The sequence below is a fragment of the Croceicoccus sp. BE223 genome (assembly GCF_031457155.1).
Taxonomy (GTDB): Bacteria; Pseudomonadota; Alphaproteobacteria; order Sphingomonadales; family Sphingomonadaceae; genus Croceicoccus.
On record NZ_JAVDWB010000009.1, the window covers coordinates 1 to 56,208 of the forward strand.

Here is a 56,208-nt window from a genome sequence, read left to right on the forward strand (position 1 = left end):
CTGGTGGTGTTCCGAGACCCGCTGTCTAACCAGCTCGCACGTGCCTGGGTCTATGCGACGGCGGTGACACGGCTCGTGCCGCCACTTTCGGATGAAGGTCGGTAGGGCGGCGCCGAAGCGCCGCCCGCGCCTGTCAGAAGAAGTCGATCTTGTCGGCGATGATCTCGCAGCCGTAGCGCGTGACGCCGTCCCGATCCTCCCAGCTCGAGTAATGGAGTCGGCCGGTGATGGCGACGACATTGCCCTTCTCGCGGGTAGCGGCCGCCTTGCCGAGACCGTTGAAGCAGGTGACCTTGTGGAACTCGGTCTCCTTGGCGGTGTAGCCCGTGGCTTCGTCGACGAAGGTTTTGCCATCGCGGAGCTTCACGCGGTCGGTCGCGACGATGATCGTGGTGACGGCACCGCGCGTATCGGGATCCTTGACCACCCGGCCGGTGATGTTGACGTTGTTCATGGAACCTGTCCTCCTTGGGTCCAGCGGCCTTCCCGCCAGTGACACCGAAGAGCGGCGTGCGGGTGCGCCCCACACCGGCGCGCGAAGCGCGCAAGGGGAACCCTGGAGCGAGCTGGCGCGGGCAGCCGCGAAGCGGCAACACGGGCGAGCGGAACGGGTTGTGGGGGGCGGCCGTCTCGTCGCAGGTGTCGGGAACAGGCGAAGGAAGGTCGTGGACACTGAGGAGGCGTGGGTCCTCCAGGCAACGATCAGCCGGACTGGGCGGGCGAGCTCAGGACGTGCGGTCGATCTGCCCTACGCGCCGTGAGTCGAACGCAGCCAGCCACTTTGTGCGGACGACGTCGTAGAGGCCGGTGGGCAGCAGGCCATAGGCGACGTTGCGATCGGGGTTGCCAGGCACCGGGCGAAGGTCGGGCCCGGGCCACTCGAAGCGATTGGCTTCGTCGAGGACGATCCACGAACGGACATCGTCGAGGCCGAGGCGGGCCTTGGTCTTGGCCGGGATCTCGACGGCGAGACGCTCGTCGGAGGGCGGGGTGTGCGTCACCGGCAGGACCGTGACCATCTGCCGGCCGTCCTTGGTGGTCGTCGCCAGCAGGACCGCGCAGGGCCTGTCCTTGCTGCCTTCCTCGGCGCCGGTCCTGGCTTCATGGCTCCAAAGGAACGAGTAGCGGATGACGAGGCCTGGAACCGGAACGGGTGCCGGCATCAGTGATCCCGGAGCTCATCGTCGAACGCCGCGGCCTCGGCCGGCGCACGTGCTGCGGCAACCGCGGCGCGGTCCTCGTCGGTGAAGTCGCCGAGCCCCAGCACCTCGCGATCGCGGCTCTTGAGCCGCCGGTATTCAGCATGCGACAGAAGGACGAGGCTGTCGTGGCCGTGATGGGTGATGGTGATCGGCGCCTCGAGCGCCTGGCGGCTGATGCGGCCGAACGACTTGGACGCCTCGACGGAACTGACGGACTGGGGCATGACGATCCTCCTATCCGGAAAGTACGGAGTTTCCGGAGAAAGTTCAAGAGCGGCGCGCCGGTAAGCAGGAACAGGGCCCGCTTCGCCAAAAGCGAAGCGAACCCTGTTCAAACCCGCACCCTGGCGCGGGGAGGTAGCAGGCCTGTCTCAGTCGACCGTCTCAGGCTGGCGGCGACGACGACCGCCGGCCGCAGGCTCGCCACCGAACCCGCCTTCGGCGGAGGATTCGCCCAGGCCGTCCGCGCCGGCAGGCGCGGCAGGCTCTTCGGCACCCGGCAGCGGCGGCAGGCCGTCATCGGTAGTGACGGTGTCCGTCGGCGCATCGCGGCGGCGCGTCGGACGCGACCAGACGATGTTGTACGAGCCGTCCTCCTGGCGGAACGCCGAGATGTAGAGCGGCTTGTCGAGGCTGGGGTCCTCGATCTTGCCGTTGAGGAAGGTCTCGCCGGTCGAATTGGACGAAAGCTCGAAGAGCGCGCCGACCTGGACCCACTGGCGCGCGGCCGAGAGGGCAAGAATCTCGAACTTGGGCGCGCGCGGGTTGGCGGACTGGACGGTGCGCAGCGCGATGACGATCGCGACGGTCAGCGTCGAGATCTTGCCGGTGTAGGTGCCGCTGGCGTTCTGGGTGATGGTGCCGATGTTCATGGGTCGTCTCCTTCGAGAAAGTTCGCTCGAACCCCTTGTCCGAACACCTTCTCTGACCCCCTCAGCTCCTCGGCCATTCGGCCGAGTAAGGCGCGCCAGCGCCGCTCCGACGAGCGCCTCTTCGGCGCCGTCGGGTCGTTCTTCATCGTTCATTGGGTGCGTGAGCGGATCAGCTTTCGATGTTCTGCGCCTCGGCAGGCTGTGCCTTGCGGCGTCCGGTCTGCTTGGGCCCAGCAGGCGCGGCGTCCGCGCTTGCCTTGCGGCCGCGGCGCGGCTTTGCCGGCTCGGCAGCCGGTGCCTCCGCTTGCGCCCCGGCCGCGTCGGTCGGTGTCGCAGTCGCCTTCGGCTTGCGGCCGAGACCCAGCCGCTGCGCGACTTCGCGGCGCTGCGCGGAATAGCCCGGGGCAACCATCGGATAATCAGGCTTGAGCCCGTAGCGCGCGCGATAGTCGGCCGGAGTGAGACCGTGACGGCCAAGATGGCGCTTCAGCGACTTGTACGGCTTGCCGTCGATCATCGACAGGATGTGATCGGGCGACGCCAGACTCTTGCGCGCGGTGACGGCCGGCGTGAACGCGGGCTGTTCGGGAGCGGGCTCCTCAGCTGGCGCTTCGGGCGACTTCGCGATGCCGCTGATGGCGGCGTGCGTCTTAGCGATGAAGTCGGGCACATCTTCGGGTCGAAGATTGTTGTGCGCGACATAGCTCGCGACGACCTCGATCGTCATCGCCACAAGATCGTTCTCTTCCGCCATCCTGAACCTTTCCTCGAGAGGAAGTGCCGCGGCGCTCGCCGGCCTCCACTATCCCCGAGTGTATCGCCGCGTCGACGGAGCACAACGGCGTATCTGCGATCAGAACCTGAGCGGCGCCGGCATTGCCAGCCATTCGGGCTGATCGGCAGCGATCGGCATGTCGAACTTGGCGGCCTCGGCCTCACTGAACACCGTGGCGTTCATGAGACGGCCGAAGCCGTGGTCCTTGTTCCAGAAGCCGAGGCCATGCTCGGGGTCACGGGCCGCCAGTATGAACCCGTCGGCACCTTCGTCGAGTGCACGGGCGACGGCGCGATCGAGCAGCAACGTGGTGTGGCCGTATTCGATGGCCGTTGCGGTGATCGCGACATAGCCGCCACCGAGCTCACCGGCCCGGAGCTTGTCAGCATCGCAAGCGAACTCGAACCCGAAGGGCAGGACCGACTGCGCACAGCGCTGGATCAGACTGGCTGCGACCTCGACGCCGAACTGCTCGCCCGAGAAGAAGACGACGACTTGGCCGGCCTCGTCCGGCGCTCCGATATCGACGTCGAAATCGAGGACCGGATAGTGCCCGTCCGGGAAGAGGTCGAGCAGGCCGTCGAACGGGCTGAGCTCGGTGCGGGGGAAGAGCGCGGCGAAGTCGTCGCCCATTCCGAGATAATGCGCCTCGAGCGCGTCGAGGCCGACGCTTGCGTCGCCGATCAGCTCGATCGCGCCGATCACGCGCTGGAGAAGGTCAGCCTCGGCCAATGTTACGGCAATGCCGAAGGCGGCCTTGGTGTAGCTATTCGACATGGGCGCCCTCCAATGGTGCGAGTTCGCCAAGGGCGGTTGAGGCACCGCACACCACCAGTGGGGGCACGCTGAAGTCGGCTGCTGCGAGATGCGCCAGTACAGCCTCTAGCGAGCCGAGCGCCTCGATGTTCGCGCGTCCGATCACGACCTCGTCATCCTCGGTGACGAGGTAGGAGATCGCGGAGCCGTCGCCGACCGCGACCACGCGCTCGGGGCCCCATTGTCCGGAATAGCCGCCGCACCAGCGCACGAAGGGCAGCTGTTGCGCGAGGCACCAAGCCTCGAGATCGTCGAAGCTGCCGCCGGCGACCTCGTGCGCAAAGAGCTTGAGCGGCTCACCGGCGACGTGATGGTGCGGCTCGAAGGGTTCGCCGTCCCATTCGATGGCAAGACCTTCGCTCGCGATAATCTCGGCAAGGTCGTCGAAACCGGCAGCGTCGAGCGTGCCGCCGATTGTGATGGACGCGGAAACGCGATCGGCCATGGGGACCTCCTGTGGTTGAACGGTGTAGGGGCGCACGCAGCCGGTCGCCCGCGTGACGTCACGCGGGCGCCGATCTCTGGACTGCATGGATGCGCTAGTGGATGGAGCCGAACAGGTTCCGTTTGGCGGCCGCCTGATGCCGGCCATCCTTGATGCCGATCGTCGCACGCATCTCGGCGGTTAGTTTGTCGGCAAGATCGGCCGGGACGATGGCGTGTGGCGCAACGACCGCAATCGCGGCCTCGGCGGTCAGCAACTCGCCGGGCTCGGTGCCGATCCAGATGAGCGCCTCGCCCTCCTCAGGCTCTTCGTCAGTCGCGAAGAAAACCTGCGCGAAGAAGGTCTGGAGGGGGCGGTCCCAGCCGATCGTGACGCGCACCACGCCGGCGCCGTCGGGTCTGGGCTGGAGATCGTGGCGGCTCATCGCGTCGTCCTCCGGATTCGATGCTGGACGTGGCGCGCAGCCCCCTCTGCGCTGCTGATCGCCTTACCCGCAGCGGACGCGGCTTGGCGCGCGCCGGCCTGTCGCAACAGCGTACGAGCTTCTCGGAGCCGCTCAACTGCAATCGCTATGGCCTGACCATGTTCGGGCGTGGCCGGGGTGATCCGACGCATGATCGTCCTCCGATGATGAGAATGGGAGAGGATCAGTCGTCCTCGGGCAGCAGGATCGTCATGACGCGCGTTGTGACATCGGGATCGGCCGGGTCCTCCGATCCCCATTCGAGCGAGCGGTCGTAGTAATCGATGACGAAGCGGATGATGCGGCCCCGGACGAGGACCTCTCCGCGGCGACGGTCCGCTCCATCCTCGAGCGTGAAGCGATGGAGCCGGACGGCAGCGAGAAGTTCGACCTGGGCGCGAAGCTCGTCGTCGAGCCCGCCCGCGCCGGCGAGCGCAGCAAGGCAGGAAGCAGTGACGACTATTCGGGCCTCGGAATCGAGGCCTTGCCGGCACAGGTCGTTGAGCGCGGCTATGCGAGATGATCGGTCGGTCAAGGTCGGGATGTCCGCCATGGCGTGACTCCTGCTCGGATTAGAAGATTGGCAGCATGGGATGCTGGACGGGAAGCGCCTTGGGGTAGGGCAGTCGCGGAAGCGCGCGACCACGGCGCCGCGCCTCGCGGGTAAGCTCGAAACAATAGGCGAAGAGCCCAGCTTGGCGGTGCGCGACAAGGTGGCGCTCGCGCTGCAGGCGCCATAGCCAGCAGCGCGGGTCCTCGGCGATGCCAGGCCTCGGCAACCCGAGCGCGACCAGTTGCTCGACTGCGCCGGCCTGCCCCTGTTCGCCGAGGCGGATCTTGGAGAGCGTGCGCCCAGATAGCGTGACGTTGCCTGCGCGGAGCACTGTTCTCGGCCTCGTGACTGCTCGGTGAGCGGCAGACAGCGCACAATAGATGCGCCCGATATGACCCGCGCCAGGATCGCTGTACGAGACGACGGCATCAATCCCCGGTCGCTCGCGCCGCAGGTGACGGAAAGCGCGGGCGACGAAAAAACTCTCGCCGTTTTGCGGAACGGCATCGGTCAGGATCAGGCGCGCGAGGACGCAGCCGCGAGCCGGATCGTCGAAGCCGGTGTGCCGCGTTATCACCGCGCCCGTCGTTGGGACCGCGAAGACGGCGACGCTCTCGAGGCGCGCCACGCCACCGAAAAGGCCGACCGCGACCTGCGCGGCCGGGTAGGTCGGCAGGTAGTGGTGCTTTGCGATGAAGGCGCGTGCGAGCGCATGGTCGATAACATCGACGCTATAGGCCTTGGGATCGATCAGGGTGAGATCGCGCGCCCACAAGGCGCGCCGCTCCCGCCATCGCTGGCTGCGGTCGGTGTGCATGGAAGGGGCCGGTAGGTCAGGCGAACAGCCGCTCGGGGGTGTGGACCGCTGGCGAGAGACGAAGATCGCGGCGGAGCTGCTCGGCAAAGCGGTCGGGCGCGAGCAGCGCCGTGACCGAGGCAAAGCGGTTGCGCTCGCCACAATAGTCCTTGCGGCCGCTCACTCGGCGGTAGAGCACCTCGCGATCGTGGCCGAGCCCTCCCAGCGAGAGCTGCACATAGACCTCGTCGCCATGGAGCGTGACCTCGCCCGAGACGGCGGGGCCGCCCTTGTTGGAGCGGACCTCAAATGTGTCGGCGTCAAGCCCGAGCGCATCGGCTAACTGCCGCAGGGCGGTGCGGCCTTCCTGGTGAAAGGTGCGCTTCGCGGCCTCGTCATAGGCAACGCCGCGAATGGCGAGGGTCCGCAGCACCGGGTGGCGGCGGATCTCGGCGATCTGGTCTATGCAGGTGCGGCGCAGCTTCAAACTGTCGGGACAGCTCGCGCAGACCGCGCCGAGATGCCGGACCAGAAGAATGACGGCGGGATCGGCCTCGGCATCCTTACCGGCATTGCGGCAATCGGTGATCGCGGCACCTATCGCGTGGAGCGTTGTGGCAATGGTGGTCAGCGCGCTGGGATCGAGCGCCTGCTGGTGGCGCATCGCGACGTCGTAATTCATGGGGAAGCCTCCGGTCTCAAGCGCTCATCCGCTCGACCCGCCCCTCCCCCTCCTCTCTGTCCGCGGTCAGCGACCGCGGGACCGCGGCCCCGGGCCGATGACGGGCAAAAACGCTGCCGACTGCTACTATGGGTGCTTCATCAGCCTGACCGGCTGGTCGTGCCTACGTGACACAGAGTTCCAACAAATAGACCGGTGGCATCGGTATGTGGCTGGTGACCCTGCCCCGCTCGGAAGGAAGGTCAGATCCTGGGACTTACCGGTCGTTCCAAATGGCCTTCGCGAACGGCGGCCTTCGTCAAGATCGGACGTTCGCGCGTGATCGCCCCGGCGGCGAATTACCAGCACATAGCCGCTTCCAGACAGGCAGCTCTTGGACGAGATATTCGCGAAGCAGACATTCGAGGTAGGGCTTTCCGCTTAGGCCGGGAGGATCTGGCGTGGGCCTTTTACGGTCAGCGTTTGTCCGGTGACCTAACGCGAGTGCCGACATCGTTTAGCAAGAGCTAATGGCCTGCTCACAATAGACCGTATCGGCATCACCGAAGTCGAAATTTCAAAACGCTGGACTTCCCGCGCCACGCGTTCGACGCCTAGTATGCTGCGATGAGGTTTATCGCCGACGGTCCGGAACTACCCGACGAACTGCTGACCGCGCGTGACGCTGGACAGGTCCTGTTCTTCTGCGGAGCGGGCGTCTCACAAGCTGAGGCACACCTGCCGAATTTTCCCAGCCTCGCTGGCCGGGTGCTCTCCTCTCTGGGTTCCGCCCTCGACAGCCCGGCCAGACGACTGTTCTCGGCGAGCCAGGACTTCGAGAAGGCGACCGGCCTGACCGGCGTCGTCGCCACCGACCGGATCTTCGGTCTGCTAGAGCAGGAGTTCTACCCCGAAGAGGTGCGCCAGGCTGTGGCCAAGGCGCTGGTCCCTCCTCAGGGGTATGGGCTCGGCGCACATCGTACCCTGCTCGACCTGTCACGCGATCCGGCGGGCGTAGTCAGGCTGATCACCACCAACTTCGACCGGCTGTTCGAGGATTGCGACTCCGGGATCGGCTCGTTCAATCCGCCGCATCTGCCCGATCCTCGGCGCCCGACGGACTTCAGGGGCGTCATCCACATCCATGGCCGCGTAGATGCAGAGTATAGCCGCGCCTGCGACGACGAGTTCGTTCTTTCGAGCGCCGACTTCGGCCGGGCGTACCTCGCGGATGGCTGGGCAACCCGTTACATCCAGACGCTGCTGCAGCGCTTCAAGATCGTGTTTGTCGGGTATTCGGCGGACGATCCGCCGGTCCAGTATCTTCTCGAGGCGCTCAGCCGGGAGGAGGACAGGCCCAACGACCTCTACGCCTTCCAGTCAGGCAGCGTCGACCAGGCCGCCGCGCAATGGAAGCACAAGGGCGTGCAACCCATCCCATACGACAGCGCCAACGGCCACTTCGCGCTCTGGGAGACCTTGCGGGCATGGGCGGACCGAGCGCGCAACGTGGACGCCTGGCACGAGAGCGTCATCGCTATGGCGGCCGCCGGCCCGGCCGCCCTCCAGCCCCACGAGCGGGGGATCGTCGCCCACCTCGCGGCGACGCGTGACGGCGCCCGGCGGCTGGCGGACAAGGGAACGCCTCTTCCGGCGGAATGGCTCTGCGTCTTCGATCCGAAGAGGCGCTACGCGCCTCCCGGCCCGCGCGACCCTCACGTTGAGGGAAGCGAGCGCGTCGATCCTTTCGACTCACTAGGTCTCGACTCGGATCGACCACCACCGCCGACCGATCCCGACGACAGGTTCTCCAGCCGCGAGGCTCCGGCGGACGCTTGGGATCTGCTTGCCGCTACCGAAGCCGATCGCGAGCGGCTGGCACCGGACGCGACGGGTCGGCTGCGGGGCCCGGATGCCGGCCGGCCATCGAAGCTGCCGACCCGCCTGTGGCATCTGGGAGCGTATCTGGTCCGCGTCGCCCACGAGCCGGCTGCAGTCTGGTGGGCAACGCACCAGCACGGTCTGCATCCGGACGTCGTGTCGCATCTCGAATGGTCGCTGCGCCAGCAGCAGGATCGCTTTCCGGCGAGCATCCGCGAGGCATGGCGCCTGCTCATCGCCGCGTGGCGCACCGACCCGCTAGACCCCAACCGCCAGCGCTACGCCATCGAGGCGGTGGTCGCCCAGTCGGGCTGGTCGACGGCGACGGTCAGGTCGACGATCGACATGTATCGTCCGCTGCTGACCGTCGAGCCGCCGATCCTCGCCCGACTGCCTCCGGGCAAAGAGGAACGGACGATCAAGAACGTCCTTCGACCGGACGTGAAGTATCCGCGACCGCACGAGCCGCTCGTCATTCCGCCGGAGCATCTCGGCTATGCGCTCCAGCTCCTTCGAGCCCAGATCGAGCACGCTATCGTCCTCGAAAGAGAGATCGGCGGACATGATCGGATATACTTCGACACCACGCGGGCGGACGATGGAGAGCGGCCTGACGAGGACGGTTTCCAACTGACCGGCCTCCTCGCGACATTCGTAAACATGATGGTCCGCCTGGCAGAGGCCGACCGCGCGGCGGCGAGGGAGGAGTTCGGCCGCTGGCCGGCCGGTTCGAATCCGGTCTTCGAACGCCTCCGGATCTGGGCGGCTGGCGAGCCCGCGATCCTCGATGCGGATGAGGCCGCCGAGGTTTTTCTGTCTCTGGACGACGAGTCGTTCTGGACCAATCAGCAGGAACGGGACCTGCTGTATGCATTGCGCGACAGATGGGCGGAATTGGATGCGAATAGTCGACAGGATCTAGAGCGCCGCCTGCTAACAGGCTCGTTTCCCTGGCCGGAGTCCCGCGACGATCTCGCCAGGATCGCAGCCCACTACCGTCTTAACCGCCTTCAGTGGCTGAGCGGTCAAGGCGTAAAATTCGGCTTCGACCTGGAAGCCAAGATGACTAAACTGCGCAAGGACGATCCCGATTGGGAGACCAGGTTCGCGGATCGCACGGCGCAGCCGAACGTAGGCAAAGTCCGCCGCATTCCGACCGACACCGACCACACTCCGCTGGAGGGGCTCCCGGTCGGAGAGGTGCTGGCCGCAGTGCGCGAAGCCTCAGGCCGCGACTTCGAGACCTTCATCGACCACCGGCCCTTCTCCGGGCTGGCCGAAAGGCGTCCCGTATTCGCGCTGGCGGTACTGACCGACGCCGCACGCAAAGGTGAGTTTCCGGCGCGGGAATGGGCCGCTCTCCTTCATGAAACCGCCAAGTGCGAACCCAACCAACGCCTACTGACCGCCATCGCGGTGCGGCTCGCCAAGCTCGGGACCGAGAAGGTCGCGGAGCTGCGGCATCCCATCAGCGAGTGGATCCGCGACCGCGCCACCTGGCTGCTGACCAACCTTCCCGACGTGTTCCAGGCAGTGTGGGACTTGCTCGTAGCCGCGTTGGCGGCCCACCCGCCGAAGGACCGGTTCAGACGGGCGGACGCCGGATGGGTCGATGACGGTCTCAACCAGCCAGCCGGCCGCATGGTCGACGCCCTCTTCAAGGATGCGTCGAAGGTAGACTTCAATTCAGACAAGGGGCTGCCCACCGAGTGGAAGGCCCGGCTCGATCAGCTCCTTGCGCTCCCCGGCGACGCGCGTCGGCACGCGATCGCCATGACGGCGCCGCACTCGAACTGGCTTTACTTCATCGACCCGGACTGGACCGAAAGCCGATTGCTGGCGGTCGCTGACAGAGACGATGCCGACGCCCAAGCCTTCTGGGGAGGGTATTTCTGGGCGGCCCGGACGCCGCAGCTCCCGCTCTACACTCGCCTCAAGCCTGCCTTCATCGCGCTGGCGAGATCGGGTTCGAAGCGCCGGGACCACGCCAACAAGCTCGCCGGAATGCTGCTCGCAGGCTGGGCCGGCAGCGACGACCCCGCCGAAGAGGACGCGCTCATCCCTGATGTGGAACTGCGCGAGGTGCTGATTCACGGCGACGACGAACTGCGGACCCAGATGCTGTGGTATCTTCAGCGGTGGTCGAACGAGCCCGACTCGAGATGGGGCGACCGGATCCTTCCCTTCCTCGAACGCGTGTGGCCACGGCAGAGGTCGGTCCGGACGCCGCAGACTTCCGGCCGGCTGGTCGACATGGCATTGGCCATCCCGGATAAGTTCGTCGAGATCGTCAATGTGATCCTCCCACTCCTTGATGCGGTTGCGGGATCGTCTGTGCGGATGGGCCACTTTATCGACCTGGAAGAAGGGATCGCCTCCCAGCATCCGCGCGAGCTGCTCGACCTCTTGTGGAAGGTCCTTCCCGAAGATGCATGGCTCTGGCCATACGAGACACGTCGAACGCTCGACGCGCTCAAGGCGCAAGAAGTCGTCCGAGATGATACGAGGCTGGCCGAGCTCTCCCGGCGCGAGCAGAACAGGTAGCTATCCCAGCGCCACGAGAGACGCCCGTCGCGGCCGATCTCCAACGGAAACACGGCTGTAAGCGGATTACCGGGCAGCTCGACGTCGCAATGATCTCCGAAATCGCCGATGGCGCCAGCGCCACGGTGTTTCTCGCCGGTACGCGGCCACCTAGTCGTGGGCCTTGGACCAAGCGTTTCCGTTCTGCTTGGCCTCGACCTTGATGGACTCCACTCGGTAAGGCGCGCAGGCGACGATCTCGACGGCGTCGGGATCGAAGATTGCTATGTTGAATCCGCGCTTCTCTCCGTCGTCGCCGAAGTGACTCTTGTAGCCGATCGCGTCGTATCCCGCGCTCTGGAACAGCTCGGCCAGTATCTGGGTCGGCGCATATTCGGCGCGGTCGTCGGTCGACGTGACTGGTTCCGAAAAGGCGTTGTCGATGTCGATCCAGACCGCCTCCTCCTTTTCTGCCGCCGTCAGATCCGGGCCGCCCATAACATGCCGGAACACTGGCCCGGCGAACGAGGTCCTGCCGTGGCCCTTCGTGCGGTCGAGCGCCCGAATAGGCCTCAGCAGCCGGCACCAGGCAAGCGATACGTCTGCGCCGATCCAGGGCCTCACCTCCGATATCGCCGTCTCGACGGTGGTGCCCACGTAGAGCGCAGGTATGCCGGTAGGGTTCGCTCGTCCCTCACGGGCGCGATCTGTGAGGGGCTTCATCCGCTTGGCTCCGAATCCGACAGTCTCCTCGCCCGTCCAGTTGCCGTCCTCGTCCTTCCGGTCGAGGAAATCGACGCCGAGCTGCGCGCGGTAGAAGGTCCGCCCCTCCTTGAAGTGCACGTCCCGGTCGTGGATCGTCGCGAGCACCGTCTCCAAAAAGGCCCTTTCCTCATCGCTCCAGACGTAGCGGCCGGTGAACCGGACGTGCCGCGCGAAGCGCGAGAAGCTGTCCCACCGCGCGAACTCCGCAGCCCTATTCTCGCGGTCCGCCATGCCCATCTCCCGATCCTCGCGTCGTGCCAGCGCCTTGTATTTGAAGTGCGCCCGCCCGCTCCTAAATTCGAGCGATGACCGTTCCGGACCCGACCTACAACCTCTCCGCCTTCGCTGATCGCCTCTTCGCCGAGAAGCGGCTTCTCCCGCTCGCGAACCAGATCCGGCGCGCGCGCGACCTCCATTCGCTGTCGACCGATCTCGTGACGGCAATGGAGAGCATCGATGCGCTGGAGGCGGAGCTGACCGTTCCGGCCGATCCCGACGACCACCGCAAGCTCATCACGGAGTCCGCGCTGCTCAACAACGCGCTCGTGCTCTACGTCCGTGCGACCAAGACAGAGTCGAAGGAACGAGGCGGCTTCGATCTGCGAACCCGCTTCGGCGACGAGGAGAAGATCGTCCACAAGGAGCTGAGCGATCTGCGCGACAGCGCGATCGCCCATTTCGGCTCCGGCGGAAGCTACCGCGGCGAATGGCAGGCCGAGCTAGTCATCTTCCAGTTCAGCGGGGCGGAAGCAAAGGTCGGCGTGGTGACCAGGCGGCAGACCGTGGATCGAAACCTCGTCCGGCGCGCCCGCCAGCAGATCGAGACCGCGTTGAACCTAATGCGTGCGGTCTACTACGAGAAGCTGGCAGAGATCACCGCCTCGATCGAGGCGGAGGCCGCCGCCGACGCGAAGTTCTCGGAAGAGATTCACCGCCACCCGCTTAATCTAGACCTCTTCATGAAGTCGGCCGATGCCGCCGATGCCGCGCGCGGATCGTTCGGCTCGGGCTACGCGATGGGCAGCGTGAGCCACCGCTAGCCCCTGCGTCCGAGGCTGGCGACCTCGGCCGCGCCATCGGCATTGGCAGGCCGACCTGCTCGCCTTCGTCGAGGGCTGACCAAGTGATCGCCGCTATATGTAGGCTGTCAGCGAACTTTTCGGATGTCCGCTTCCGGGTTGCGCCAAGTCGGCGAGCTATGACCGGAATTAGGGCGCGCTGCTGCCTGACCGATCAAAGGGATAGGAATGGCGGGTTCCGGCAGGAGCGGCCATTCACGCGCCTGCCGTGGAACGGCTTAAGTTGGTCACAAACTGACCTTGCAGCACCTGCCTGGAACTGTTTGACCGCGGTGCCGGCGGCTCGGTACCGTGCTGCGCGATGGGTGATTTGTTGGCCTTCGACCGGCGCGATCTGCAGCTCGACTCTGGCGCGGCGCTGCTCTCGGGGTTTGCGCTTCAGTTCGATCGGGCACTGCTGGATGCGGTAGCGGCGATCGCGAGCGCGGCGCCGTTCCGCCACTTGGAGACGCCTGGGGGGCGGCGCATGTCCGTGGCCATGACCAATGCCGGGAGGCTCGGCTGGATCTCGGACCGGCGCGGGTATCGCTACGGCGACACCGATCCTTTGGGCGGAGTCGCCTGGCCGGCGATGCCGGCGCTCTTTCGCCAGCTGGCGAGCGACGCTGCGGCGGCGGTGGGATTCGACCGGTTCGAACCCGAAGCATGCCTCGTCAACCGCTACGAGCCAGGCGCGAAGCTGTCGCTCCACCAAGACCGGGACGAGCGCAATCTCGACCAGCCGATCGTGTCGGTGTCCCTCGGCGTTGATGCGATCTTCCTGTGGGGCGGGCAGATGCGCGGTGACCGCGTCCGCCGATTCACGCTCCATCACGGCGACGTGGTCGTTTGGGGTGGGCCGGCGCGCCTCACATATCATGGCGTCGATACGCTCGTCCGGGCCGCACATCCGCTGACGGGAGAGCTCCGCTACAATCTCACCTTCCGCCGGGCCGCCTGATCACGTCGCACTCACCGAATTGACGGGTGCGTTTGTTCGTGGTATGTTCCGCTTGCGCAGGAGATTGTCGATGCTAACCGAGCTTTTCCGCAGCCGCTTCGATGTAGACATCACGTTGCGCGACGCCGCACTCGATGCCGAGAATCGGCCGACCCGACGCATGATCGCGAACGCCGCGATCGGGATGCATGTCGAGGACGCTTATTATTCGACCCGCGAGCTGCGCGAGGCGGTGCGCTGGGTTCATGAAGGCGTGCCGGCGGGCAAGCTCAAGCTCGCTGCGATCCTCGCCAACAACGGCGCGGACGATTTCCAGCGCTGCCTCTATTTCTGCCTCGCAGGTCGCGGCGTCGTCGGCATGCTCGACGATCTCGAATGGCTGGAGGATTTGCTTGAGCGACGCGGACGCGTGGCCGGTGAGCAGAAGCGTCTCAAGGCCTCGCTGATGCCGCTGACCAACCCTTATGTCGCCGACGCGCCCGACGGGCCGTTGGTGACGATGGATGGCGGCTTCGAGCAAGGTCCGTCCTGGTGGGCCGACCCGACGCTGTCGGCCTGAGTTCAGCGCTCGCAGGCTAGACGCTCGCCGTGTCGCCAGCGCGACGGCTCGATCCATGTGCCGGCAAACGCGCCCGCCCGCCGCGCGCGCGCTTGTGCGAACGCCGTTCGATAGCGTGTCGCGCGGTCGGGATCGTGGCGTAGATACTGGGTCTCGGGCACGGCGAGTCCGGCGCGTATGATCTGCTCGCCAAGGTCGCGACCATCGACGGTGACACTCGCCACCGGCCGCCCGTAGGAGCTGGTATGGTTCAGATGGATGGTGGCGGAGGTCGCGCGTAGCGCTCGCGCTGCGTAGTCCTGCGCGGCCTTGCCGCATCGCCAGCAGCCCGATGTCTTCCGGCAGAGCTGGCGCCGCTCGAATGCATCGACGCCGAGCAGCCGAAAGTCGACCGCGACCGTATCGCCGTCGAGCGCCCGTGCCTTGGCGTCGAAGCGCTGGGTGACCGCCGGCGCGCTGGGGATGGCGCAGGAGACAACCGCGAGCGCGAGAAGGACGATGCGGCGCATCAGGAGACCATCTCCACTTCGACATGGTCGCCCGCGACCGTCGTCGTGCAAACGCGGAAGGGCTGCAGCGGGTTTGCGGTCCGAACGATGCTGACGCGGCCCGGCCGCTCGTCGAACAGGCGCGAGGCGACGCGGTTGGCGTTTTCCCGGCTGCATAGTAGCAGCCGCTTCGGCGAGAAGCCGGGGCTCAGGACAAACATGACAAATCCTCTTCGGAGGGCATGATAGTGGCCAGCGCGCTCAGGCAAAGATCGTCTTGTGGACCTTGGTCACCGGCACGATCTGCCAATCCAGCTCCATGAACCGGGTGATGCGGTAGCGACCGTGCGCATCCGGTGCCCGGAAGCTGAGCCTTCGGCCGCGCTTCTCTACGATGAACTCTTGGCCGACATGGCCATCGGTGAAGCTGAGCGGCGCGGCCAACCTGATCCGGTCGCCATCCGCGACCGTGCGCGCTCGTCGTGCGAGGTTCGCCGCACAGCGGCGGCGCCAGTCGCGCGCATGCTCATTGTCGGTTGGGCTCAGCAACGTGAGGATGGTCTTCGGACAATGGTCCTCACAGGGACCCATCGTCTCCGTCATGTCCTTGTAGCCGAACTGTTCCCCGGTCTTGCTGTTCGGGTTCCATAGTACCTTGCAAACGATCGCGAAGATCTCGCCGCCGGTGCCGTTGGTCATAACCTGGGCAGCGGCATAATAGGTGCGGTTCAAGGGGCATGCGGAGGCGAGCACCCGAAGGCCGGCAGTGCCCCCCTCGACGGCGCGGCTGTAGGTGAATTGGTCGTCGAGATAGGCCTTCGCAGACGCGTGTCCGCCCATCGACGTGAACGGCATGGTGAGCCATCCCATGGCTGGTCTCCTGGCTTGGGGGTGGGCGGCTAGGCGGCCTCGGCGAGGATCTCGACAACTGCGGAACCGCGTTCGTCCTCTACACCGCTCGCCTCCGGGCCGAAGCCACGCAGGTAGTTAAAGGCTTGTTCGGCCTTGGACGCGGCATGGATGATCGCGGTCTTGTCGGCGCGCAGGATGCCGAGCCAGTGAGCGACGTAGCTCGCATGATTGTCGTGCAGCTCGTTTGGCAGGCCTAGATGCGCGCAGACAAGGCCGCTGCCGATCTCGGCAACGAGCTCCTCGAAGCTGTATGCCTGGTCACCGAAGCGTTTGCCGAACGTGCGCGCGAGCCGCGCCGTGCCGCCTGACCAGTGCGTCGTCTCATGGGCGCGGATCGAGGCGTAATGGTCCATCGTCCGGAACGAGCGCTGGTGCGGCATCTGGATGTAGTCGAAGGTCGGGTGGAAGAAGGCGCGGTCGCCGCCATGGCGAACCTCGGCCGGGATCGCCGCGAAGAATCCGTCAATCGCGGTTTGGCGCGCCGAGGAGTCGGCCGGTGTGGGATCCTCGTCGCCTGGATAGAAATAGGCCGGCAGCCCGTCGATCTGGTCGGCGTTGAAGACGATGTAGTGCCGCAGGAAGCGGATGCTCTTCTCGGTCTCGGCGCCGGTGACCGGATGGGCCTCCGTTTTCTTGAAGCTCGAATAATAGACCGAGAGCGAGCCACGCTCACCGCGGCGGACATTGCCACCGAGCGCTTCTGCCTGGCGATAAGTCATCCAATAGCGCGAGCGGTAGCCGTTCGCGTCCGCGATTGCCCAGAGATAGAGCGTGTTGATGCCGGTATAGGGCGTGCCGCAATGCCGGAGCGGGCGCCCGCCGGCCCCGATGACGCGCCACGGGCGGCTCCACGGCGCGACACCCTCCTCGAGCTTGCGGATAATGAGGTCGGTGATCTCGGCCGCGACATCGCGGCTCGACTTGGACTTGGCGGGCATGTCGGTGGACTCCAGTCGCGGAACGAGGAGGACCGCCGGCGCGAAGGGCGCCGACGGTCAGTGGGGAAGTGGCAGTCGAAGACCGATCAGGCGGCGATCGGCTCCGGCGTGTCAGCGTCGTCCGTCAGGAGCTGCTCGCCCGCAGCCTCGTATTCCTCGTCGAGCATAGGATGGTCCGGCGAGATCCCGTCCGTCTGGGTCTCCTCCTCCCCGCCCTCCGTCGGGTCGACGGCCGGAGCTGCGTCGCCGTCGAGAAAGCGCATCGCATTGGGCACCCAGGCAAGCGCAGCCGTCTTGACCTCGGGCTCGACGATCGACTCGCCCGCGAAGAGTTTCTGGCAGCTTTCCGAAATCTCCGACTTCTTGAGCGAGGCATGACGCGCGGTAAGCGCCGGCCCGCCGACATCGTGCAGCAGGCTGAGAATGCTGCCTTTGTTGATTCGATCGAAGAAATTCTCCGATGTCGGCCGCCACCAGCCCGCCACGTCGACTTCGAGGATCGCAGCCATGCAGTTGTGGAGGGGGATCTGCTCGTTGGAGTAGCCGGGCTTCGCCTCGAGCGAGAGCGCGACGATGTAGGCGAGCCAGTTGGCCTTGCTGTCATCGTCGAGCGCGCGGAACGCCTCGAACCGGTCGACCTCGCTCTCGTGCTCGGTCCAACCGGCATCGAGGCCGTCATGCGCCTCGGCGAGATACTCGCGGGCCCGGGTGGACGGCATGTTGCCGGTCGCCGGATCCTGCGGTCCGCTCGCGCGGATCGTCGTGCCGTACTTGGTCGAGTTCAGACCATAGCGGCCGGGGGAGCTAGTGCGCGCGTCGACCATGACGAACAGGGCATAGTCGAGCGCCAGCGCCGGCTGGGCAAGCAGGCAGGAGGCGAGGATGTCGCGACGCTGGATCGCAAGCTCGTCGTAGAGCCGGGCACTGAGCGGCTTCCCGCCGGGGGCCACCGCCTCGGGCCGGTAGGTCGGCTCGGACGGCCCGGTGCCGCCGATGCGGAAACCGCCGCTCGCGCCGCGGTCGCCGCCCTCGCTGTCGCCGTCCTCGCCGGCCGCGTCGTCATCGCCGGGCCGCTCGATGAGGATCTCCTGCTCGCTGTAATATTGCGTGTCGAGCCGCATCTCGCCCTGCGGCGTCAGCAGGAGAAAGGCGCCAACGTGCGGCTTCAGTGCGTCCGGCAGGACCGGCGCCCGGTTCTCGATAGCCTCGGCCTCGGCGATCAGACGATCGTCCTCCTGGTCGAGCGCCTTGAACGCGTCTTCGGACAGCTCGTCGTTCTGCATTTCGGCCTCGAGCACGCCCCGCCGCTCCTCGATCTCGGCGAGCCGGGTGGCCTCGTCCTCGGTTAGCGCGGGCGGCTGCAAGATCGCGCGGTAGAGACCATGGGCGGCATTGTGCGCGTAGTTGCTGGCGATCGGCCGGATCCACGCGAGGCCGGTCTCCTCGCCGATGCGCTTGGCCTCGGCTTCCATGATCTCGCCGGCGAGACGGTGCGCGATCTCGGGATTGACCCAGCGATCGTTGCCGTCGGTGAAGAGATCGCCATCGACCTTGCCGCCGGCGTCCCGGTAGCGATCCTCGCCAACGAGGATCGCGATCGGATCGTTGGCCTTGAGCGTCTCATTGGCGATAACCCGGCGGATAGTGTCGGCCGTGACATGACTGTGCTGGTAGCTCGTCCAGACGAGCAGCTGCTTCTCATGGCTCTCGGTCGAGGCATAGGCCTTGGCGATGTCGAGCGTGATGTCGCCCTTGCTCAGCGCCTCGAAGATCGGCTCGGCCAGCGATGCCAGGCGCAGCCGACCCTCGACGAACCGACGGGTGACACCGAAGCGCTTGGCCACTGCGTCGATGTCGCCGCTGTTGCCGATGAAGTGCTGAAAGGCGCGGCATTCCTCGGCGGGGGTCATTTTGAGCTGGTGGAAGTTCGTGGCGGTCGAGGTTTCGGAGAGCTCGGCATCGTCGCCGGTCAGCACCATCACCGGCACGTCATAGTCGGCGTCGGAGATCGACCCGCGCTCCGCGAGCAGGCGCAACGCGCGCCAGCGACGGCCGCCGTCGAACACCTCATAGGTGCCGCGCGGCTTCTTGGCCGGCGTGACCAGCAGGTTCTGGAGGACGCCCTTGGCCTCGATGCTGGCGGCCATGGGCTCGATCTGCAGCTGCTCGTCAGGCGCGGTGCGGACGTTGATCGGCGAAAGGCGAAGCTTGTTCAGCTTGACGGTCTGGATCACTGGGGTAACTCCTCGTGGCATCCGGCAATCTCCGGACACCTCTCCCGACCCCCCTTCCCTCTTTCTGCGTCAGGACGCCCCGGAGTCGCCCTTGCTGGCGCGCCACAATCGTGCGCGACACGCGCAGGCGAGCTGTGGCAGGTTCGCCGCGACAGTTCCCAGGACTTGCGCCTGTCTCAGGGCATGTCCGCTCGCGCGTACTGATGAAAGGAGAGCCAGGTGGCCGACACGAGCGTCCGGTTCGAACGGGGTAGCTGGGAGTGGGTCCCGGATCGCGAGGCCGTATCCTTTTTCGGGGAGACGGATCTTGGCGCGGTCGAGTTCCTGATCACCAGCGAGGCGCTGATCGAGCTTCTCAACCCCGATCTCGAGGCGGTCGACAGCGAGACCGCGATCGAGATCTTCATCGAATTTGAGGATGATATCCACCGGATCGCCCGGCGCGAGTTCGTGAGCCGACTGGGTGGGGAACCGCCGATCCTCCTCACCGCGGCAGACGTCGCCGGATAGGCGCACGCGTCGAAGGGCACTGATGGCGATCACATGCGGAAACGGCCGAGGGCCGCTACTTCGGCGTTCGCAGCGCGATTGGGCGACGGGCGACCGCTATCGGGCGGCGGTCAGCTCGGCGAAGCGGGCGCTGCAACGCTTGGTCAGGTCGAGCGCCCTCAGCGCCCGCAGCGCGCTGACATGATCATAGTCGCGGACCCGGTAGCGCCCGGCCATGACGGCGTTGAAGGTCTTCACCATCGTCGCCTTGGGGTCGACGGCTGCTAGCGGTTTCTCGTCAAGAAAGGTGCGGCGCGCGGTCAGATAGACGAAACCCTCCAAGCCAAGCAGTGAGATCACCAGCTGGCCGATGTCGAGTGCCACCAGCCGAAGAGTCGAAGAAGCGGCGAGTGCCTGGCGGTGGCTGAAGGCGAGCGGCTCACCAACCCTGACAGGTACCAGAGCAGGCACTGTTCGCTCGCCCGTGCGCATGATCCACCTCTCCAGCGTCGGTGCAAGCTCCGGCGCCTCTGCCGCGGCGCGGAGCCCGGGTGAGGCGATGCCCTCGCGATGAACGATACAGTCGCGCGCGAAGCGGAAATAGCGATAAACCGCCCAGACATCGGAGATGCGGGTCCGGCTCGCGCCGAGCCGCGCGTAGAAGCGGTCGACCTTGTCCTCAACGCGGTCGTCATCGAAAGACTCGGCCTCGCTCCCATCGCCTTGACCCGTTCCGGAGAAGTCGCGCCAGCTCGTAAGCTCGGCGTCGATCTGCTCCAGGAACAGGTCGAACGCCGAGAAGGCGCGTGACACGCCAGCCTGGCCGAGGTCTCGGACCGCGAGGGCGAGATCGTCGCCCACGTTGTTCCAGTCCGGCATCCCTCCCCAGAGATCGGCGCGGGCGTCCACGCGCTGCTTGATCGCAGCAACACTGACGCCCGCTTCGAGCTCGTCGGCAAGAAAGCCGAGCCCAATCGCCTGCATTTTCAGTGATCGGTTCAGCCGCTCGTGGAAGCGGTGGAAGCGAAGGATCGCCTCCGTATTCCCGGTTGTGATGTCCATGGTTCCTTACTGGTGCAGGCTTGCGCGACCATTCAAGCGCGCTTTGTGGTGGCGCCGCGACAAAGCGCACGAAGCTGGCGGTCCGTGGCTATGCAGGTGCTTACGCCGCTTCTCCCAGAACCCGATGGAGTGTCTCGCTCGCCGAGGACGCGGGGAGGAAGACGCGGGTTCGATATTGGATAACTTCAGTGAAGCACCCGATGGACTTGAGCCAAGCGAGCTGCTGGTGTGGCGCGCCGACAAGCTCGATCCGCGGCGAGCCGTTCACCAGCGAGCGTTTGATCGTCATCGGAAAGGGTCGCGTCAGATCGACGCTACGGCCGGCCGCCGCAGACTTGACGATATCGGCGACCGGCATATTCTCGGCGCGGTCAATGCCGAGTTTCGTGAAAAGCTGCACGACATGCTCGTCGAACACGAGGCGTCCGAGCCAGCTGTTACCAGCTTTGTCGGCTATCCGATTAACCACCAGATGGTCGCTCGGCAGTGCAGACCAGATCGGGAGCAGCAACCCAGTCGCGAGGCGGATTGTCTCGGTGTCGACCTTGTTCGCCGCCGCCTCTGACTCTTCAAGCCACTTGGCCGAGAAAACGTCGCGCTCCATTGGCGTCCAGGCGCTTTCGAACAAGTCCTGCTCCCGCAGATACTCGCGGCGCGTGGGACGTATGAGTTCGAACCGGGGGATCGGTGTTCCCTCCTTCTCCTCCATTAGCGAGCGGGCGCGGGTCTGCAGCGCGACCTTTCCGGACTTGGCGTTGATCAGGAAGGTAGCAGTCGCATCGTTGTCGGCGATGTGGAGGATCCGGCCGAGAGAGACCGGCGTCCTGCGATGCGCGATCTCAATCGTAAGGAGATGCGAGGTCGCGCCGCTGACCGGATCGGTGCGCAGCAACGTGTCGTCGATGAGCGTCGCCGTATCGACCAGGATGGTTTCTACGCCGACATCAAGCCGGCCGGCTTCGCGTGCTGCCGAAACCCGCGTTTCGACGAGCGAGAGGAACTCGTCGAAAATCTTGTTCTGAAGCGCGATCGGCAGCGCCAAGATGCGGTTGAGCCAGCGCTGGATCGGCGGCATCTCGTCCTTCAACACGCCGTCCTTGTCGCAAAGCTCCAAACCGGTGCGCCGTTCGAAATCTGCATGGGAAACACTGGTCAGCTTGCCGGCGACGAGCAGGTGGAACCAGCTGACGAGTGCCGCACAGGCATATTCGCTTTCGAGATTGTCAGCCGGGTCAAACAGGTTCTGTCCGCCGGTCTGGCGTTGCCCCCGCGTGAGCGCACCAAGGCTGTCGAGCCGGCGGGCGATGGTGCTGGTGAACCGGAGTTCGCCCTTGCAGTCGGTGGTCACCGGGCGGAACAGCGGCGTGCTCGCTTGGTGCGTCCGGTGCGTGCGGCCGAGACCCTGGATGGCGCGATCGGCGCGCCAGCCGGGCTCAAGCAGCAGGTGGACCCGCTGCTCCTGGTTCACGACGTCGCGAGACGCATGGTATGATCGCCCCGTCCCGCCGGCATCCGAGAAGATGAGGACGCGCTTGCGGCCCTGCATGAAGGCGGCCGCTTCAGCCTGACTGGTCCGCATTGAGCGGGTCTCGAGCTTCTGTCGCCCATCGCCGGTCGAGACGAGCCTTTTGGTTCGCCCGGTCACCTCAGCAACGTTGTCGTGGCCAAACTGCTCGAGGAGGCCGTCGAGCGCGGAGGTGATGGGTGGAAGAGCGCACAGTTGCTCAATCAGCTGCGCCCTCGCCGCCTCGGCCTCGGGATTGTAGACCGGGTTGCCGGCCTCGTCCTCCATTGGGGTCGAGCGCTGAGTACCCGTATCATCGGTGAACACCCGCATCTGCCGCGTCGGGAAGGCGCGCTCGAGATAGTCGATGACGTATTCCCGCGGGGAAAGATCGATCTCGAGTTCAGCCCGCTCGTCGGGGCTCAGTGCGTTAAGCCGACGATCGAGGATCGACTCCGCTGTCGTCACGAGCTGCAGCACTACGGACTGGCCGTTTGCCAAATGGTCACGGACTGCGGCGATCACGGTGGGTAGCTTCATCGACAGGAGGACCTGGCCGAAGAAGCGCTGCTTGGTGGACTCGAAACGTGAGCGCGCCGACGCCTTGGCGCCGCTGTTCAGCGTGGTGTTCTCCAGCCCGTCGACAATGCCGGTGAGCTCGAGCGCGCGCTCCATGTTCTGGTGTATGATAGACCAGGCGTCGGCGTAGGTATCATAGATTTCCACCTGCGCGGGCGTCAGCTCGTGGCGCAGGATGTCGTATTCGACGCCAGCGAAGCTCAGCGCCCGCGCCATGTACAGGCCAGTGGCCTTGAGGTCGCGCGCGACCAGCTCCATCGCCGCGATGCCGCCCTTGCGAATGCCGCTGATGAACTGCTCGCGATCGGCGAAGGCAGTCTCAGGTCCCCATAGGCCCAGTCGAACGGCGTATGCGAGATTGTTGACGTCGGACGCCCCGGTCGCCGAGGCGTAGAGCACGCGCGCGCCGGGCAGCTGGTTCTGGAGAAGGACGCCGCAGATGCCTTGCTGGGATCCGTCCTTGGCGCCGAGAGCCCCCTCCCCGCCCGCGACGCCTCCCATCTCGTGCGCCTCGTCGAACGCAATTACGCCCTCGAAGCCTGCCCCAGCCCAATCGACGATCTGCTTAAGCCGACTGTGGTCGCTCCGTATCGAGCGCAGCGTCGGGTAAGTGACGAGTAAGACGCCCTGGTCGAGCTTGATCGGCTCGTCGATCTTCCAGTTGGAGATAGACTGAATGTCGCCGCTTAAGCCGCCGAGCGCGGTCCAGTCGCGGCGCGCATCTTCGAGAAGCGGTGCGTTCTTGGTCACCCATATGTTGCGGCGACGACCCTGGAGCCAGTTGTCAAGGATGCAGGCAGCGATCTGGCGACCCTTCCCGGCGCCGGTGCCGTCGCCAAGGAAGAAGCCTTTGCGATAGGCATCGCCGTCCTCGACGAGCGTGAGCCCGACACCCTCCTTGTCGGGCTTGAAGCGCCCCGGGATGGTCTGCGACCAGGCATGGCCTGCATAGACGATGGTCTCGAGCTGCGAAGCGGACAAGAGACGCTCGGCGACGGTTCGCTCGGGCAGAGCCGGACGGTAATGGGGAACGGGAGCCGGGATCGATCCCATCGCCACCGACTCAACGAGTGGCGTCGGGTGCTCACCGGCGGTGGCGAAGACGATCCGACTTGGCCGGTACGGAAGGTAGACCCCGGTCTGGTCGAGGAGCGGCGCGGGCGGGTCGAGCTTCTGGTACTCGACGGGCAGGACGTCGTTGCGGACGGGTGCGTGGTAGGCACGCGGTTCGGGACGACTGCTCTTGACTGCGCGAAACATCGAGATGCCGCTCGACCGCTTGGGCAATGGCGCCGCCGGATCGACGTGAACCTTCGATCTTTGGGGAACGGCCAGAACGGCCAGCAGCTCGTCGATCGAGGAGCGCTGGATCAAGGCGGGTGGCGCCTTGCCCGGAACCTTGTCGATCACGAAGAGGCGAACCGCGATCGATGTCCCGTGCTTCAGATAGCACTTTTCCAAACGGATGGCGGTGTGGACAGTGACGTCCCGCAACACCGTCTCGTAGAGATCGCGCATTCTCGCGCTTGGGCCGAACCAATCAGGCATGATCGTAACGAGACGACCGCCTGCCTGAAGGCGCCGTAGCGCCGCCTGCAGATGGCGCACCGCCGCGTAATCATCGGCGCCGCGGCCGAGCGACCGCGAGAAGGGCGGATTCATCAGGATTAGCGAAGGTCGATCTTCATTCGTCAGAGTCGAGTTGATCGTCGCTCCATCGTGACCGGTGATGGCGGCATCCGGGAAGATGTCAGCCAGGCGCGCGCGACGGATAGGATCGAGTTCGTTGAGCTGAAGTGCCGCATGAGGTCCGATCTGCGCGACCAAGAGGCCGTTGCCGGCGCTGGGTTCCAAGACCACGTCCTCCGGCTGAACGCTGGCGAGCAGCACAGCGACGGCTGCAATGTCGACGGGCGTTGAAAACTGCTGCCATTCGAGCTGCTCCTCGCTGCGCACCGTTTGGGTCGGAAGCCGGTCGGACAAATCGATTAGGGCGAGAATATCATCAGTGTTGGTCAGACATTTGGCGCCGGACCGTAGATGCAGCGCAAGCGCGTGCTCGAGCACTTCGAAGCTGGATCGCTGCGACCAGCGTCCGTCGGCATCCGAACCACCGTAAGCTTTTCGCATCACATCATTGAGCATTTGCCGGGTTATCGGCAGGCCCGACTTGAGTTGGGGTAGAAGCATGTGCGCTGCGCGATGGTCGGCGTGATCAACCGCGGTGAAGAGGTCGGACATGTCGGGATCTCCTGCGTAACTGCACCCTCGGCAGCATCACGCTCTCGATCCCCCTCCCCTCTTTCGGCGCCGAGCGCCTAGACGCCGACCCGCTGGACGGTGGCGTCGAGGGCTTTCGCCCAGTCCTTGAACCTTGCCGGGGGTGGCGCCCGGCGGACAACCAGACCCGGCCGCACGTAATGCTTCGCGGCTTTGTCGCCAGCGCGGCGGCCCTCGGCGTCATTGTCCTCGGCGATGAGCAGCGTATCGACCGCGGACGGGATGATGAGTTGATCGAGACGTCCGGCGCCAAGCGAAGCCCAGCAGGGGATGGCGTTAAGACGAGCGAACGCTTCTGCCGTTTCGAAGCCCTCGGCGATAGCGAGGATGGTGCTGCCCTCCCCGCCCCGCCACGAGCCGCGCCCGGGCGTACCGAGCATTACTTTGCGCTTATATTCGGCGGTCTTGGGGTCGAGGAAGATCCGCTGGATGGCGACTAGCTGACGGGTTTCTCGCACCGCGATAAGCAGCGCTGGCTCGAAGACTGTTTTCGGCTTCGGCATGTACGGGCACCGTGGATGGAAGCGGATGTCGCGTGGAGGCGGAAGGAGGTTGCGGCGCGCGAGATAGCGCTCAGCCAGGGTGCCGCGGACATCGCCAGCCTGCTCCCAGAGCCGCTCGATATTGGCGGCTCGCTGCGGATTGGTCGGCTCGGGTGCATGATAGTGGCGACACGGTCGGACGCGGCCGAGTTCCCTCAGGACATCTTCGCGAGCGCATCCGGCAAAGCAGGTGACGAGGATCCCGCGATCACCTTGGCGGACCGACAAGCTTGGATCGCTGTCGTTGTGCGCCGGGCAGCGGCACATGGCGATATAGCCTGTCCAGGTGCCGCTGAGGGCACCGACAATGTCGACTAGTTCCTGCGTCGGTTTCTTGGCGATAAGCGGCATAGCTGCATCTCCTGCTCGCTAGCCTGGAGCCCCCTCCCCTCTTCAGCCGTCGTGGCAAATGTCGATGCATGCGACTCGGATGAACTTCCTCAAAGAATCTTCTCTAAAAACGCCGCTGCTCGCAGCGGAAGGATTCGTGATTCAAGAGATTCAGATTCGTGGCGAGGAAAGCTGAGCGCTAGCAATGGCTTAGATGCCCTTTGCCTGACCGCCCGGGGGTGTTTGGCTGACCCGGTGGGGGCTGGAGCCTGTCCCGCTGGGGGGACTTACCTGACCTCGCGGGGTCGTCCTGACCGCTTGGGGGCAAGTGCCTGCAGACAGATTGTAGCAGTCGAAAGCGCGCCTTTTCAGACATTATTCTGCGGAAGGCGGCGGCCGTTGAGGCGTGGCAAGCGGGAAACGTGCGACTCGGCAGATTTGTGCATCTTCGAGCCGCAAGGTCGGCTGATTCGTCCTGACCGCGCGGGGGCTCAACCGGCGGACGTCGTCCTGACCTGACTTGACGGGTGAGGTCAGGTCAGGCAGCGTCCACTCTCCCGAGATTCGTATTTGATCGTAGCATGGCATGGACACCGACACTGGCCAAGTGAACGAGGCAGTTGAGGAAGCGGCAGAGGAAGCCTCCCCTGGCCGCGCGATGAGAGTTGCCGCAGCGTTGAAGGCGAAGGGCGGCGACGAGTTCGCTAAACCCGGTAGCATCATTGAAGTGAAGTTCATCAAGGGCGAGTCGCTCAGTTTGACCGCCTCTCGGTTGCTAGCGCTGATGATACTGACCGCGGGCGGCGATGCTTGGGAAGATCGGCCGCATCGAATGCGTAAGGCTGACATACGCCGGGGTCATAAGGGTAATGAGCGGATCAGCGACATGCTGGAGGAGCTTCACCGCACTCTCTTCGCCGTGGATGACAAGTCGTGGCGTGGGAAGAAGGCGACGCTGCGGTTCTCGCTAATCTCTCGTTCTCGAGAAGAGAATGAGGAAGATGGGGGCGAGGCGGGGTGGATCGAGTGGGAGTTTACGCCCGACGCCCGAAAGCTGATCCAGGCATCAGAAACTTATGCGGTCCTTAACCGGCAGGCGGTCCTTGGCTTCCGGTCGAGCTATGCCCTCAAGCTCTACGAGCTAGGCGCTTTGCGTCTGCACCGGCGGCAAGCAACCTGGAAAGGTGACATGCAGGCATTGCGCGCGGCACTAGGGATCCCGCCCGAAGTTTATACCGACTTCGCCCAGCTGCGGCGGAAGGTGCTCGAGAAGGCAAAGGCAGAGATCGACCAGCTAGCCCACTTCAGGGTTGAATGGCGGGAGACACGTCAAGGACGGACCGTCACAGAGCTTGAATTTCGTTTCGAACCAAAGGGCCCGCCTGCCGTAATCGAGACGGTGAATGAACTCGACCGCCATGCGTCTGGGAGGAAGGCTCGTCGGGAGGGGACGGTAGAGACCGTGACGGTCGGGCAGGCCGTGCTCGCCGCGCTGCCCAAAGCATTGGCGCCGAGGAAGCCAGAGGACAAGATATTCCCGCGCGGGTCGCTTCACTTCGGCGAGGAGGAGCTTCTAGCGATCGGCCGTGCGCACGGGGGCGGCTGGGACATCAACATGATGGCGGACGCCTATCGCGAGCACATGGGTGCGCGCCTTGATAAGCTGCGTGGCGCCAAAATGCTCGCGTCCTGGAAGGGGTTTTGCGAGGGCTGGGTAAACCGCCGAGGACGACCCTAAGGACTTAAATTGCACGCGTGCAATTCCGGTCATCCCCCAACGAGTCAGGATCGTCCGGCTTCCTGACCAAATGGGGGTACTCGGCGCCCGCGAACTTTCGAAAGTGCGGCAGTTCTTGACGTAAAAGCGCAAGTGGATGTAGCACGTGCTCAATTGCGAAAGGTGGGCATGTGGCTAACGGTCTTGAGATTGAGGAAGCCGAACGGGTCGTCTCGGTAGCAACGCTGGCCAATCGTACATCCTCGGTCCTCGAGAAGCTCCGCGATTCAGCACGAAGTGCAAGAGCCGATGATCGTCGGGAGCCAACCTTCACGATCAGCAAGGCGGCCGACCTGGTTGGCAGAACGCCGGCGGCGATTCGCGACGCGGAGAAGGACGGGAGGCTCCCAGAACCGTCTCGGACCGACACCAATCGACGTGAGCGTTACACACTCGCCCAGCTGAATGACATGCGCGGCGTTTTCGGGACGCGCCCTTATCGGGCGCCGACTGATCCATGCTGCGTCGTGGCGGTGCAGAACTTCAAGGGGGGGGTGGGGAAGTCAACCCTCGCAGTCCATCTCGCTCAGTACCTCGCGATCCGAGGATATCGCGTCGGGCTCGTCGACTGCGATAGCCAAGCGTCCGCGACGACGCTGTTCGGCTATGTGCCCGACCTTGACCTTGACGAGAACGATACACTGTACCCCTTCCTTCGGGAAGGCGAGCGCTCATCCCTCGACTACGCACTGCGAAAGACGCATTTCGATGGGCTTGAGCTCATCCCGGCGAACCTCCGGCTGTTCAATTCGGAATATGAGCTCGCGGCCCGAATGGCCCGTGGCAGTGATGGTCTGCTCGACCGGTTGAAAGAGGGCATCGAGAGCATTTCGGACAGATTCGATGTGATCGTGATGGATCCACCGCCTGCGCTTGGCGCCATTTCGCTCTCTGTGCTGCGAGCCGCCAACGCCCTGGTGGTGCCGGTGCCGCCAACGGTGATGGACTTCTCCTCGACGGCCGCCTTTCTCTCGATGCTCGACGAGACGATCGAGCAGCTTGCCGAACGCGGCCTTGCGCCCGAACTCCAGTTCCTTCGCTTCGTCGGCTCGAAGGTCGACGAGAACAAGTCGATGCAGAAGGAATTGCTGCATCTCATGCGAACCCTATTCGGCCATGCAATGGTGCGCACGCCGCTCAAGGACTCGGCAGAAATAGACAATGCGACCGCGCGGCTGATGACCGTCTATGAGCTTGACGGCCCAGCAACGAGCTCGGCCGTTCGCAACCGGTGCTTGGGATATCTGGATGGCGTGAACGCGGAGATCGAGGTGGACATACGGTCGATGTGGCCGAGCCACCAAGCGGCGCTGCGCAAGGCCGCGTTGGCGTGAAAGGCCGAAATTGCACGCGTGCAATTTTGCGAGAACAAGAGTGCGTTGCACGCGTGCAATTCGTTAGAGGGAGGCTCTGATGAGCAGGAAAAACAGCGGCTTTGCAGCCGATCTCGCGGCGGGGATCGACCTGTCCGAGGAGGCTCCTCCACAGCGCCGATCTGGCCTCGCCTCGAACGTGCTGACGGGTCGGTCAAACAGGCTGGCTGACCTTGCCTCAGGCGCCATCGTCAACCGCACGCATGAACTCGTCGATCCAGCGCGCTGCCGGATGTGGGGCGGGCACAATCGCGATTACGCGTTGCTCACCGAAGAGCGCTGCGCCGATCTGATCGAGAGTATCAAGGCGCAGGGTCGTCAGGAGATGCCGGCAATCGTCCGCCGGGTGACCGGTGAGCCTGGTTACGACTTCGAGGTGATCTGTGGCGCGCGGCGCCATTGGTCGATCAGTTGGCTGAGGGCGCACAATTATCCCGACTTCAAATTCCTCGTCGACGTTCGAGAAATCGGTGACGAAGAAGCCTTCAGGCTCGCAGATATCGAAAACCGGGCGCGGGACGACCTGACCGACTTGGAGCGGGCGAGGGATTATCTGCGCGCGCTCAATACCTACTATGACGGCCGACAGAAGACGATGGCCGAGAGACTCAAGGTCTCGGAGAGCTGGCTAACGCGGTATCTCGACCTGGCCCGCCTGCCGTTGGAGTTGACCCGGGCCTTCGTGGCTCCGCAGGAACTCGGCATCCGCAATGCGATGGCGCTTAAGGGGCTGCTGAAGCCAGATGATCGCAGAGCGAGGGCGTACAAAGAGGCGGAGCGGCTCGCTGAAGTGCAAGCGGCGAACGGCGAGCCCATGTCAGTGCTCGATGTCATCAGGGCGCTCGCGCTGGCGACAGACCCCCCCAAGCGGTCAGGATCCCCCAAGAAGTCAGGAAAGTCGGAGACTGTGTCATCTGCCGGGGGTAAACCGGTTCTGCGGATCGAAGCGGTCGATCGCAAAGGCATCCGATTGACGTTGCTCAGCAAGGGCGGGGCATCGCGGCAAGAAGCGGAGGAAGCCATTCGCGCTTTGCTAGATCAGCACTGGACTTGACGGCTGTGGCAGCGATGCGAGCAGCTTCCGGGCGCCTTGCGGGGTTATACCCAGCAGGCGAGAGACAGCGTTGGCGTTAAGGCCGGGATAGCAAAGCTGCAGCCTGGCGAGGAGAGGAGCCCTGCTCCGCTTCGTGACCGCCAGGTCGGTCTGAAAGCGTGATGCGGCGCGCTCGATTGAGTCCATGTCCCGTAAGCCGGCCTGAGCCGTCGTTCCAATCGCCTGCATCAACGCCCGCACCAAGTCGACGGGGGAGGGGGGCAGGAACTTCGGGAGCAGGATGAACGAGGGGATCACCCGTGTCGTGAAACCTGCGCGGTACAGCATCCGCGGTACGGCAGCAGCGATCAGCCAGCTTCGATCGCGTCCGCGGGGAGGCAGGCATAGGGCGCGGCCATCGATGCTGACCACGTCAAAGCTGTCTCGTGGCGCTGGTTCGGTCAGCGCGAGCAGCTCCAAGATGCGGCTGGCGACGGCAAGCAGGTCGCGGGTAGGGAAGGGGGCGTCGGCTGCTTTCCGCAGCTCTCGCCATGTCGGCCCGAAGTGCGCCAGATCGTCGGCCCCATAGACCTCTGCCTGTGTGCGATCGTCGAGGATGGTGCGCAGCATACTGAGGGTGGCGCGGGTGACCGGATCTTTGAGGTCATCATCGCGGCTGAGCGCCAGGTGGAAGATCGCGGCTACCGAGATCGGATCATTAAGACCTTCAGAGGCGCGGGGAGGGGGTGTGCGACCGGCGATCCAGTCCTGCAGGTCCCGCACTGCGATCGGAACCCCGGCGAGGCCTGCGAGGGCGGCCGCACCTTCGAGGCGCGAACGTGCAAGAAAAATGTCTGTGTAGGTGCTGCACTGCAATCGGCCATCAAGCCGTCCGAGCAGGAGCAACGGATCATCAGCCCGGGAGGTGCCATCTCGTGCCACCCGTGGCATGTACGACATCACGAGCGGAAACCAAAGTCAGTAGTTGGTTTCCATCAGTTAAGGCGTTATGTAGTGGAACGTTGATAATTGCAGTTATCACATAAGCGTATTTGACGTCTCTTTATGAGGTGCGATATGGATGCGCCGAGGTGCAAAGGGGCAATGGCGCGTGGAAAAGACGGTTTTCTGGTCATGGCAGAGCGATCTCGACGGCCGCGTCACGCGCGAGCTGGTCCGCTCCGCGCTCGACCAGGCAATCGGCATGATCTCCGCCGATCTGGATGAGGCTGACCGGCCCAGCCTGACTTCCGACACGCAAGGCGTCGCCGGCACGCCCGACATCGTCGCCACGATCCTGCGCAAGATTGACGAGGCCGCGGTGTTCGTCGCCGACGTCACGCCGATCGCGGTATCGGCAGACGGGAAACCCTGTGCCAATCCGAACGTGCTCATCGAGCTAGGCTATGCGCACCGGGCACTCGGCGAGAACCGCATCCTGCAGGTCTGGAATACCGCGTTCGACGGGGCGCTTGTCGACAAGCTGCCATTCGACATGCGCGGGCGGCGAGGGCCGATCCCGTTTCACCTGCCCGCCGGAGCCGATCGCGAAGAACTTCGGCGCGTCCGCGCGGATCTTGCCAAGCGGCTTGCTGAGTATCTGACGCTGGCGCTCGATCAGCTGCCGGCGCCGCTCCCCGACGCCATCCACTGGCAGCCGCATTTCGAGGGCGATCCAGATCTGTGGTTCGATCGCGAAGTCCCCCAAATGGTGACCAGTCGGCACGGGAGCCGGAAGGTCCGATGGGAGCCGCATTTCCCGGGCTATGCGCGGATCATCCCGTCGAAATGGTCGGCCAAGCCAGGGGCTAAGCAATCGCTGATCGAGCATATGGGGCATCCGGCGCTCGTCGCGAGAGCCAATTCGTTCAATTATGGCATGAGCCAGGGCGGTGCGATGGTGTATTGGCCGCGGACGCCGGAGAACGATGTCGATCCGACCCTCGCCATTACTCAGTGGTTCGAAAAAACCGGGGAGATCTGGGGAGTCGCCGGCGGCTTTCTTTTCCAGCGCGAGGGCAAGCGGCTTACCTTGGCGACCGGATACTTCTTCCAGCAATGGGTACATTTTCTCGAGCGCAATTGTGCATTGGTGTTGGCCCACGGGGGCTCGCTGCCCATCCATGTCCGCCTCGGCATCAGCAACCTCACCGACAGCTGGTGGCCGCAGGGACCATTTAGTTTTGGCGATGAGGGGTATGCCGCGGTCGAACCCTCATATGAATATGATCAAACGCTCATCTCGATCGAGCCCGAGGCTCTCAACGCTGTCGCTGTCGACGCATTCAACGGCTTAGCTGCGATCTACGGGCAGGAGCCGTTCACCTATGATGAGATCGTCGAGCTTTCCCGATGACCGTTCTGACAGACGATCTTGCACCGCAGCTCCCCGTAGAGGCGAATGACCTTCTTCTGCAGGTGACCTGCCTTCACGCCGCAGGTAAGATTACCATCAATGCCGATCTGATCGCCGCCTATCAGGCCGCCAGCTCGCCGCACTCGATCCGCGCGCTCAAATCCGACCTCGAGGCGTTCGACCTGTGGTGCCGTCGGACCAATCGGATTGCGCTGCCGGCGTCGCCCGAGATCGTCGCCGACTATCTCGACGCTCGGGCAGGGCAGGGGGCTCGCCCCGCCTCGCTCGGCCGCTACAAGGCGTCGATCGCCAAGATCCACCAACTGCTCGATTTAAAGGATCCGACCCAGGCCGAACTGGTCAAGCTGCGGCTGCGCGCGATCCGGCGCGAGAAGGGCACCGCGCAGGCCCAGGCGCGGCCGCTGCGCTTCAAGGGGCCTGTCCGGGATGTCGAGCGCGACAAACCCCGCGGGATCAACATCAGGGCACTCCTGGAGGCTTGTGCGGACGATTTGCCGGGGTTGCGGGACCGAGCACTCCTATCGGTAGCCTATGACACTGGACTGCGCGCTTCAGAGCTGGTCGCGATTGAGGTCGAGCATATCCTCGAGGCGCTCGATCCCGAGGCGCGGCTGCTGGCGATTCGGCGGAGCAAGGGCGATCAGGAGGGGGAGGGGGCAACAGCGTTCCTTAGCCCGCGATCGGTACGCGCGATCACCGCTTGGACCGAGGAAGCTGGCATAAGCCAGGGGCCGCTGTTTCGCCGCGTACAGGTCCGGCGTTACAAGGCACGGGCTGCCGTGAAAGGACGGAGCATCGACAGTATCACGGGGCGGGAGACCTGGGACTTACGCAAGACGCTGTCGCGGCCGGCAGTAGCGGCTCGCACCGAGTATGACATTGGCTCCGTCGCGCTTCACCCCGGCTCCATCGGACCCATCTACCGGGCGATGATTCAACGCGCGTTCGACAGTGGAGCACTGGCCGATCTAACCGCTGACGATATGGTGCGGCTGCTCAAGGGGGTGAGCGCGCACTCTACCCGGGTTGGCCTGAACCAGGACCTCTTCGCGAGCGGTGAGGATCTTGCCGGGATCATGGACGCCTTGCGTTGGAAGAGTCCGCGCATGCCGCTTGCCTACAACCGCAACTTGGCGGCCGAAGCCGGCGCTGTGGGTCGCCTGCTGGAGAGGTTGAGGTGACGGCGCCCGGGATCGACACCTGCTCGCTGGTGCCCTTGTACATCGAGGCCTTCTTCGGCGACCAGCTCCTTGGCGGTGCGACGGCGTTCCCGTGGCTGCGGCTCGACGGACGACTGTCCCTCCTGACCAACTGGCACGTCGTATCCGGCCGCAACAACGAGACCTACGAAGTAACGCATAAGCAGGGCGGCATTCCGGACCACCTGCGGGTGCACGTGCCTTTGAACGATCGGGATCGACCGCCGCTGATCGTCCGAGTGCCGACCCTCAGCGCCGAGGGTGAGCCGCTATGGGTCGAGCACCCCGAACACGGCCGCACTGTCGATATTGCTGCCCTGGATGTCGACTTGCCGCCGCCCGGCGAAGCGTCATTGATGCCGATGAATGTCGTTCGCACGGTGGCACTCAAGCAGCGGATCGGGATGCCGATCTTCATCCTCGGTTATCCGTTCGGTCGCCTCGGCATCGGGCTGCCTGTCTGGAAGCAGGCAACGTTCGCCAGCGAGCCATTCTTCACAGCGAGCAAGCATCAGCGCTATCTGATCGTGGACACCGCGTCGCGGCCGGGCATGTCCGGCTCACCGGTCATCCAGAGAGCGCATGGCCAGATCGAGCTAGAGGGCACGCACGGCCGCATCGAAGCCGGCGACGGCGCCGTCAACTTCATCGGCATCTACTCAGGCCGGTTTCACACCAACGATCCGTCCGACGCCCAACTCGGTCGCGTATGGCCCGCGGTGCTGGTGAGAGAAGTTGTCGCCGCGGCCGAGGCCCGCGCGAGAGCTCGCTTTGACTGACGGCCTCCAAGCGAATGCACTAGAGAGCGCCTTCCTGGCTCTCCGTGCCGTGCTGCCAACCGGGCAGCCTCGCGCCCCTAAGCAATTCTACGCGCTCGGCGACCTGCAAGCTGCCTTCAACTCACTGAAAGGCCCGCTTGCCACCGCCAAGGCTCGGGGCGGTCTTATCAATCCCTGGGCGCTGGCGGGCTTGGGCCATGATGAGGTGCGTAACGCTGGCGCGTTAGCCGGGCTTTGGACGACCGAGTTTGGGGGCGAGACGTCGAGGATGTTCCTGGCGCACTATCTTCGCGCCGCGCTGCCAACGACGGACTGGTTCGAGACGCTGGGCGAGGGGTACCGGATCAGCACTGAAGTCAGCCCGATGGGCGATGCTGCCGACCGAGTGGATCTCCTCATCGAGACCAGCGTCCATCTGATCGGCATCGAGGTGAAGATACGCGCCGGCCTCGGCCGCGATCAGCTCGATCGATACAAGGCGTCGGTGTTTCGGCGGGCGGAGCTGCAGAAGCGATCGGCGCGGATCGTGTTGCTAGCGCCGTTCTCGGCCGACGTGTCGGATGTATCGTCTACAGGCTGGCCTGACGTTGCTCGCGCCGCTCGCACGGCAGCCGGCGTGTCGGTCGCCGGTCGATCCTTTGTACAGCAGATGATCGCCGCGTTCGGCGAGCATGTCGAACCGTTTTAGGAGGAGCTGATTATGCCGGAGCCCGCCGTCGGCGCGGTCATCGTGAGCCATATTGATGAGCTGGAGGCTGCGCTCCGATACGCTAACAGCACGATGGAGCCCATGCTCGAAAAAGCCGTCGCAGCGCTGATCGACGACAAGCGGCGTGCGCTCGGCTGGGCGGGCGAGGCACCGGCGGACTTCGACGAGACGCAGTGGTTCGCGCCTGAGGAGTGGCGCATGCCGCAATCGGACGAAAATGACTGCTATCTATCCTTTGTGCTGGACACTGTCGCCTGCCTGGACGGTCACGAGCCTGAGACGTGGGTGGGCACGATCGCGGGCTTTGCTGGCGCTGGTATCCGGTTCTCAGCAACCACGGATGCCCTCGGCCAGCGCGACTGGAAGGCGCTGTTGAGGTCGCAAGGTCCTTTGATCGACGAGCTCGTGGATCGAGGCTTCCTCTGTGATCCCAAGACCGGCGACGTCGCACTCACGATTCCCGTCGACAAGCAAGCTCTGGTCGCAGGGTTTGAAGAGGAGGATTTGGAAGCTGCGCTCGAGCCGCTCGGCCTAGCGATCGATCGTATTCAGGCGGCGAGGACCACTCTGGATCGGCTGGTGGAAGCGATCAAGGCGGCGCGAAAACCGTGACCGCCCGCTGCGCCCTGTCTGGACCTGCCGACCAATTCTTTGCGGCTGGCTGAGTTGTGAGGGCGGAACGTGCTCCTTGACTATGATCACCCCGCAAGCTGGCCGCCGGCGGTGACCGCCTTCCTCGACGAGCATCTCGATCTGTTGAAAGATTGGGTGACGACGCAGCGCTTCGCCACCGGGTTTCAGTATGACCGGTTAGTCGAGCGACTGGGAGAACTGCTGCGACCACACGAGATCTTGGCCTGGCACTGCAGCCGTCTAATGCCTCATGAGCGGGCCGCCATCCTCGAAGCGGGAATGAATCTTCCAAGCGTCGACGGGTTAATGAGAAGGATCGATGCGGCGGTGTCGGCGAGCGCGTTTACACCCGAGATTGCTGCGCAATTCCGCCTTCGCCATCAGGCATACTTACCGACCCGAGCAGGACGAATCTGGTTCCTCTTCACGCGGCCGCACAACGACGACGGAGTCGAGGATTTCTTCCGTTTTTGGGGCGGCGAGTCCCTCTTCGCGGCGATCGACTGTGACACCCAACTCGGGCCGATCCTCCGCTCCACGGGTTTGCCTTGCGTGGTGGAAGCGGCAATCCCCATGTCCTATTTCCAAGATAGCCTTGGCTATGAAACGCACATCGTGCGCCAGTTTTGTGCCTGGCGAGCGGGCCGGTCCTACGATGGCGTTCCCCATGATCGCGCGCTCGCCCCGGTACCACCGCACATGATCCGACGGATCGTGACATTTGATGATCCGGATTTTGCCGTCCTGAGCGGCTGCGGCATCTATTTTGAGCCGCTCACGATCGCCTAAGGGCCGCAGAAGAATGGCGATGACGCATTTTCGGCGCGCGGTGGCACCTGCTGCGGCCTTCGCGCCTGCCGTGGAGCCCGTCGGCCGGCTTAAAAAGCGGTTCGAATGATAGGAGATCGTGCCTTGGACGGCCATCGAAGGGCGCCTCTGCCTCGGCGACCCAGCTGCGGATATCATTGTCACAAGGAAGGAAGGACGATAGAACGGTAACGACTTGGGGGCAGTCGATCAAAGCGCGTCTTCCGAGCGTTGCCACAACCGACAGCGCGAGATGAGTGCATGAGAAGCGATGGAACAGGCGATCTGCGGTGACAAAGGCCACCCACCTTGTCGCGCTGCTGCAAAGTCACATCGATGGCGATGAGGAACAGTTTCTGACGGTCGCGATGCAGGCGGCCGCCAACGAAGCGCGTCTCGGCCACGGCAAGGTCGCCCAGCAGCTGCGCGAGATGGTCGATGATGCACGCGCCCGCGGCAAGACAAAGGGGCGCACGCGCGCCGTCCCCCTGGTGCAGCCGCGCGGTGAGTTGGCGAACCTGGTCGCTGCGAGATATGTAGATACGCGTCTCTCGAGCATGGTGCTCCCCGAGGAGTTGCGCGATCGGTTGCAGCGCGTAATCCTTGAGCAGCGGCAGGCGCATCGGCTACACCAGCATGGCTTGCAGCCACGCCGCAAGCTGTTGCTCATCGGCCCGCCTGGAGCGGGCAAGACGATGACAGCTGCAGCCATCGCCGGCGAGCTCAAGCTGCCCTTGTTCTCTGTCCTCCTCGACGGACTGTTGACCAAATTCATGGGCGAGACCGCTTCGAAGCTTCGCGCGGTCTTCTCGGCGATGACCGAGACCCGAGGTGTCTACTTCTTCGATGAGTTCGACGCGATCGGTGCCCGACGCAGCGAACGCAACGACGTGGGTGAGATCCGCCGCGTGCTCAACTCCTTCCTGCAGTTCCTTGAAGAGGACGACAGCGAGGGCCTGATCGTCGCGGCAACCAACCATCCCGAACTGCTCGATCCCGCCCTCTTCAGGCGCTTTGACGACGTGATCGAATATGCACTGCCGGACGCGCAGGTGGCCCGGGCGATCCTTGAAGGTCGGCTGTCGACCTTCGATACAGCCGCGCTGTCCTGGGAGGAGGCGACAAGGGAGGTCGACGGGCTGAGCCAGGCTGACCTCGCCCGGATCGCGGACGAGTCCGCGAAGCGGACCTTGCTCGCAGGGCGTGAGCGTGTGGAGACCTCAGATCTTCTCGCGGCGGTCGCCGAGCGAAAGGCGGCGGCCCGACGGTAACGATGGCAGACGAGGAAGCGCGGCCGCATCCGCATATCTACCTGCAGGGAATGGGGGCGCGCCAGGGGTACACGGCCTATCAGGCGGGCGGCGACGGCGGCAGCGGACCGCCACAGCGCGATCGAGCGGCCCATGCGAACGCCCTGACCCAGGCCCTGACGCAGGTCGTACAGCAAGGCGAGACGATCCTCGCGAACCGCGACGCCGATGTGGCTGCCGGCGAAAAGGGCTTCTACGTCGAATTCACGCTACCAGTGGGCCAAGCTGACATCGTCGACAAGCTGGAGAACCGGCGTGGCCGCTTCCCCATCGAGCTGGTGAACGTCCACCCTGCCGAGGAGGGGCTTGTCTCCGCGACGGTGTTCGTGCCCGAGAAGCAGAAGGACTATTACCTCAAGAAGATCGCGGCTTATCGTGACGGTGACACGGTCAGGCAGAAAACCCTCGACGATGGCTCGGTCGAGGAGATCCGCAAGCCGAAGAACCAGCGTCTCGTCGCGTCGATCGAAACCGCACGTCTGGCGGTCGCCCGGTCCTTCTACACCGATCAGGCGGATCTCTTCCCCGCGCCGGGTGTCGAGGCCTGGTGGGAGGTCTGGGTCCGCAAGGGAACGAAAGGATCGTTCGACAAGGCCGCGCACGCACTCGGCATGGCGACGCGCGAACATAGTCTCGAATTCGCCGAGCGTGATGTGGTCGTCGCGAAGGGCACGCCTGAACAGCTCGGGCGAGTGATCGCCAACACCGACAGCGTGGCCGAGCTCCGCCTCGCACGCGATACGCCCTCGCTCTACATGGGGATGGATGGGGCCGAGCAACGGACCTGGAGCGCGGACCTCGCGGACCGGCTCGTCCCGCTCGACGGCGATGTCCCCGCCGTCTGCCTGCTCGATTCCGGGACAACGATCGGCCATCCCCTGATCGCACCCTACCTGCTTCCGGCCGACCAGCAGGCCTTTGATGCTGCCTGGAATGTCGAGGATGTGAGCGCTCAGGGGCATGGCGGTCACGGCACGCAGATGTCGGGGACACTGCTCTACGGCGACCTCATGGAGGTGCTCGACGGGGCGGGGCCTGTGATCGTCCGGCACCGGCTCGAGTCCGTCAAGATCCTGCCGGACCATGGCGCCAATGACCCCGATCTGTATGGGGCAATCACCGCCCAAGCGATCGCGCGGGCCGAGATAGCAGCACCAAACCGGCCAAGAGCTATTTGCCTCGCGGTCACCAGCTTGGGCGATCACGGTCGGGGCAGACCGTCGGCTTGGTCGGCGAAGCTCGACGCGATCACCTTCGGCCGCGACGAAGTCCAGCGCTTCATCGCGGTCGCAGCGGGCAACATCCGCGAGGCGATCGTCGCGGCGGACTATCCCGCGCGTAATGATACGATGCCGATCGAAAGCCCGGCCCAGGCGTGGAATGCGCTGACGGTCGGAGCGTACACGGAACGCACGCTGATCTCCGATCCGACCTATGCCGGCTGGAACGCCCTTGGGGCAGCTGGTGACATCATGCCGCGCAGCCGAACCTCTGTCAGCTGGATCCGCGAATGGCCGCTTAAGCCCGACGTCGTCTTCGAAGGTGGGAACATCGGACACGATCCGGCGACGGGGCAGGGCGACCATGTCGATGATCTCGCCTTGCTGACCACGTATCGGACGATGGCCGAGCGGCCGTTCACGACCACGGGCGATACCAGCGCGGCAACTGCGCTGGCTGCACGGATGGCGGCGCAGATCATGGCGGAGAAGCCGGCCCTGTGGCCCGAGACTGTCCGCGGTCTGATCGTTCATTCTGCGGAATGGACACCGGCTATGCGAGCGCATCAGGGCGTAATCGGCAAGCCCGCGCTCGTGCGGCGCTATGGCTTTGGTGTCCCGTCGCTGGTGCGCGCTCTTGGCAGCCTCGATCACGATGTGGCCATCGTCAACGAAGACGAGATCGTGCCGTTCAAGATGAAGGCAGGAACGGCGGTCACCGACGAGTTAGCCGTCCATCAGCTCCCATGGCCGCGCGTAGCGCTATTGGCGCTTGATCCTGCGACGCTTGTCCAGCTTCGGGTAACGCTAAGCTACTTCATTGAACCAAACCCAGGCGAGCGCGGGCTGTCGCGGCGCCATGTCTATGCAAGCCATGGTCTGCGCTTCGATCTCAAGCACGCGGATGACTCGCTAGACACCTTCCTCCGGCGCAGGACCTCGGAAGCGGGTGCGCGGCCGCCGAGGCGGGCGGCCGCGGACACCGGCTGGGCTGTGGGTCCGCAACTGCGACACAGAGGGTCGCTGCACGCGGATATCTGGGAAGGCACCGCGACGGAGCTTGCCGCCCGCGACGCGATCATCGTCTATCCGACAGGCGGCTGGTGGCGGGAGAATGTCGCCCAAGGTCACGTGGGCGAGGCGGTGCGTTACAGTCTTATCGCCAGTATTCGCGCGGCACCAGGGACCGAAATGTACACTGAAGTGACGGCGCAGGTGGCGCCCAAGGTCGCGATCGGGATCTAGCCGTCCACGTCTAAGTGGAGCTTGGACTCACTCCCCGTCGCTGACGGATGGAGTTCAGAAGGAGGACGAGTGACGCTGCGATCAGCACCAAGTCCTTAAGCAGGAACTGGCCGGGCACTGTCGAGATGGCCGGAAAGCCGCCCGCAGAACTTTCCACCACTCCTGGGGTGGTAACGAAGAGGGAGAGCGTGATCAGGGAGAAGCACATCGACATGGCTGCTCCGAGCGCCGAGCACAGAGCGCTGAAGGCTCCTGCAGTTAGGGCGAATGCGGTCGCAAGCTGTATGAAACCGATGAAGCTGCTCTCGCCCTGCACCCCGAATATGCTCAGCCAGCTTAGGAGCGGACTTCCGGCAATCAGAGGGGCGATGTTATTGGCGTCGTACACTGTGAACTTCATGGCGCCAGACCAGAGCGATACTAGGACGAGCGCCCATCGCAGTAGAGCTAGGTCCCGGCTGGCGCTCTCAGCAATTAGAAACCTAGGCTTCATCAAGTACTGCATGATGCCCGGCTCTTGCCGCCTGGCTGCACGAATACGCCGTAGAAGCTCGGCCCGGCGCATGATCACGGACACCTCGCGGTACAGGTCTTGGCCTGCCCGACGCATTCTAGATCGCATCCGTTTGGAACGAGGAGATGCCAATCGAAAGCCCCAACTAATATGCGCCACGCATATACAATGGCTCTTATTGCTTGTCGATCCGCTATCGTCGGCAGCTTTGTAACGGCGTTCCGTCCGCCCCTATGGTAGCTGACCACGCAGACGTTGTCCTCAAGCTCGCGCGCGTCGGGTAGAACTATCCGCCACGCCCTGCATAAGCCGCGATATGGGATTGTTGTCTATGCGTCATGCATATACCTCTGACGCATGCAGTATGCTGTCCCCGGGCCCCAGCTCATGACCGGCGCTTTTTCGCTTGAGCGGGTGAGCGGCTTTCCAACTTGGATTGAGCGCCGACCGAACGGCGGAGCTTAGCAAGGGTGCCGTCGTGGCTCGACTTCGCTCTGTGCGTGCTATCTTTCGGCTTCGGATTTGCCGCCAACCAGGGAGGGACGTGCCTGGTCGCCGCCGCTGACGAGCTGGTCAGACGACAGCCTCCTCGCCTCCTCGTCGGGCTTGTCTCAGCGTCCGCAGCTGCAGGTCTCGTTGCCGTGCCGCTCGCGTGGGCTGCAGCGATAGATGGACTATCGATCACCGCATCGAGTATCCACGCTCCGCTCTTGGCGGGTGCCGTTGCCTTCGGTTTCGGAGCTCTCGTCAACGACACCTGCCTGCTAGGATCGCTCGCTCGTCTGGGGGATGGGGAGGTACGACTTCTAGCTCTGCCCTTTGGTCTCGCGGCCGGGATGCTGCTCATTGACCAAGCGCGACACGATCGTAGGGCAATGTGGCCAAGCCTGCTCGCGGCGCCGAGCGTGTGGGGTACGGTCTGCCTTTTGAGCTTTCTGATCATTCTGACGCTGGTGTCGATCATCCTGGCGGTCAGCGAGCCATCGCGACCAAGGGGGAGATGGCCGCTGGTATTATCGATGTTGGTCCTTGGAGCGACCGGCGGGGCACTTTTTGCACTGTCGCCGTCCTGGACGCTCGCTCAGTTGCTGCAGCACAGCCTTCTTCTCCGCGACATGAGCACCGGGGTTGTCGCACTCCCGGCTGTGGCCGCATCTGTCATGGGCGCATTCGCCGCCTCTGCCGGGCAAGGCAACATGGGCCTGCAGGAACCTTCTGTCCTTGATCTCCTTCGAACCCTCATCGGCGGCTTTCTTATGGGGGTTGGGATCTCTCTCATCCCCGGCGGGAATGATGGTCTTATCCTGTCAGCAGTGCCCGCGCTGTCACCAGGTGGCTTCGCGGCCGTCCTTACTATGACCGCCACGATTCTGATTGGCTTGGTCGGACGCCGCAGACTGACGCGCGGCGGGCGCATCGATCTTTAACGAACGTAACTGCTGAGCAGGCGATAGGCTTTTGCCGGGCCGACCACATTGATGATGGTCTCGAATGCACCCGGTCGCCCGAGAATGTAGCGAACCTCGTAAGTGTCGGCACCGCAGCGGTGGACATCGTCAGCTACGAGCAGTTGATCGTCCACGGCGTCGAAAATAAGCTGCACAAAGACATTGCCCAGGGTTGGCCCATCCGCGAACGCTACCGTGAACCCCCTCTCGGAGGGACGATAGGTGTAGCTCCGGTGGGACGACAGCTCCCGCCCGTCTCGCAATAGAAGCGTCCCGCACTCTCGGTAATTGAAAGTGCCATCAGGTTCAGGCTCGAAGACAGCCCTGCCGCGGAACTGCGCGCCGGCACCTATGATCTCACGATCGAGCTGCCAGGCGCCACTTAGACTTCGAAGGAGATGAGGGCCTTCGATCACCGCGATGTGTCATCCTCAGTTCGCAAGCTCGGCCCGGCACGCATAGAGTTACGCCAACTGAGCGGTTCGCCGTTCGACCGAATTGAAGAGCAGGACAAGCGACGCGGCGAGGAGAACGGCGTCCTTGAGCAGGAACTGGCCCGGTGCGGCCGATATGGCAGGGAAACCTCCTGCGCTTGCCTCCGCAACCCCTGGAGTAGTCACGAAGAAAGTTAGCGTGATCAGGTAGGTGGACGCCGACATGAGGGCGCCGAGCGCTGAGAAGATGGGCCGAAACGCACCGACGGTCAGCGCCGCAGCCGTCGAGAGCTCGATGATCCCGACAAAGTAGCTCTGCCCCTGCGTTCCGAACATGCCGAGCCAGCGCATGAGCGGGCTGTTTCCTATGAACGGGGCGATCCCGTCGGCCTCATACATGGTAAACTTCATGCCGCCGAACCACAGAAAAACCAGGACGAGAGCCCATCTCAGCAGCGCCAGATCTCTGCGGTTTTCTTCAGCAACGTGAAAGCGATAGCGGTTCAGAAGCGGCATCTGAAGCTCCTCGATGAAGATTATGTCGGTGGTGGAGAGACGAAAGGTTCAATAGCGCCGCGCGCCCATTGGGCAGCCAAGACACCGTGCCTGATCACAGAAGCGGCACGTCGACAGCGCGCTCTGGGGATCATTCAACAGGGAAGTCAGAATGGTGTCGGCGATCCGTTCCAAGACTACGCGCTCGTCGGCAGAGATCCGGACCAAAAAGCCGGCAACCGCAGCATTTCTAAGGCTTAGGAGTTTGGTTCGTTCGGCATGTCCCCGTCGCGTCAGCGTTATACGGGCGACGCGGCGGTCAGTTTGCGACTGCGACTTCCCTACGAAGCCCTGATCATCCAGCCGCTCGACAACGCGAACCGTCCCGGCATGCGACAGGCGAAGGATCCGGCTGATCTGATCGATCGACATTCCCGGCTCGTGACCGATCGCAATCAGCGCAGCAGCGGTTTCTCCACCCGCGGTAAAGGCCTCAGCTATGGCAATGCGCACCCGATCGGACACGGCCTGAGCGAGTGCGCCAAAGACGTTGATCAATCGATCTGAAGGCTCGTCCAGCATCGTCGCCACCCAGCTCAATATATGCGCCACGCATACACCTGTCGTAACTCTCTGTCGAGTTCGATCGGAGCTTGGTCGCGCTGCCCGTGTGGCCACTTCCCTCCAGCATGGTGCTTGACGGGCGCGAGAGTAGGTGGCGCAAACAGCGCCCAGAATCGCGCAAACGCTCGCTTTGGAGTTCCGCGGTTGCAGTCAGCTGCCGAATTTCGCCATCTCGAGTGCGGTATCGGCCATGCGTGTCGCAAAGCTCCATTCGTTGTCATACCAGGCGAGAACCCGAACCAGTCTTCGATCGACGACGTCGGTTTGGGGCAGCGCGACGATCGACGACTCGGTCCGATGGCTCAGATCGATCGACACCAATGGTTCGGTTGTGACCGCGAGCACACCCTGCATTGATCCATCAGCGGCAACCCGAATGGCTTCGTTCACCTCCTCCACGGTGACGTCTCGCATGGCGGATACGGCTAGGTCGATGACCGAAACATTGGGTGTGGGGACACGGATAGAGGATCCGTGCAGCTTGCCTTTCAAATCCGGCAACACGCGGCCGATTGCATTCGCCGCGCCCGTCGATGTCGGGATCATGGATAGAGCGGCTGCGCGCCCTCGATAAGGATCCGTGTGCACGGCATCCAGCGTCGGTTGGTCACCGGTGTAGGCGTGGACCGTCGTCATGTAACCGCGCTCGATGCCGAACAAATCATTCAACACTTTCGCCACGGGTGCGAGCACATTGGTCGTGCAGGATCCGTTTGAGACAATTACATCCTCGGGCGTCAATGTCGCATGATTGACCTTAAAGACGATCGTCTTGTCGGCTCCCTCGCTGGGCGCTGAGACGAGAACACGTTTCGCACCGGCGCGGAGATGTGCGCTGGCCTTATCTTTCGAAGTGAAGAGGCCTGAGCACTCCATTGCGATATCGACGCCGCACTTCTGATGAGGCAAGTCCGCCGGGTCGCGCTGCATGGTGACCGCGATTTTCCCGTAGCCGACATCGATCCAGTCGGCGCCCACGTCGATTACGCCCGGAAAGGGGCCGTGAACGGAGTCGTACTTAAGAAGGTGAGCCAGGGTGCTGACCGGTGCGAGATCGTTGATCGCTACGACTTGGATATCCTGACGGCGAAGTTCGACCGCCGAGCGCAACGTCAGTCTGCCGATGCGCCCAAAACCGTTGATCGCGACCCTGACAGTCATGCGCATTCCCTTTCGTTAATGAGAAATCCCCGCCGGGAACGAGTATCTCTCGCTGCCCGCTCGCAGGAAAATTGCCGCTGAAGTCGACGCCATATATATGCGTGACGCATAGACCTATGCGTGGGTTCCGAGCAGGTCAACACGGCGAGACGATTAAGAGCGACTGGTCACACCCGGCGGCTGCTCGGCATCGTCGCGTGGAGCATGCAGTGCGGAACGGGACTGCCTAAGGAATGGATGGAGGATCGAAAAAGGTGTCTGACCTCGAAGCAGAAAAGGCACTCGCAGCCAACAGGGCGGTCGATGAAATCCAGGACGGCATGCTTGTCGGGTTGGGGACCGGCAGCACGGCGAATTACGTGGTAAAGTATCTTGCAGAACGAGTTGCTGCCGGTCTCCGGATCACGGCTGTCCCCACCTCGCGCATAACCGAGGCTCTGGCCCGCGAACTGGCCGTACCGCTGGTTGCCGCCGGGGGTTTAAGATCAGTCGACCTCACCATCGACGGCGCCGACGAGATCGATCACAGCCTGCAGGCAATCAAGGGCGGTGGGGGCGCGTTGCTAAGGGAAAAGGTTATTGCTGCGGCATCTGCTCGCGTCATAGCCGTGGTCGACTCCAGCAAGGTCGTAAGGCGGCTCGGCCGCTTTCCGCTTCCCGTCGAAGTTTTCCCGTTTGCCACTGAGTTCGTTGGAGCGCGCCTTGCCGATCTCGGAGTTCCGGTGTCCCTCCGATTGCAGGATGATGATCCGGTTTTGACAGATCAGGGCAATTACATCCTAGATGTTACCTTCGGGGTCATCACAGACCCGCAGCAGACCGCGCTTGCGATCGCAGCCATTCCGGGTGTCGCCGCGCACGGCCTTTTCCTCTCTGAGGTCGATACGGTCATCGTTGGGCGCGATGATGCGGTTGATGTTAGACACGCGGATCGATCGTGATCCCAGTACTGCGGGTTGAAGCTTTCGCACCCCAGCGCTGCGTCCTCGATAAACCCAAAGCGGGCGAGAGGCCGGGCTTCTCTCAAGCCGCCATAGCCGCAGCGTATCGAGCGGTATGGCAGCTCGTCGCAAACTACGACTGATGAAAATCGGATGTGGCGCCCTAAACCACTGACTTCACGCGACTTCCCATTGTTCCAACCTGCCGGATCGATACGCACCGAAGCTTGCTGTCTATGCGTCGCGCACATATACCAGCATGGATGGATGAACCTCGAGACCGTAACGTTTTCGGGGCGTTTGCACTTATGATCAGCGACGACATCGTTCGCGCTAGTTCATCGCGGGCGCCGGAAGAAGGACCAGCCGCGTCGGCGCTAGCGCTGCTCGCGCACCAGCCTGGGCTTTCGGTAAGAATGCTGGCGGTCGGCGTGGGCTTGTCGCACGCAGGGACGGTCCGCCTTGCCGATCGCCTCACTGCCGAAGGACTGATCGAAAGCCGGACGACCTCGACTGACGGCCGCGTCCGTTCCCTGCACCTGACGTCGGCCGGTCAGGAGGCGAGTGCTGCGGTCCTATCCGCACGAGATAAGGTCATCGGAGAGGGTCTGTCGATCCTCAACAAAGGCGAGATGAAGTTCCTGGCCGACATTGCCGAGCGCGTCCTTCGTGCCCGCTTGGAGAACCTCGAGCACTCCTATCGCATCTGCCGCCTGTGCTGCTACGAAGGTTGCACCAATTGTCCTATCGACGCGGAGCTGCATGAGCGGGGGCAGGACCGCGAATGACGGTCGCACCGGTGATCTGGAAGTGCGGGCTCAATGCTGCGCGATCAAGTAGGCGGCCAGAAAGCCGAGGACCGTGATCAGCCCGATGAACGGAGGCGCATTTTCGAAGGCCTCCGGGATCATGGCTTCGGCGAGCATGGCCAGTACGGCACCAGCCGCGAATAGGAGGATGGCAGGCTCCTGCGCCGATGCTGATCCGAGCAGGAAGTTTCCGGCACCTGCAGCGATCGCGATTATCAGCGGTATCCCGATCCATATCGTGTAGATGTATGTGCGAGACCGGCCGGCCAGTTTCATGCCTGAGGTGCTCGAGAGGCCCTGGGGCACATTAGCCAGAAAAAAACCCACGATTACGGCCAGGCTGATTGCGCCGCCGCCGGCGACCGACATCCCGATTACCAAGGCCTCAGGGATGCCGTCGAGTACGCTGCCCACGGCTATCGCAGCTCCACTGCCATGATGCTCCGCTTCGTTGGGTTGCTCGACGCACTCGCCACAACGCTTTCGGTCCCTGGCCCCGCGCTTGGCCAAGTACCAGTTTATGCCGCTGAAGATCGCCGCACCTGCTGGCAAGGCCATGGTCGGCCATGCAGCTGCCCCGCCCGCATGTGGTCGAACGACAAGCTCGGTGGCGATTACGGCAAACAAGACACCGCCCCCGAACCCCATGATGGCGGAAACCATCCGATGACTGAGCTTGCCGGATAATGCATCTGCAACGATCGCGCCCAAGAGCAAGCCGCTGCCAGACACTAGCCCCCACATGCCGGCAACGACGAACTCAGGGACGGTTGTAATAGGTGATTCCACCGTCGCAGCCTCCTTCAACAAACATCGACTTGCCAGCGGCGCGTTCAATGGCGCTGTGATGTGCCAGCAGGTCGTGGCTTGGCCGCATCATCAGCGCGATCGGTCGAGGCGCCACGTGGGACGCGCGAAGTGGCAGCTATACCCCCTCGGATGTCGCACCAGGTAGTTCTGGTGCTCCGGCTCTGCCTCCCAGAATGGCTCCTCGGGATTGATCTCGGATAAGACCGGCCCGGGCCATCGACCCGATGCCTCGATATCCTCGATCGTTGCCAAGGCGATCTCCATCTGACGCTTGTCGGTATAGAAGATGGCGGATCGGTAGCTTGGGCCGATGTCACTGCCCTGTTGTTCGTACGTCGTCGGGTCGTGGATCTGAAAGAAGAGTTCCAGTAGGGAGCGATAGCTCAGAACGGCGGGGTCGAAGACCACCTCCACCGCCTCTGCGTGGCCATGATGATCATCGTAGGTAGGGTCTGCCGTTTCACCGCCGATGTACCCGACGCGTGTCGAGACGACCCCCCGCTTTTGCCGCAGCAAGTCTTCCATGCCCCAGAAGCATCCGCCGGCGAGTATCGCTCGCTCCGTCCATTTTTCTTCGCTTTCGAGAGACGGGTCGCTCACAGATCCCTCCCTTCTGGGTCGGCTCGAATCCTGTTGTTCATGCCGCCGGTTCGGGGCTTCGCTTGGTCACGGATGCGTCGACGAGGTCGGTCTGAACATCTGATCCACGGATCAGCGTTAGGTCGACGGGACAGCGGTCGGCGATCTCGAGAATACGCGCGCGCTGATCCTCATTCAGGGGGCCTTCAAGGACAATCGTCCGAGTGAACCGGTCTGGGGGCATCATGTCCGCCACCTTCTTGTGCTCGACCGTCGTGCTCGCTCGTTCGAGCGGAAAGCCTTTACGGTTTGCATAGAGGCGCATCGTCATCACCGTGCAGGCAGCGAGGCCGGCGGAGACCAACTCATATGGCGAAAGACCGCTCCCTAGTCCGCCGACCGATGTCGGCTCGTCCGAGTAGATCGAATGCTTGCCGCTGCGGACCTTGAGCTGGAACTTGCCCGCCAGCGTCTCGATGGCCTCGACTCCATCGGCAGCCTCAACCTGCGGAAGATCGGCGACAAGGGGTGGCAGGTAGCGATTGGCCCAGGTGGCGACCATGGCAGATGCAAAGTTCGCGTCGGCGGCATCTGCAAGAAGGTGATCGGCCGCATCGAGCGATACGAAGCTTTTCGGGTGCCGAGCAGCGACGAAGATGCGCGACGCATGCTCGACCCCAACCACCTGATCGAGAGGGGAGTGCAGGACGAGTAAGGGACGACGGAGCGCCGCGACCGCCTTTTCTACATCCACCTGTTCGACGGCGTCGACGAAGCTGCGTCGGATGAGGAAAGGCCGGCCGGCAATGTCGACCGATGCCTCGCCTTCGCGTCTGATCGTGTCGAGATCGCTGGCGTCGAAGACCTTGAGGATGTGCTCGAGTTCCGACGGCGCGCCGATGGTAGCCACGGCGACGATGTCCGGCAGATCGGTCGCAGCCACCAGAGCAGCGGTTCCACCCAGGCTATGTCCGATAAGAAGGGTGGGCGTCATCCCCGCGGCCGTCATCGCCCTTGCGGCTGACTTGAGATCCGTCACGTCCGCGGCGAAATCCACTGCCTCGCCTTCGGCGCCGCTGACCCCAGTGCCGGCAAAGTCAAATCGCAGGACGCCGATCCCTGCCCGCGACAGCGCACGGGAGATGTGGACAGCCGCTCGGCTGTCCTTCCCGCACGTGAAGCAATGAGCGAAGATCGCCCATCCGCGAGGGGTGCCTTCCGGAGACTCTAGGAGCCCGCTGAGAAGCTTGCCCTCTCCGTTCTCGAACGTGAACTTCGCTGCAGGCACGTCGACACCTCCCAGAATATATGAGCGCGCAGTTCCAAGGCGGAGCTGCGCATTCCTCAGCCAGTCGCCGATCTCCCCACCCGCGAGCCGGGGCGAGCATCGCCTCGTGCCCTACCGTTCGGCCGGGCAGCACCTTGCATGGGCACCAGTCACGACAAGCCACACCTTTTTATATGCGTCGCGCATATAGACAACCCCTAACCGGCAAACTATATGCGTCGCGCATACTTCTCCTCCCGGTCTGTGAAGACGGGTCTACGAGACAGTGTGCGGCAGACACATGGGCCGAGGGGTGATGGAACTCAATCAGGTCAGCTATTTCATAAACTTGGCGGAGACGCTGAACTTCACCGAGGCGGCTCGGTTGAGCGGCGTGTCGCAGCCAAGCCTCACGCGCGCGATCCGTCGCCTTGAGGAGGAGCTCGGCGGGGCGCTGATCTATCGTGACGGTAAGAACAGCCGTCTCACCGGCCTTGGCCAGGATGTCGAAGCAGAGTTCCGTCGAATGCTCCTGGCGTTGAGGAGCGTGCGCGATCACTCTGAGAACTGGACGATGGGGCGCCACCGTGTGCTGGACATCGCTGTCGCGCCGACCGTCGGACCGAAAGGGTTTGCAGCCTTTCTCCAGGATGCTCTAGAGGAAGTCCCGTCCATCGAGATCAGACTGCATTCACTCCAGTCGGGCGAAGACTCGTCGGAAGTCCTATCCGGCAAGTATCACGCTTGTATCCTTCCGCGGGAAGTTCGCCCGGATCGGAAGCTCGATGTGCGACCGCTCTTCCAAGAGCGCTTTGTACTCGCCTGCGCAGCGAAGCACCCTTTGGCGGCGGCAGCCATTGTTCGTGGTGAAGACCTAGCTAATTTCCCGTTGGTCGATCGGCTCAACTGTGAGTTTCGCGACCAGATACAAGAGCACTTTGCCCGACGCGACGTGGTGTTGCGCCCGCGCTTGCGTTCAGACCGGGAAGACTGGGTCCACCGCATCGTTGCCGAGGGTCGCGCGGTATGCATCGTTCCGGAGCGTTCAGCCGCAGAGACTGGTCTTGTTACGCGGCCGATTGAAGGTTTCACCTTGGAGAGGGAGGTGGTCATCGTGACGGTTTCCGGATCGACGGCTCCGGTTGAGATCCGGAAAGTCGCGCAGCTTGCGGCGCGATACGAGTGGAGGTGAGCGCAATGGGCCGGGCGTCGTGGCTATGGAAACTATGCCTACGGCGTATTGGATAAGTAGGTATGCGACTGCGATAGTCGACTTGATGACACATCAGTCATGCTGAGCGTGGTGCGCCTAGAGTTTCTCTTAGCATTGGAGGTCTAATGATGAAGTTCGAGAAAACACAGGCAGCGATCGACCGCCTGACCCCTGAGCAGCGTCGCATCACCCAGGAGCACGGCACCGAAAGGCCCTTCACGGGTGAATATAACGACAACAAGGCGCCAGGGATCTACGTCGATATCGTATCGGGCGAGCCGCTGTTTGCTTCGACCGACAAGTTCGACTCGCGCTCCGGTTGGCCTAGCTTCACCAAGCCGATCGTCCCGGCGCATGTCAACGAAGTGCGGGACAGCTCCCATGGGATGACGAGGACCGAGGTCAGGTCGGTGCATGGCGACAGCCATCTCGGCCACGTTTTCCCGGATGGCCCCGCCGACCAGGGCGGCCTGCGCTATTGCATCAATTCGGCAGCGCTCCGCTTCGTCCCCCGCGATGAGATGGAAGCCGAGGGATACGGTGAATATCTCGATCAAGTAGAGGAGGTTTAACATGTATCAGCGCGCAGTTCTCGCTGGCGGCTGCTTCTGGGGTATGCAGGATCTGATCCGCAAGCAGCCGGGCGTCATCTCGACCCGCGTGGGCTACACCGGCGGCGACGTCCCCAATGCCACCTATCGCAATCACGGCACCCATGCCGAGGGGATCGAGATCACCTTCGATCCCGAGGTGACGAGCTATCGGAACATCCTGGAGTATTTTTTCCAGATCCACGATCCGACGACAAAGGATCGTCAAGGCAACGACCGCGGAGCCTCCTACAGGTCCGGCATCTACTATGTCGACGAGGAGCAAAAGCGCATCGCCGAGGACACGATCGCCGACGTGGATGCATCGGGGCTCTGGAATGGCAAGGTCGTCACCGAGGTCGAACCGGTGGGCGACTTCTGGGAAGCGGAGCCGGAGCATCAGGATTACCTCGAGAAGCGGCCCGGCGGTTACACGTGCCACTTCGCGCGACCCGATTGGGTGCTTCCAAAGCGCCAGGATGCCGGCGGTGCGCCCGGCGCGGCTGCGGCGCAGGCGGGCTGATCGAGCGAGTTTACACTCCTTCATAGCATCAGCAATTCCCTTCGTGGTTGGGTCGCCATGCGATCCGGCTACGAAGGGATGATCGGTCTGACAGTCGGTTGGACCGGCTTATTTCGGGAACCGCAGCCGAATGCCAGATCTCTCTTCGTTCCCGATCGCGCAGCGGTGGCCAGCAGCGCATCCTGATCGCCTGCAGCTTTATGCGGCACCGACGCCCAACGGCGTCAAGGTTTCGATCATGCTTGAAGAGGTCGGCCTGCCGTACGAGCCGCACTTCGTAGATATCTCCAAGAACGAGTCGAAAGAACCCGCGTTCGTCTCGCTCAATCCGAACGGCCGCATCCCGGCGATCATCGACCCCCATGGACCAGGCGGCATGCCGATCGGCGTATGGGAATCCGGAGCGATTTTGGTCTACTTGGCGGAGAAGAGCGGCAAACTGATGCCGATCGCGCCTGAGAAGCGGTTTGAGACGCTCGCCTGGGTCCTTTTCCAGGTGTCGGCAATCGGACCGATGTTCGGCCAGTTGGGCTTCTTCCTGCGGTGGGGCGGCAAGGACTTCGAGGACCGGCGTCCCCGGCAGCGCTTCGCGGACGAGTCTAAACGCCTCCTCGGCGTGCTGGATCGCCAGCTAGAGGGACGTGACTGGATCGTTGACGAATACTCTATTGCTGATGTGGCAACGCTCGGCTGGGTGAACGCGCTCGTAACATCATACGACGCCGGCGGACTGCTAGAGTTCGAGACCTTCTCCAACATTTCGGCTTGGCTTAAGCGCGGGCTCGCCCGGCCGGCGGTACAACGCGGCCTTCTCGTTCCGGAGAGACCTGCATGACCGTCATCGCGAGCTATTATTATAACGAAGGGAGGCGCGTAAGAGAGGTCTCGATCGATGAGCGGGTAGCGCATGACGATAGCCGTTCGGGCTTTTGTTGGATCGGGCTGAGTGAGCCTACCCCTGAGGAGCTGCGTTCGCTCCAGGAGACATACGGCCTTCACCCGTTGGCCGTCGACAACGCGATGCATCCTCAATGTCCGCCCAAGCTCGAGGTCTATAACGACGAGCTCTATGTGGTCGCCAATACGGCCGAACTGGATGGTGATCGGATACGCTACGGTAAGACAGCGATCTTCACCGGACACAATCACCTCATCACCGTGCGGCATGGCACGCCCGGCGCATTGGGTAACCTCCGGGAGCAGCTTGAAGCGGCGCCGGCGCAATTCGGTAAAGGCGTCGACTATGTCCTGCACGCGATCCTGCATCGCATCGTCGATCAGTACCTGCCGATCTTCGAAATGATCGAAGACGATGTTCTGGCTATGGAACGTCGATCACTCGACGACTTCCTCGGTCGTGAAGACGTCGCTCGCATTTTCGGCCTGAGGTGTGAACTGACAAGGTTCCAGCGCATGCTGGGAGCGATGGCCGAGCTTGTGCGCAAGCTCGTGCGGGGACACTTTCCCTGCATCAGTGCCGAGGTTCGACCGTATTTCAACGATGTCGCAGACCACGTTTCGCGTGTGCAAGCGATGGTTGACGGCCTCCTGCAGGTTCTATCCACCGTCTTTGAATTTAGCAGCCTTCTGGAAGCGCAGCGGATCGGGGTCATCACTCGGCAACTCGCCGCCTGGGCCGCGATATTGGCCGTCCCCACGGCCATCGCCGGCATATACGGGATGAACTTCAAACACATGCCGGAACTCGACACGGCCTATGGCTACTTCGTCGTGCTTGGAGTCATGACGTTGATCTGCCTCCTCCTGTTCATGCGCTTCAAGCAAGTGAAATGGCTTTGAGGATCGCGTCCGGCGCCTTCCGCGAGCGCTGCCCTCGCGCAGACTCCGCTGAGACGGGTTGGATCAAACGAGAAACAGAGGTGCATCCATGACAAGCCAAGTGACAGGTGTCCTAGAGGCCGTGCAGGCCTTCGTTGCGAAGGGCTATGATCGCGAATATCGTGTGAAAGACGGGCGCTTGTTCGATCTGGAGCTAGGATCGACGCTAGATGCCTGCGCCGTCCAGGTGGATGCCGCTCTGCGCCTGGAAAGTGGCGACGATGCGGAAGACGTATCGAATATCTACGCGATCACCGATCCCGTAACCCAACACAAAGGGTTGCTGATCGATGCTTTCGATATCTTCGACGAGACATGTCACCGTGATGTCGCCGAACGTCTGCTCGAGCGCCGCGAGACAATTCCGGCAGGTGATGAAAGTGTTCCGAGCAAGCACGGCCTGCGTAAGGTTTACAAAGCCGAGTTTGACAGCGATCCCGAGCGTTACGTCCTGCGCGAAAGCTTTCCGGACTTCCCGGCCTGTCCGTTTGGCGGGGCCTTCAGTATCCTCGGCTTCGACACAGCAGAACAAACCTACGTCTGGCTGGTTACGAGCATCATCCGCGACCCGCGGCTCATCCGCATCCCTTATCAGGGCGAAGACGTCATTACCGACGAATAGCACGGGTGGCACGCAGCACACCCTCGAACCGGTGGTTGCGCGTCTGGTGCATGTAAACGAACTCCAGCGAGGCTATTATGGATTGGGATAAAGATCACGTTCGAGAGACGATGCTTTCGCTTGAAACGGCCGCCTTGCACAGTGCTCGCGAGAACTACTTGGATTACGTCGCTACTGCCCGTCTGGATCGGAGCGAGACGATCGAGAACGACGAACAGGCGCAAGCCGAGGTCGCGAGCGACCTTGCAGAGGCGCTCGACGACACGCTCGATGATTACGCCGACAAGCTCGACAAGCTCAGGACAGTCGACTTCGGACCGAAATCCGCGGTCGCAGAAGGCGCGTTGGTCAGGCTGTCGGGGCGCTACTTCGTGATCGCCGTCTCAACCAGCAAATTCGTATGCCACGGTCAGGAGCTTATGGGGATCTCCACGATGGCCCCGATCTATGAAGCCATCGAGGGCGCTCGACCCGGAGAGACGGTGCAATTCAACGGCCGGAGCCTTCTGGTCGAGGAGGTCGCGTAGTATGTCGTCCGGGCATCTTTAGCTCGTACCGCGGTCATCCCTGTCGTTGGCTTGTACCATCGCGTCGAGCGAACCCGTGATCATCGGTGTGCTCGGGCAGCGTGTGGCCTTCGCTGCCACGGTATGGACAGGGGATTTGCTGACAATTGCCAGCACCGAGAGAATGGTCAGGAGCGCTGCAGCGTACAGGAAGAGGCTCCCAGGACCGGCGAGGTTCATCGCGGCTCCACCGATCAAAGGTCCCACCGCGGTTCCCACACCGTTGATGAGCAGAAGACCGCGCGCTGTGCCTAGCAGCCGTCCAGCCGGAAGATCGTCGTTCGCGATCGCCACGCACAATGAGTAAATCGGAATGCCGAACCCACCGAAGAGCGCGCCTGCGACGAGAAGCAGGGGCAGGGGGGCGTCAGTCGCCAGCGCCACTCCAGCCGCCGCTGCCGCAGACGCCAGGGCGGCGCCGGCAATGATCAGATTTCGGGGCACCCGGTCAGAAAGCCAGCCGAGCGGCCATTGCAATGCGAGGGTTCCCCCAAGGACGCTGGCCATGAAGGCGGAGATGCCGCCGATGTCGAGTCCGATCCTTTGCGCGAAGCTCGGACCCAACCCCCAAAAGCCTCCGATGGCCAGGCCAGCCAGGAACACTCCGAACGTTGCTAGAGGGGAGACTGACAGGAGATCCCGAAATGCGACTGGTTCCTGTTTGACCTCGCCTGGCGAGTGGCTGGGCAGAAGTGTGATGGGAACGACAGCGGCCGAGATTAAGATGGACACGATCAGGAACAACGTCAGCCCTGCTGGGGGAGCTACGTTCAGCAGCGCTTGCCCGAGGGCCCACGAGCCCATGGATGCAACGCCGAAGATCGACAGGAGCTGCCCGCGTGTCGACGGCACCGCGTGTGCGTTAAGCCAGCTTTCGGTCGCGAGGATCATGCCGGCGTAAGCGAGGCCGGTGACCATGCGCAGGGGCATCCATGCCCACGGTTCCACCAGCAGGGCGTGGAGAAGGGCAGTGATCGATGCGACGGCCGCGAACCCGGCAAACGTCCTTACGTGGCCAACGGTTACGATGATGCGCGGCAGCACTAGTGCACCGATGGTGAAGCCCGAGAAGTAGGCGGACATCATGGCGCCGATGGTGCCGCTGGAGAACTCCTCCTGCCCAGCCCGGACGATCAGCAGGGTGCCCAGCAAGCCGTTGCCCAGCATGAGGAAGGCGACGCTCATAAGCAGAGCCGCCACTGGCGCAAGAACGAGACCGCGCGTGCAAGCGGCCCTTAGCGATTTCATCGTAGAGGCCATGAACTGCCCTGACCCACTTTTCTCTTCTCCGCCCTGCAGCACGTGGTGCTGAAGATCGCCGCAGCGTGCTTGCGACATCGGTTCCTTTCGCGCTTCATGAGCCTGTCGTGGGTCGTTGATATTCAGCGGCGGTGATGAAGCGGTCGAACGACTCGCACCAAATTACGACCGTGCTGAATGCGGCGACGTCGATGTCGGGCGAGACGGAGACGATGAAGCCATCGAAGGTTTTTACGTCACCGACACGGCGGGACATGTGCTTGATCGCGAGAAACTCGTCTTTGGTGCGTACGAAGCGCGGGGCGAGGTACAGCTTGTAATCGGGGCCAGGGGATAGGCGGCCGATATGAGCTATCCGGTCGC

57 protein-coding genes (1 of these 57 only partly in view) are annotated in these 56,208 nt (G+C 63.6%); 26 read left to right on the plus strand and 31 right to left on the minus strand.

All coding sequences use genetic code 11. The annotated features are described in order from the left end of the window. Positions 1-133: 133 nt before the first annotated feature. From J2X37_RS15195 to J2X37_RS15245, 11 genes are all read right to left on the minus strand, one after another. Positions 134-454, minus strand: a complete 321-nt coding sequence (locus J2X37_RS15195) for a single-stranded DNA-binding protein (RefSeq protein WP_310022890.1) — start codon at positions 452-454, stop codon at positions 134-136. Between the two features lie 271 nt (positions 455-725). Then, complete coding sequence (locus tag J2X37_RS15200; RefSeq protein ID WP_310022892.1) at positions 726-1,163, minus strand: hypothetical protein; 438 nt, start codon at positions 1,161-1,163, stop codon at positions 726-728. Continuing rightward, positions 1,163-1,426, minus strand: coding sequence for a type II toxin-antitoxin system Phd/YefM family antitoxin (locus tag J2X37_RS15205; RefSeq protein ID WP_310022894.1), 264 nt, complete (start codon positions 1,424-1,426; stop codon positions 1,163-1,165). Before J2X37_RS15205 ends, J2X37_RS15200 begins: the two co-directional genes overlap by 1 nt. Before the next feature lie 147 nt (positions 1,427-1,573). Then, complete coding sequence (locus J2X37_RS15210) at positions 1,574-2,074, minus strand: DUF736 domain-containing protein (protein WP_310022897.1); 501 nt, start codon at positions 2,072-2,074, stop codon at positions 1,574-1,576. Between the two features lie 169 nt (positions 2,075-2,243). Beyond that, positions 2,244-2,801: a MucR family transcriptional regulator gene (locus J2X37_RS15215; RefSeq protein WP_310022899.1), complete on the minus strand. Its 558-nt coding sequence runs from the start codon at positions 2,799-2,801 to the stop codon at positions 2,244-2,246. Positions 2,802-2,927: 126 nt separating this feature from the next. Then, on the minus strand, positions 2,928-3,581 hold the full coding sequence (locus tag J2X37_RS15220; protein ID WP_310022901.1) for a hypothetical protein: 654 nt from the start codon (positions 3,579-3,581) through the stop codon (positions 2,928-2,930). Between the two features lie 34 nt (positions 3,582-3,615). Continuing rightward, positions 3,616-4,110: a hypothetical protein gene (locus J2X37_RS15225; protein ID WP_310022903.1), complete on the minus strand. Its 495-nt coding sequence runs from the start codon at positions 4,108-4,110 to the stop codon at positions 3,616-3,618. A 94-nt stretch (positions 4,111-4,204) separates the two neighbouring features. Continuing rightward, complete coding sequence (locus J2X37_RS15230) at positions 4,205-4,534, minus strand: hypothetical protein (protein WP_310022905.1); 330 nt, start codon at positions 4,532-4,534, stop codon at positions 4,205-4,207. 223 nt (positions 4,535-4,757) lie between these two features. Then, a complete protein-coding gene (locus J2X37_RS15235; RefSeq protein ID WP_310022907.1) occupies positions 4,758-5,126 on the minus strand; it encodes a DUF3768 domain-containing protein in 369 nt (122 codons plus the stop codon). A gap of 19 nt (positions 5,127-5,145) precedes the next feature. Then, positions 5,146-5,943: a hypothetical protein gene (locus J2X37_RS15240; protein WP_310022909.1), complete on the minus strand. Its 798-nt coding sequence runs from the start codon at positions 5,941-5,943 to the stop codon at positions 5,146-5,148. 16 nt (positions 5,944-5,959) lie between these two features. Beyond that, complete coding sequence (locus J2X37_RS15245; RefSeq protein WP_310022911.1) at positions 5,960-6,604, minus strand: hypothetical protein; 645 nt, start codon at positions 6,602-6,604, stop codon at positions 5,960-5,962. A 606-nt stretch (positions 6,605-7,210) separates the two neighbouring features. On the opposite strand from J2X37_RS15245, the gene J2X37_RS15250 reads away from it, so the two are divergent. Further along, positions 7,211-11,008, plus strand: coding sequence for an SIR2 family protein (locus J2X37_RS15250; RefSeq protein WP_310022913.1), 3,798 nt, complete (start codon positions 7,211-7,213; stop codon positions 11,006-11,008). 150 nt (positions 11,009-11,158) lie between these two features. On the opposite strand, the gene J2X37_RS15255 is transcribed toward J2X37_RS15250, so the two are convergent. Beyond that, complete coding sequence (locus J2X37_RS15255; protein ID WP_310022915.1) at positions 11,159-11,983, minus strand: RES family NAD+ phosphorylase; 825 nt, start codon at positions 11,981-11,983, stop codon at positions 11,159-11,161. Positions 11,984-12,057: 74 nt separating this feature from the next. Here J2X37_RS15255 and J2X37_RS15260 point away from each other — a divergent pair, with 74 nt between their 5' ends. The 3 genes from J2X37_RS15260 (at position 12,058) to J2X37_RS15270 (ending at position 14,330) form a co-directional block, all read left to right on the plus strand. Then, positions 12,058-12,792, plus strand: coding sequence for a hypothetical protein (locus J2X37_RS15260; RefSeq protein ID WP_310022917.1), 735 nt, complete (start codon positions 12,058-12,060; stop codon positions 12,790-12,792). Positions 12,793-13,132: 340 nt separating this feature from the next. Continuing rightward, positions 13,133-13,771 (plus strand): DNA oxidative demethylase AlkB, encoded by a 639-nt coding sequence (gene alkB, locus J2X37_RS15265; RefSeq protein ID WP_310022919.1) that lies wholly within the window; start codon positions 13,133-13,135, stop codon positions 13,769-13,771. A 70-nt stretch (positions 13,772-13,841) separates the two neighbouring features. Beyond that, positions 13,842-14,330: a hypothetical protein gene (locus J2X37_RS15270; protein ID WP_310022921.1), complete on the plus strand. Its 489-nt coding sequence runs from the start codon at positions 13,842-13,844 to the stop codon at positions 14,328-14,330. Positions 14,331-14,332: 2 nt separating this feature from the next. Here J2X37_RS15270 and J2X37_RS15275 read toward each other — a convergent pair whose 3' ends face one another. The 5 genes from J2X37_RS15275 to J2X37_RS15295 form a co-directional block, all read right to left on the minus strand. After that, positions 14,333-14,839: a thermonuclease family protein gene (locus J2X37_RS15275; RefSeq protein WP_310022924.1), complete on the minus strand. Its 507-nt coding sequence runs from the start codon at positions 14,837-14,839 to the stop codon at positions 14,333-14,335. After that, positions 14,839-15,039: a hypothetical protein gene (locus J2X37_RS15280; protein ID WP_310022926.1), complete on the minus strand. Its 201-nt coding sequence runs from the start codon at positions 15,037-15,039 to the stop codon at positions 14,839-14,841. Before J2X37_RS15280 ends, J2X37_RS15275 begins: the two co-directional genes overlap by 1 nt. A gap of 40 nt (positions 15,040-15,079) precedes the next feature. Next, on the minus strand, positions 15,080-15,688 hold the full coding sequence (locus J2X37_RS15285; protein ID WP_310022928.1) for a DUF6927 domain-containing protein: 609 nt from the start codon (positions 15,686-15,688) through the stop codon (positions 15,080-15,082). A 29-nt stretch (positions 15,689-15,717) separates the two neighbouring features. Beyond that, the gene (locus tag J2X37_RS15290; protein ID WP_310022931.1) at positions 15,718-16,668 is read right to left on the minus strand and encodes a zincin-like metallopeptidase domain-containing protein; all 951 of its coding nucleotides are present in this window, start codon (positions 16,666-16,668) and stop codon (positions 15,718-15,720) included. An 86-nt stretch (positions 16,669-16,754) separates the two neighbouring features. Further along, the gene (locus tag J2X37_RS15295; RefSeq protein ID WP_310022933.1) at positions 16,755-18,902 is read right to left on the minus strand and encodes a ParB/RepB/Spo0J family partition protein; all 2,148 of its coding nucleotides are present in this window, start codon (positions 18,900-18,902) and stop codon (positions 16,755-16,757) included. 219 nt (positions 18,903-19,121) lie between these two features. Here J2X37_RS15295 and J2X37_RS15300 point away from each other — a divergent pair, with 219 nt between their 5' ends. Beyond that, positions 19,122-19,412, plus strand: a complete 291-nt coding sequence (locus tag J2X37_RS15300; protein ID WP_310022935.1) for a DUF1488 family protein — start codon at positions 19,122-19,124, stop codon at positions 19,410-19,412. Positions 19,413-19,508: 96 nt separating this feature from the next. Here J2X37_RS15300 and J2X37_RS15305 read toward each other — a convergent pair whose 3' ends face one another. The 3 genes from J2X37_RS15305 to J2X37_RS15315 all read right to left on the minus strand — a co-directional run bounded on the left by J2X37_RS15305 (position 19,509) and on the right by J2X37_RS15315 (position 25,709). Further along, a complete protein-coding gene (locus J2X37_RS15305) occupies positions 19,509-20,453 on the minus strand; it encodes a hypothetical protein (protein ID WP_310022937.1) in 945 nt (314 codons plus the stop codon). Positions 20,454-20,553: 100 nt separating this feature from the next. After that, a complete protein-coding gene (locus J2X37_RS15310; RefSeq protein WP_310022939.1) occupies positions 20,554-24,777 on the minus strand; it encodes a strawberry notch-like NTP hydrolase domain-containing protein in 4,224 nt (1,407 codons plus the stop codon). Positions 24,778-24,854: 77 nt separating this feature from the next. Continuing rightward, positions 24,855-25,709 carry a toprim domain-containing protein gene (locus tag J2X37_RS15315; protein WP_310022942.1) on the minus strand — a complete coding sequence of 285 codons (855 nt, stop codon included), beginning with the start codon at positions 25,707-25,709 and terminating at the stop codon, positions 24,855-24,857. Positions 25,710-26,346: 637 nt separating this feature from the next. Between J2X37_RS15315 and J2X37_RS15320 the strand changes: the two genes are divergently transcribed. The 3 genes from J2X37_RS15320 to J2X37_RS15330 all read left to right on the plus strand — a co-directional run bounded on the left by J2X37_RS15320 (position 26,347) and on the right by J2X37_RS15330 (position 29,892). Further along, the gene (locus J2X37_RS15320; RefSeq protein WP_404979644.1) at positions 26,347-27,426 is read left to right on the plus strand and encodes a replication initiation protein; all 1,080 of its coding nucleotides are present in this window, start codon (positions 26,347-26,349) and stop codon (positions 27,424-27,426) included. Between the two features lie 170 nt (positions 27,427-27,596). After that, the gene (locus J2X37_RS15325; RefSeq protein WP_310022947.1) at positions 27,597-28,799 is read left to right on the plus strand and encodes an AAA family ATPase; all 1,203 of its coding nucleotides are present in this window, start codon (positions 27,597-27,599) and stop codon (positions 28,797-28,799) included. Positions 28,800-28,878: 79 nt separating this feature from the next. After that, positions 28,879-29,892 carry a ParB/RepB/Spo0J family partition protein gene (locus J2X37_RS15330; RefSeq protein WP_310022949.1) on the plus strand — a complete coding sequence of 338 codons (1,014 nt, stop codon included), beginning with the start codon at positions 28,879-28,881 and terminating at the stop codon, positions 29,890-29,892. Here the strand turns inward: J2X37_RS15330 and J2X37_RS15335 are convergent. Continuing rightward, on the minus strand, positions 29,872-30,831 hold the full coding sequence (locus J2X37_RS15335; RefSeq protein ID WP_310022951.1) for a hypothetical protein: 960 nt from the start codon (positions 30,829-30,831) through the stop codon (positions 29,872-29,874). The genes J2X37_RS15330 and J2X37_RS15335 overlap by 21 nt on opposite strands. Before the next feature lie 151 nt (positions 30,832-30,982). On the opposite strand from J2X37_RS15335, the gene J2X37_RS15340 reads away from it, so the two are divergent. The 8 genes from J2X37_RS15340 (at position 30,983) to J2X37_RS15375 (ending at position 40,150) form a co-directional block, all read left to right on the plus strand. Continuing rightward, a complete protein-coding gene (locus tag J2X37_RS15340) occupies positions 30,983-32,227 on the plus strand; it encodes a hypothetical protein (RefSeq protein ID WP_310022953.1) in 1,245 nt (414 codons plus the stop codon). After that, positions 32,224-33,429, plus strand: a complete 1,206-nt coding sequence (locus J2X37_RS15345; RefSeq protein WP_310022955.1) for a tyrosine-type recombinase/integrase — start codon at positions 32,224-32,226, stop codon at positions 33,427-33,429. The genes J2X37_RS15340 and J2X37_RS15345 overlap by 4 nt, the downstream gene beginning before the upstream one ends. After that, positions 33,426-34,226: a serine protease gene (locus J2X37_RS15350; RefSeq protein ID WP_310022958.1), complete on the plus strand. Its 801-nt coding sequence runs from the start codon at positions 33,426-33,428 to the stop codon at positions 34,224-34,226. Before J2X37_RS15345 ends, J2X37_RS15350 begins: the two co-directional genes overlap by 4 nt. Beyond that, positions 34,219-34,914 (plus strand): PD-(D/E)XK nuclease family protein, encoded by a 696-nt coding sequence (locus J2X37_RS15355; RefSeq protein ID WP_310022960.1) that lies wholly within the window; start codon positions 34,219-34,221, stop codon positions 34,912-34,914. Before J2X37_RS15350 ends, J2X37_RS15355 begins: the two co-directional genes overlap by 8 nt. 12 nt (positions 34,915-34,926) lie before the next feature. Continuing rightward, positions 34,927-35,547 carry a hypothetical protein gene (locus J2X37_RS15360; RefSeq protein WP_310022962.1) on the plus strand — a complete coding sequence of 207 codons (621 nt, stop codon included), beginning with the start codon at positions 34,927-34,929 and terminating at the stop codon, positions 35,545-35,547. 111 nt (positions 35,548-35,658) lie between these two features. Continuing rightward, entirely contained in the window at positions 35,659-36,357 is a 699-nt protein-coding gene (locus J2X37_RS15365) for a hypothetical protein (protein WP_310022964.1), read from the plus strand. 308 nt (positions 36,358-36,665) lie between these two features. Beyond that, a complete protein-coding gene (locus J2X37_RS15370) occupies positions 36,666-37,646 on the plus strand; it encodes an AAA family ATPase (protein ID WP_126014543.1) in 981 nt (326 codons plus the stop codon). Between the two features lie 2 nt (positions 37,647-37,648). Beyond that, complete coding sequence (locus J2X37_RS15375) at positions 37,649-40,150, plus strand: S8 family peptidase (RefSeq protein WP_310022967.1); 2,502 nt, start codon at positions 37,649-37,651, stop codon at positions 40,148-40,150. Between the two features lie 10 nt (positions 40,151-40,160). On the opposite strand, the gene J2X37_RS15380 is transcribed toward J2X37_RS15375, so the two are convergent. Then, entirely contained in the window at positions 40,161-40,655 is a 495-nt protein-coding gene (locus tag J2X37_RS15380; protein ID WP_310022969.1) for a DUF417 family protein, read from the minus strand. Positions 40,656-41,164: 509 nt separating this feature from the next. On the opposite strand from J2X37_RS15380, the gene J2X37_RS15385 reads away from it, so the two are divergent. Then, positions 41,165-42,091: a YeeE/YedE thiosulfate transporter family protein gene (locus tag J2X37_RS15385; RefSeq protein WP_310023141.1), complete on the plus strand. Its 927-nt coding sequence runs from the start codon at positions 41,165-41,167 to the stop codon at positions 42,089-42,091. Here J2X37_RS15385 and J2X37_RS15390 read toward each other — a convergent pair. The 4 genes from J2X37_RS15390 to gap all read right to left on the minus strand — a co-directional run bounded on the left by J2X37_RS15390 (position 42,088) and on the right by gap (position 44,826). Next, positions 42,088-42,528 carry a DUF6314 family protein gene (locus J2X37_RS15390; RefSeq protein WP_310022971.1) on the minus strand — a complete coding sequence of 147 codons (441 nt, stop codon included), beginning with the start codon at positions 42,526-42,528 and terminating at the stop codon, positions 42,088-42,090. The genes J2X37_RS15385 and J2X37_RS15390 overlap by 4 nt on opposite strands. Before the next feature lie 48 nt (positions 42,529-42,576). Continuing rightward, the gene (locus tag J2X37_RS15395; RefSeq protein WP_310022973.1) at positions 42,577-43,062 is read right to left on the minus strand and encodes a DUF417 family protein; all 486 of its coding nucleotides are present in this window, start codon (positions 43,060-43,062) and stop codon (positions 42,577-42,579) included. Positions 43,063-43,110: 48 nt separating this feature from the next. Continuing rightward, positions 43,111-43,653 carry a MarR family transcriptional regulator gene (locus J2X37_RS15400; protein ID WP_310022975.1) on the minus strand — a complete coding sequence of 181 codons (543 nt, stop codon included), beginning with the start codon at positions 43,651-43,653 and terminating at the stop codon, positions 43,111-43,113. A 162-nt stretch (positions 43,654-43,815) separates the two neighbouring features. Beyond that, entirely contained in the window at positions 43,816-44,826 is a 1,011-nt protein-coding gene (gene gap, locus J2X37_RS15405; RefSeq protein ID WP_310022977.1) for a type I glyceraldehyde-3-phosphate dehydrogenase, read from the minus strand. A 254-nt stretch (positions 44,827-45,080) separates the two neighbouring features. Between gap and rpiA the strand changes: the two genes are divergently transcribed. Further along, positions 45,081-45,767 (plus strand): ribose-5-phosphate isomerase RpiA, encoded by a 687-nt coding sequence (gene rpiA / locus J2X37_RS15410; RefSeq protein ID WP_310022979.1) that lies wholly within the window; start codon positions 45,081-45,083, stop codon positions 45,765-45,767. Between the two features lie 308 nt (positions 45,768-46,075). Next, positions 46,076-46,555 (plus strand): MarR family transcriptional regulator, encoded by a 480-nt coding sequence (locus J2X37_RS15415; RefSeq protein ID WP_310022981.1) that lies wholly within the window; start codon positions 46,076-46,078, stop codon positions 46,553-46,555. Between the two features lie 30 nt (positions 46,556-46,585). Here the strand turns inward: J2X37_RS15415 and J2X37_RS15420 are convergent, their stop codons facing one another. The 3 genes from J2X37_RS15420 to J2X37_RS15430 all read right to left on the minus strand — a co-directional run bounded on the left by J2X37_RS15420 (position 46,586) and on the right by J2X37_RS15430 (position 49,253). Then, a complete protein-coding gene (locus tag J2X37_RS15420) occupies positions 46,586-47,383 on the minus strand; it encodes a ZIP family zinc transporter (protein WP_310022983.1) in 798 nt (265 codons plus the stop codon). Between the two features lie 72 nt (positions 47,384-47,455). Continuing rightward, a complete protein-coding gene (msrA, locus tag J2X37_RS15425) occupies positions 47,456-47,986 on the minus strand; it encodes a peptide-methionine (S)-S-oxide reductase MsrA (protein WP_310022986.1) in 531 nt (176 codons plus the stop codon). Positions 47,987-48,023: 37 nt separating this feature from the next. Beyond that, complete coding sequence (locus J2X37_RS15430) at positions 48,024-49,253, minus strand: alpha/beta fold hydrolase (RefSeq protein ID WP_310022988.1); 1,230 nt, start codon at positions 49,251-49,253, stop codon at positions 48,024-48,026. Positions 49,254-49,548: 295 nt separating this feature from the next. Between J2X37_RS15430 and J2X37_RS15435 the strand changes: the two genes are divergently transcribed. From J2X37_RS15435 to J2X37_RS15465, 7 genes are all read left to right on the plus strand, one after another. Next, a complete protein-coding gene (locus J2X37_RS15435; RefSeq protein WP_310022990.1) occupies positions 49,549-50,424 on the plus strand; it encodes a LysR family transcriptional regulator in 876 nt (291 codons plus the stop codon). Between the two features lie 149 nt (positions 50,425-50,573). Beyond that, positions 50,574-51,017 (plus strand): peptide-methionine (R)-S-oxide reductase MsrB, encoded by a 444-nt coding sequence (gene msrB / locus J2X37_RS15440; protein WP_310022992.1) that lies wholly within the window; start codon positions 50,574-50,576, stop codon positions 51,015-51,017. A gap of 1 nt (position 51,018) precedes the next feature. After that, entirely contained in the window at positions 51,019-51,558 is a 540-nt protein-coding gene (gene msrA / locus J2X37_RS15445) for a peptide-methionine (S)-S-oxide reductase MsrA (RefSeq protein ID WP_310022994.1), read from the plus strand. 130 nt (positions 51,559-51,688) lie between these two features. Next, entirely contained in the window at positions 51,689-52,393 is a 705-nt protein-coding gene (locus J2X37_RS15450) for a glutathione S-transferase N-terminal domain-containing protein (protein ID WP_310022996.1), read from the plus strand. Next, on the plus strand, positions 52,390-53,358 hold the full coding sequence (locus J2X37_RS15455; RefSeq protein ID WP_310022998.1) for a magnesium and cobalt transport protein CorA: 969 nt from the start codon (positions 52,390-52,392) through the stop codon (positions 53,356-53,358). The genes J2X37_RS15450 and J2X37_RS15455 overlap by 4 nt, the downstream gene beginning before the upstream one ends. Positions 53,359-53,446: 88 nt before the next feature. Next, positions 53,447-54,019 (plus strand): hypothetical protein, encoded by a 573-nt coding sequence (locus J2X37_RS15460; RefSeq protein WP_310023000.1) that lies wholly within the window; start codon positions 53,447-53,449, stop codon positions 54,017-54,019. 158 nt (positions 54,020-54,177) lie between these two features. Further along, on the plus strand, positions 54,178-54,546 hold the full coding sequence (locus tag J2X37_RS15465) for a hypothetical protein (RefSeq protein WP_310023002.1): 369 nt from the start codon (positions 54,178-54,180) through the stop codon (positions 54,544-54,546). Between the two features lie 18 nt (positions 54,547-54,564). Here the strand turns inward: J2X37_RS15465 and J2X37_RS15470 are convergent, their stop codons facing one another. Both J2X37_RS15470 and J2X37_RS15475 read right to left on the minus strand, forming a co-directional pair. Continuing rightward, entirely contained in the window at positions 54,565-55,770 is a 1,206-nt protein-coding gene (locus J2X37_RS15470) for an MFS transporter (protein WP_310023004.1), read from the minus strand. A 169-nt stretch (positions 55,771-55,939) separates the two neighbouring features. Beyond that, positions 55,940-56,208: the 3' portion of a DM13 domain-containing protein gene (locus tag J2X37_RS15475; RefSeq protein WP_310023006.1), read on the minus strand. It continues 220 nt past the right edge of the window; the window shows 269 of its 489 coding nt (coding positions 221-489); its start codon lies off the right edge, out of view — the gene reads right to left on this strand; the stop codon is at positions 55,940-55,942.

Excerpts from the sequence above, each read along its gene's own strand:
- J2X37_RS15195 (WP_310022890.1), bottom strand. The coding sequence starts at position 454 with ATGAACAACGTCAACATCACCGGCCGGGTGGTCAAGGATCCCGATACG.
- J2X37_RS15200 (WP_310022892.1), bottom strand. The coding sequence starts at position 1,163 with ATGCCGGCACCCGTTCCGGTTCCAGGCCTCGTCATCCGCTACTCGTTC.
- J2X37_RS15205 (WP_310022894.1), bottom strand. The coding sequence starts at position 1,426 with ATGCCCCAGTCCGTCAGTTCCGTCGAGGCGTCCAAGTCGTTCGGCCGC.
- J2X37_RS15210 (WP_310022897.1), bottom strand. The coding sequence starts at position 2,074 with ATGAACATCGGCACCATCACCCAGAACGCCAGCGGCACCTACACCGGC.
- J2X37_RS15215 (WP_310022899.1), bottom strand. The coding sequence starts at position 2,801 with ATGACGATCGAGGTCGTCGCGAGCTATGTCGCGCACAACAATCTTCGA.
- J2X37_RS15225 (WP_310022903.1), bottom strand. The coding sequence starts at position 4,110 with ATGGCCGATCGCGTTTCCGCGTCCATCACAATCGGCGGCACGCTCGAC.
- J2X37_RS15230 (WP_310022905.1), bottom strand. The coding sequence starts at position 4,534 with ATGAGCCGCCACGATCTCCAGCCCAGACCCGACGGCGCCGGCGTGGTG.
- J2X37_RS15235 (WP_310022907.1), bottom strand. The coding sequence starts at position 5,126 with ATGGCGGACATCCCGACCTTGACCGACCGATCATCTCGCATAGCCGCG.
- J2X37_RS15240 (WP_310022909.1), bottom strand. The coding sequence starts at position 5,943 with ATGCACACCGACCGCAGCCAGCGATGGCGGGAGCGGCGCGCCTTGTGG.
- J2X37_RS15245 (WP_310022911.1), bottom strand. The coding sequence starts at position 6,604 with ATGAATTACGACGTCGCGATGCGCCACCAGCAGGCGCTCGATCCCAGC.
- J2X37_RS15250 (WP_310022913.1), top strand. The coding sequence starts at position 7,211 with ATGAGGTTTATCGCCGACGGTCCGGAACTACCCGACGAACTGCTGACC.
- J2X37_RS15255 (WP_310022915.1), bottom strand. The coding sequence starts at position 11,983 with ATGGCGGACCGCGAGAATAGGGCTGCGGAGTTCGCGCGGTGGGACAGC.
- J2X37_RS15260 (WP_310022917.1), top strand. The coding sequence starts at position 12,058 with ATGACCGTTCCGGACCCGACCTACAACCTCTCCGCCTTCGCTGATCGC.
- alkB (WP_310022919.1), top strand. The coding sequence starts at position 13,133 with ATGGGTGATTTGTTGGCCTTCGACCGGCGCGATCTGCAGCTCGACTCT.
- J2X37_RS15270 (WP_310022921.1), top strand. The coding sequence starts at position 13,842 with ATGCTAACCGAGCTTTTCCGCAGCCGCTTCGATGTAGACATCACGTTG.
- J2X37_RS15275 (WP_310022924.1), bottom strand. The coding sequence starts at position 14,839 with ATGCGCCGCATCGTCCTTCTCGCGCTCGCGGTTGTCTCCTGCGCCATC.
- J2X37_RS15280 (WP_310022926.1), bottom strand. The coding sequence starts at position 15,039 with ATGTTTGTCCTGAGCCCCGGCTTCTCGCCGAAGCGGCTGCTACTATGC.
- J2X37_RS15285 (WP_310022928.1), bottom strand. The coding sequence starts at position 15,688 with ATGGGATGGCTCACCATGCCGTTCACGTCGATGGGCGGACACGCGTCT.
- J2X37_RS15290 (WP_310022931.1), bottom strand. The coding sequence starts at position 16,668 with ATGCCCGCCAAGTCCAAGTCGAGCCGCGATGTCGCGGCCGAGATCACC.
- J2X37_RS15305 (WP_310022937.1), bottom strand. The coding sequence starts at position 20,453 with ATGGACATCACAACCGGGAATACGGAGGCGATCCTTCGCTTCCACCGC.
- J2X37_RS15310 (WP_310022939.1), bottom strand. The coding sequence starts at position 24,777 with ATGTCCGACCTCTTCACCGCGGTTGATCACGCCGACCATCGCGCAGCG.
- J2X37_RS15315 (WP_310022942.1), bottom strand. The coding sequence starts at position 25,709 with ATGCCGCTTATCGCCAAGAAACCGACGCAGGAACTAGTCGACATTGTC.
- J2X37_RS15320 (WP_404979644.1), top strand. The coding sequence starts at position 26,347 with ATGAGAGTTGCCGCAGCGTTGAAGGCGAAGGGCGGCGACGAGTTCGCT.
- J2X37_RS15330 (WP_310022949.1), top strand. The coding sequence starts at position 28,879 with ATGAGCAGGAAAAACAGCGGCTTTGCAGCCGATCTCGCGGCGGGGATC.
- J2X37_RS15335 (WP_310022951.1), bottom strand. The coding sequence starts at position 30,831 with ATGTCGTACATGCCACGGGTGGCACGAGATGGCACCTCCCGGGCTGAT.
- J2X37_RS15345 (WP_310022955.1), top strand. The coding sequence starts at position 32,224 with ATGACCGTTCTGACAGACGATCTTGCACCGCAGCTCCCCGTAGAGGCG.
- J2X37_RS15360 (WP_310022962.1), top strand. The coding sequence starts at position 34,927 with ATGCCGGAGCCCGCCGTCGGCGCGGTCATCGTGAGCCATATTGATGAG.
- J2X37_RS15375 (WP_310022967.1), top strand. The coding sequence starts at position 37,649 with ATGGCAGACGAGGAAGCGCGGCCGCATCCGCATATCTACCTGCAGGGA.
- J2X37_RS15380 (WP_310022969.1), bottom strand. The coding sequence starts at position 40,655 with ATGCAGTACTTGATGAAGCCTAGGTTTCTAATTGCTGAGAGCGCCAGC.
- J2X37_RS15395 (WP_310022973.1), bottom strand. The coding sequence starts at position 43,062 with ATGCCGCTTCTGAACCGCTATCGCTTTCACGTTGCTGAAGAAAACCGC.
- gap (WP_310022977.1), bottom strand. The coding sequence starts at position 44,826 with ATGACTGTCAGGGTCGCGATCAACGGTTTTGGGCGCATCGGCAGACTG.
- J2X37_RS15415 (WP_310022981.1), top strand. The coding sequence starts at position 46,076 with ATGATCAGCGACGACATCGTTCGCGCTAGTTCATCGCGGGCGCCGGAA.
- J2X37_RS15435 (WP_310022990.1), top strand. The coding sequence starts at position 49,549 with ATGGAACTCAATCAGGTCAGCTATTTCATAAACTTGGCGGAGACGCTG.
- msrB (WP_310022992.1), top strand. The coding sequence starts at position 50,574 with ATGAAGTTCGAGAAAACACAGGCAGCGATCGACCGCCTGACCCCTGAG.
- msrA (WP_310022994.1), top strand. The coding sequence starts at position 51,019 with ATGTATCAGCGCGCAGTTCTCGCTGGCGGCTGCTTCTGGGGTATGCAG.
- J2X37_RS15450 (WP_310022996.1), top strand. The coding sequence starts at position 51,689 with ATGCCAGATCTCTCTTCGTTCCCGATCGCGCAGCGGTGGCCAGCAGCG.
- J2X37_RS15455 (WP_310022998.1), top strand. The coding sequence starts at position 52,390 with ATGACCGTCATCGCGAGCTATTATTATAACGAAGGGAGGCGCGTAAGA.
- J2X37_RS15460 (WP_310023000.1), top strand. The coding sequence starts at position 53,447 with ATGACAAGCCAAGTGACAGGTGTCCTAGAGGCCGTGCAGGCCTTCGTT.
- J2X37_RS15470 (WP_310023004.1), bottom strand. The coding sequence starts at position 55,770 with ATGAGCGTCGCCTTCCTCATGCTGGGCAACGGCTTGCTGGGCACCCTG.